General features: G+C 63.8%; 49 protein-coding genes, 1 other RNA gene and 1 riboswitch (1 of these 51 running past the window's edge). Of the genes, 23 read left to right on the top strand and 27 right to left on the bottom strand.

The window, feature by feature from the left end; all coding sequences use genetic code 11:
* The 4 genes from KBA32_RS00420 to KBA32_RS00405 form a co-directional block, all read right to left on the bottom strand.
* Positions 1–115: the 5' end (the start) of a DUF3301 domain-containing protein gene (locus tag KBA32_RS00420; RefSeq protein ID WP_294353577.1), read on the bottom strand. Its footprint begins 218 nt before the window's first position; 115 of the gene's 333 nt are visible here — the first part of the coding sequence; it begins with the start codon at positions 113–115; its stop codon lies off the left edge, out of view.
* A gap of 55 nt (positions 116–170) precedes the next feature.
* Positions 171–3,659: a PAS domain S-box protein gene (locus KBA32_RS00415; RefSeq protein ID WP_294353575.1), complete on the bottom strand. Its 3,489-nt coding sequence runs from the start codon at positions 3,657–3,659 to the stop codon at positions 171–173.
* Positions 3,656–4,774 carry a two-component system response regulator gene (locus KBA32_RS00410; RefSeq protein ID WP_294353572.1) on the bottom strand — a complete coding sequence of 373 codons (1,119 nt, stop codon included), beginning with the start codon at positions 4,772–4,774 and terminating at the stop codon, positions 3,656–3,658. Before KBA32_RS00410 ends, KBA32_RS00415 begins: the two co-directional genes overlap by 4 nt.
* Before the next feature lie 142 nt (positions 4,775–4,916).
* Positions 4,917–5,285 (bottom strand): hypothetical protein, encoded by a 369-nt coding sequence (locus tag KBA32_RS00405; protein WP_294353571.1) that lies wholly within the window; start codon positions 5,283–5,285, stop codon positions 4,917–4,919.
* A gap of 26 nt (positions 5,286–5,311) precedes the next feature.
* Here KBA32_RS00405 and KBA32_RS00400 point away from each other — a divergent pair, with 26 nt between their 5' ends.
* Positions 5,312–7,018 (top strand): diphosphate--fructose-6-phosphate 1-phosphotransferase, encoded by a 1,707-nt coding sequence (locus KBA32_RS00400; RefSeq protein WP_294353569.1) that lies wholly within the window; start codon positions 5,312–5,314, stop codon positions 7,016–7,018.
* A 233-nt stretch (positions 7,019–7,251) separates the two neighbouring features.
* On the opposite strand, the gene KBA32_RS00395 is transcribed toward KBA32_RS00400, so the two are convergent.
* The 8 genes from KBA32_RS00395 to KBA32_RS00360 form a co-directional block, all read right to left on the bottom strand.
* The gene (locus KBA32_RS00395; RefSeq protein WP_294353567.1) at positions 7,252–7,497 is read right to left on the bottom strand and encodes a hypothetical protein; all 246 of its coding nucleotides are present in this window, start codon (positions 7,495–7,497) and stop codon (positions 7,252–7,254) included.
* A gap of 53 nt (positions 7,498–7,550) precedes the next feature.
* Positions 7,551–7,958, bottom strand: coding sequence for a hypothetical protein (locus tag KBA32_RS00390; RefSeq protein WP_294353565.1), 408 nt, complete (start codon positions 7,956–7,958; stop codon positions 7,551–7,553).
* Positions 7,955–8,521: an SIR2 family protein gene (locus KBA32_RS00385; RefSeq protein WP_294353563.1), complete on the bottom strand. Its 567-nt coding sequence runs from the start codon at positions 8,519–8,521 to the stop codon at positions 7,955–7,957. The genes KBA32_RS00390 and KBA32_RS00385 overlap by 4 nt, the downstream gene beginning before the upstream one ends.
* A gap of 67 nt (positions 8,522–8,588) precedes the next feature.
* Positions 8,589–9,707, bottom strand: a complete 1,119-nt coding sequence (locus KBA32_RS00380) for a restriction endonuclease subunit S (protein WP_294353560.1) — start codon at positions 9,705–9,707, stop codon at positions 8,589–8,591.
* Positions 9,704–10,867: a PDDEXK nuclease domain-containing protein gene (locus KBA32_RS00375; protein ID WP_294353555.1), complete on the bottom strand. Its 1,164-nt coding sequence runs from the start codon at positions 10,865–10,867 to the stop codon at positions 9,704–9,706. Before KBA32_RS00375 ends, KBA32_RS00380 begins: the two co-directional genes overlap by 4 nt.
* A complete protein-coding gene (locus KBA32_RS00370; protein WP_294353553.1) occupies positions 10,864–12,717 on the bottom strand; it encodes a class I SAM-dependent DNA methyltransferase in 1,854 nt (617 codons plus the stop codon). The genes KBA32_RS00375 and KBA32_RS00370 overlap by 4 nt, the downstream gene beginning before the upstream one ends.
* A gap of 15 nt (positions 12,718–12,732) precedes the next feature.
* Positions 12,733–15,144, bottom strand: a complete 2,412-nt coding sequence (gene hsdR, locus KBA32_RS00365; protein ID WP_367113728.1) for an EcoAI/FtnUII family type I restriction enzme subunit R — start codon at positions 15,142–15,144, stop codon at positions 12,733–12,735.
* A 26-nt stretch (positions 15,145–15,170) separates the two neighbouring features.
* The gene (locus KBA32_RS00360; RefSeq protein WP_294353548.1) at positions 15,171–15,491 is read right to left on the bottom strand and encodes a helix-turn-helix domain-containing protein; all 321 of its coding nucleotides are present in this window, start codon (positions 15,489–15,491) and stop codon (positions 15,171–15,173) included.
* Between the two features lie 142 nt (positions 15,492–15,633).
* Here KBA32_RS00360 and KBA32_RS00355 point away from each other — a divergent pair, with 142 nt between their 5' ends.
* The 3 genes from KBA32_RS00355 to KBA32_RS00345 all read left to right on the top strand — a co-directional run bounded on the left by KBA32_RS00355 (position 15,634) and on the right by KBA32_RS00345 (position 16,810).
* Positions 15,634–15,837: a hypothetical protein gene (locus tag KBA32_RS00355; protein ID WP_294353545.1), complete on the top strand. Its 204-nt coding sequence runs from the start codon at positions 15,634–15,636 to the stop codon at positions 15,835–15,837.
* A gap of 10 nt (positions 15,838–15,847) precedes the next feature.
* Positions 15,848–16,183, top strand: coding sequence for a hypothetical protein (locus KBA32_RS00350; protein WP_294353541.1), 336 nt, complete (start codon positions 15,848–15,850; stop codon positions 16,181–16,183).
* A gap of 117 nt (positions 16,184–16,300) precedes the next feature.
* Complete coding sequence (locus KBA32_RS00345; protein WP_294353536.1) at positions 16,301–16,810, top strand: recombinase family protein; 510 nt, start codon at positions 16,301–16,303, stop codon at positions 16,808–16,810.
* 143 nt (positions 16,811–16,953) lie between these two features.
* Here the strand turns inward: KBA32_RS00345 and KBA32_RS00340 are convergent, their stop codons facing one another.
* The 3 genes from KBA32_RS00340 to KBA32_RS00330 all read right to left on the bottom strand — a co-directional run bounded on the left by KBA32_RS00340 (position 16,954) and on the right by KBA32_RS00330 (position 19,541).
* Positions 16,954–17,643, bottom strand: coding sequence for a GIY-YIG nuclease family protein (locus KBA32_RS00340; RefSeq protein WP_294353533.1), 690 nt, complete (start codon positions 17,641–17,643; stop codon positions 16,954–16,956).
* 64 nt (positions 17,644–17,707) lie between these two features.
* Positions 17,708–19,057 (bottom strand): argininosuccinate synthase, encoded by a 1,350-nt coding sequence (gene argG / locus KBA32_RS00335; protein ID WP_294353531.1) that lies wholly within the window; start codon positions 19,055–19,057, stop codon positions 17,708–17,710.
* Between the two features lie 79 nt (positions 19,058–19,136).
* On the bottom strand, positions 19,137–19,541 hold the full coding sequence (locus tag KBA32_RS00330; protein ID WP_294353528.1) for a surface-adhesin E family protein: 405 nt from the start codon (positions 19,539–19,541) through the stop codon (positions 19,137–19,139).
* Between the two features lie 125 nt (positions 19,542–19,666).
* Here KBA32_RS00330 and KBA32_RS00325 point away from each other — a divergent pair, with 125 nt between their 5' ends.
* Positions 19,667–20,935, top strand: coding sequence for an ATP-dependent 6-phosphofructokinase (locus KBA32_RS00325; RefSeq protein WP_294353524.1), 1,269 nt, complete (start codon positions 19,667–19,669; stop codon positions 20,933–20,935).
* 69 nt (positions 20,936–21,004) lie between these two features.
* On the opposite strand, the gene KBA32_RS00320 is transcribed toward KBA32_RS00325, so the two are convergent.
* On the bottom strand, positions 21,005–21,646 hold the full coding sequence (locus tag KBA32_RS00320) for an acetate uptake transporter (RefSeq protein WP_294353523.1): 642 nt from the start codon (positions 21,644–21,646) through the stop codon (positions 21,005–21,007).
* 337 nt (positions 21,647–21,983) lie between these two features.
* Between KBA32_RS00320 and KBA32_RS00315 the strand changes: the two genes are divergently transcribed.
* The 7 genes from KBA32_RS00315 to corA all read left to right on the top strand — a co-directional run bounded on the left by KBA32_RS00315 (position 21,984) and on the right by corA (position 29,219).
* Positions 21,984–22,808, top strand: coding sequence for an undecaprenyl-diphosphate phosphatase (locus KBA32_RS00315; RefSeq protein WP_294353520.1), 825 nt, complete (start codon positions 21,984–21,986; stop codon positions 22,806–22,808).
* A gap of 5 nt (positions 22,809–22,813) precedes the next feature.
* A complete protein-coding gene (locus KBA32_RS00310; protein ID WP_294353518.1) occupies positions 22,814–23,383 on the top strand; it encodes a YqiA/YcfP family alpha/beta fold hydrolase in 570 nt (189 codons plus the stop codon).
* Between the two features lie 8 nt (positions 23,384–23,391).
* Positions 23,392–25,389, top strand: a complete 1,998-nt coding sequence (locus KBA32_RS00305; RefSeq protein WP_294353515.1) for an RNB domain-containing ribonuclease — start codon at positions 23,392–23,394, stop codon at positions 25,387–25,389.
* Position 25,390: 1 nt separating this feature from the next.
* Positions 25,391–26,278, top strand: coding sequence for an energy transducer TonB (locus KBA32_RS00300; protein WP_294353510.1), 888 nt, complete (start codon positions 25,391–25,393; stop codon positions 26,276–26,278).
* A 9-nt stretch (positions 26,279–26,287) separates the two neighbouring features.
* Positions 26,288–27,103 carry a shikimate dehydrogenase gene (gene aroE / locus KBA32_RS00295; protein WP_294353507.1) on the top strand — a complete coding sequence of 272 codons (816 nt, stop codon included), beginning with the start codon at positions 26,288–26,290 and terminating at the stop codon, positions 27,101–27,103.
* Positions 27,100–27,813: a monofunctional biosynthetic peptidoglycan transglycosylase gene (gene mtgA, locus KBA32_RS00290; protein WP_294353504.1), complete on the top strand. Its 714-nt coding sequence runs from the start codon at positions 27,100–27,102 to the stop codon at positions 27,811–27,813. The genes aroE and mtgA overlap by 4 nt, the downstream gene beginning before the upstream one ends.
* A gap of 101 nt (positions 27,814–27,914) precedes the next feature.
* Positions 27,915–29,219, top strand: coding sequence for a magnesium/cobalt transporter CorA (gene corA, locus KBA32_RS00285; RefSeq protein WP_294353500.1), 1,305 nt, complete (start codon positions 27,915–27,917; stop codon positions 29,217–29,219).
* Here corA and hemL read toward each other — a convergent pair whose 3' ends face one another.
* From hemL to KBA32_RS00255, 6 genes are all read right to left on the bottom strand, one after another.
* A complete protein-coding gene (gene hemL, locus KBA32_RS00280; protein ID WP_294353497.1) occupies positions 29,220–30,503 on the bottom strand; it encodes a glutamate-1-semialdehyde 2,1-aminomutase in 1,284 nt (427 codons plus the stop codon).
* A 20-nt stretch (positions 30,504–30,523) separates the two neighbouring features.
* Positions 30,524–32,353 carry a glutamine--fructose-6-phosphate transaminase (isomerizing) gene (gene glmS, locus KBA32_RS00275; protein ID WP_294353494.1) on the bottom strand — a complete coding sequence of 610 codons (1,830 nt, stop codon included), beginning with the start codon at positions 32,351–32,353 and terminating at the stop codon, positions 30,524–30,526.
* 8 nt (positions 32,354–32,361) lie between these two features.
* On the bottom strand, positions 32,362–33,720 hold the full coding sequence (glmU, locus tag KBA32_RS00270; protein WP_294353491.1) for a bifunctional UDP-N-acetylglucosamine diphosphorylase/glucosamine-1-phosphate N-acetyltransferase GlmU: 1,359 nt from the start codon (positions 33,718–33,720) through the stop codon (positions 32,362–32,364).
* Between the two features lie 51 nt (positions 33,721–33,771).
* Positions 33,772–34,512: a YEATS-associated helix-containing protein gene (locus tag KBA32_RS00265; RefSeq protein ID WP_294353488.1), complete on the bottom strand. Its 741-nt coding sequence runs from the start codon at positions 34,510–34,512 to the stop codon at positions 33,772–33,774.
* Between the two features lie 127 nt (positions 34,513–34,639).
* Positions 34,640–36,106 (bottom strand): glutamate synthase subunit beta, encoded by a 1,467-nt coding sequence (locus tag KBA32_RS00260; protein WP_294353485.1) that lies wholly within the window; start codon positions 36,104–36,106, stop codon positions 34,640–34,642.
* Positions 36,107–40,795, bottom strand: coding sequence for a glutamate synthase-related protein (locus KBA32_RS00255; RefSeq protein WP_294353607.1), 4,689 nt, complete (start codon positions 40,793–40,795; stop codon positions 36,107–36,109).
* Between the two features lie 547 nt (positions 40,796–41,342).
* Between KBA32_RS00255 and KBA32_RS00250 the strand changes: the two genes are divergently transcribed.
* The 9 genes from KBA32_RS00250 to dsbD all read left to right on the top strand — a co-directional run bounded on the left by KBA32_RS00250 (position 41,343) and on the right by dsbD (position 51,572).
* A complete protein-coding gene (locus tag KBA32_RS00250; protein WP_294353482.1) occupies positions 41,343–42,920 on the top strand; it encodes a Re/Si-specific NAD(P)(+) transhydrogenase subunit alpha in 1,578 nt (525 codons plus the stop codon).
* A 16-nt stretch (positions 42,921–42,936) separates the two neighbouring features.
* The gene (pntB, locus tag KBA32_RS00245) at positions 42,937–44,346 is read left to right on the top strand and encodes a Re/Si-specific NAD(P)(+) transhydrogenase subunit beta (RefSeq protein ID WP_294353479.1); all 1,410 of its coding nucleotides are present in this window, start codon (positions 42,937–42,939) and stop codon (positions 44,344–44,346) included.
* A gap of 72 nt (positions 44,347–44,418) precedes the next feature.
* The gene (locus tag KBA32_RS00240) at positions 44,419–44,886 is read left to right on the top strand and encodes a CBS domain-containing protein (protein WP_294353476.1); all 468 of its coding nucleotides are present in this window, start codon (positions 44,419–44,421) and stop codon (positions 44,884–44,886) included.
* A gap of 81 nt (positions 44,887–44,967) precedes the next feature.
* Positions 44,968–45,765, top strand: coding sequence for a prolipoprotein diacylglyceryl transferase (gene lgt / locus KBA32_RS00235; RefSeq protein WP_294353473.1), 798 nt, complete (start codon positions 44,968–44,970; stop codon positions 45,763–45,765).
* Positions 45,766–45,809: 44 nt separating this feature from the next.
* The gene (locus KBA32_RS00230) at positions 45,810–47,195 is read left to right on the top strand and encodes a malonyl-CoA decarboxylase (RefSeq protein ID WP_294353471.1); all 1,386 of its coding nucleotides are present in this window, start codon (positions 45,810–45,812) and stop codon (positions 47,193–47,195) included.
* Between the two features lie 99 nt (positions 47,196–47,294).
* Positions 47,295–47,705: a methylmalonyl-CoA epimerase gene (mce, locus tag KBA32_RS00225; RefSeq protein ID WP_294353468.1), complete on the top strand. Its 411-nt coding sequence runs from the start codon at positions 47,295–47,297 to the stop codon at positions 47,703–47,705.
* 110 nt (positions 47,706–47,815) lie between these two features.
* Entirely contained in the window at positions 47,816–49,417 is a 1,602-nt protein-coding gene (locus KBA32_RS00220; protein WP_294353466.1) for a hypothetical protein, read from the top strand.
* Positions 49,418–49,458: 41 nt separating this feature from the next.
* Positions 49,459–49,794 (top strand): divalent-cation tolerance protein CutA, encoded by a 336-nt coding sequence (gene cutA, locus KBA32_RS00215; protein WP_294353464.1) that lies wholly within the window; start codon positions 49,459–49,461, stop codon positions 49,792–49,794.
* Complete coding sequence (dsbD, locus tag KBA32_RS00210; RefSeq protein ID WP_294353461.1) at positions 49,791–51,572, top strand: protein-disulfide reductase DsbD; 1,782 nt, start codon at positions 49,791–49,793, stop codon at positions 51,570–51,572. The genes cutA and dsbD overlap by 4 nt, the downstream gene beginning before the upstream one ends.
* Before the next feature lie 11 nt (positions 51,573–51,583).
* Here dsbD and KBA32_RS00205 read toward each other — a convergent pair whose 3' ends face one another.
* From KBA32_RS00205 to KBA32_RS00185, 5 genes are all read right to left on the bottom strand, one after another.
* Complete coding sequence (locus KBA32_RS00205; protein WP_294353458.1) at positions 51,584–51,841, bottom strand: TIGR02647 family protein; 258 nt, start codon at positions 51,839–51,841, stop codon at positions 51,584–51,586.
* Between the two features lie 54 nt (positions 51,842–51,895).
* Positions 51,896–53,452, bottom strand: coding sequence for a YdiU family protein (locus tag KBA32_RS00200; RefSeq protein ID WP_294353456.1), 1,557 nt, complete (start codon positions 53,450–53,452; stop codon positions 51,896–51,898).
* A 111-nt stretch (positions 53,453–53,563) separates the two neighbouring features.
* A non-coding RNA gene (ssrS, locus tag KBA32_RS00195) (6S RNA) lies at positions 53,564–53,746 on the bottom strand.
* Positions 53,747–53,759: 13 nt separating this feature from the next.
* Positions 53,760–54,104 carry a cell division protein ZapA gene (locus KBA32_RS00190; protein WP_294353454.1) on the bottom strand — a complete coding sequence of 115 codons (345 nt, stop codon included), beginning with the start codon at positions 54,102–54,104 and terminating at the stop codon, positions 53,760–53,762.
* 29 nt (positions 54,105–54,133) lie between these two features.
* Positions 54,134–54,328, bottom strand: coding sequence for a hypothetical protein (locus tag KBA32_RS00185; protein WP_294353451.1), 195 nt, complete (start codon positions 54,326–54,328; stop codon positions 54,134–54,136).
* Positions 54,329–54,461: 133 nt separating this feature from the next.
* Positions 54,462–54,675, top strand: a riboswitch (cobalamin riboswitch).
* A 144-nt stretch (positions 54,676–54,819) separates the two neighbouring features.
* On the opposite strand from KBA32_RS00185, the gene KBA32_RS00180 reads away from it, so the two are divergent.
* Both KBA32_RS00180 and KBA32_RS00175 read left to right on the top strand, forming a co-directional pair.
* Complete coding sequence (locus KBA32_RS00180) at positions 54,820–56,661, top strand: TonB-dependent receptor (protein WP_294353448.1); 1,842 nt, start codon at positions 54,820–54,822, stop codon at positions 56,659–56,661.
* A 6-nt stretch (positions 56,662–56,667) separates the two neighbouring features.
* Positions 56,668–57,657, top strand: coding sequence for an iron ABC transporter permease (locus tag KBA32_RS00175; protein ID WP_294353445.1), 990 nt, complete (start codon positions 56,668–56,670; stop codon positions 57,655–57,657).
* Positions 57,658–57,671 lie beyond the last annotated feature (14 nt).

The raw sequence follows: 57,671 nt of genomic DNA, 5'->3' as shown, positions 1-57,671 counted from the left end.
CGTGGCACGCGGCGCGCGTCGCCGAGATCGCCATCTGGCGCACGCCGAGGCTGTCGAGCCAGAGCCAGGCGCCGCCGCCGAGCAGGAGAAGTCCAATGAGGTCGAGAAAATCCATGTGCACAGCCTAACCGAAATCGCCGCACGGGCGACGCGGCAAGCGAACGACGGGCCTATCGTCCGCTCCTGATGCGCAGCTCGCGCAGCTTCATGTGCGCCGATTCGAAGGCGAACTGCTGGATCAGGCGGCCGAGTTCGGCCGTTGCCGGGCCGAGCGCGGCGTGCAGCGTCCGGGCGTTGCGCGCGAAGACATCGATGGCGTCCGTATCGTTCTTGTTGAGCAGTGCGTCGAGTTCGTCGAGCAGTGCGCGCAGCGTCGCCGGTTCCGGCAGCTCGGCCGTTGCCGGGAGCACTTCGACGGCGGGCGGCAGCGCGTCGCCGATCCGTACGAGTTGCGCCTCGATCGCTGCGATGCCGGGGTGGAAGAGGCTGACGTCGAGCGCTCCACCCTTCCACGCGCGGATCATGTTTTCGAGGTGTTCGGCACAGCGCGCGACTTCCTCGACGCCGAGGTTGGCGCTCGTGCCCTTGAGCGTATGGACGAGGTTGCGCGCCGCGCCCAGGTCGTCGGCCTTGAGCAGGGCGCCGAGTTTGTTCATATCGTCCGCGTGCGCCTCGACCAGCCGGCTGAGCAACTCGAGGTACTTGACCGCGTTGCCGCGCAGCGTCGACAGGCCGCGCTTGATGTTCATGCCGGGCAGCGCGGCAAGCCTCTCGAGCGTTTCCTCGGGGTATTCCGCGTGCCTGCGCTGCGGCGCCGAATCGACAATCGGGGTGTCCGTCGCGTGCCCGGCCACATTGCTGGCGCACACCGTGGCGAGCCAGAGCTGGATCGTCTGGTACAGCGCCTCGGGCTTCACCGGCTTGGTCAGGAAGTCGTTCATGCCGGCTTCCTCGCAGGCCATGCGGTCCTCGTCGAAGGCGTTGGCCGTGATCGCGACGATCGGCTTCCGCTCCCAGCCGGGAAGCTGGCGTATCGTGCGCGTCGCTTCCAGACCGTCCATATTCGGCATCTGCATGTCCATGAGGATGAGGTCGATCGACTGGGTACGCGCCTTCTCGACCGCCTGCAGGCCGTCCTCGGCCGTTTCGACAAGGAGACCGACGGCGTGCAGCAATTCGAGGATGACTTCCCGATTGACCGAATGGTCTTCCGCCAGCAGCAACCGCGCGCCGGCGTGGTCGCGGCGCAGGCGGGTTTCGGATTTGACGGCGCTTGTTTCGGGAGACGTCAGCATGACGCCGTGCCCGCGCTGCAAGCGCGCCGTAAACCAGAAGGTGCTGCCGCTGCCGAGCGCGCTCTCGGCGCCGGCTTCGCCCCCCATCAGCTGCGCCAGGCGCCGGGTGATCGCCAGCCCGAGGCCGGTACCGCCGTGCTGGCGCGTGGTCGAGGCGTCGGCCTGTTCGAAGTCCTCGAACAGGCGGTCGACCTCTCCCGGCGGGATGCCGTGACCGCTGTCCTCGACTTCGAAGCGCACGAGCAGCTCATTGCCATCGTCGCCGGATTCCTCCAGCAGCCTGGCGCGGATGGCGATGCGGCCGTGCTCGGTGAACTTGACGGCGTTGCCGGCGTAGTTGAGCAGGGCCTGGCGCAGGCGCGTCGGGTCGCCGCGCAGCCAGAGCGGGACCGAGTCCCGATCGAGCTCGACGCGCAAACCCTTGTCGCGCGCCGACTGGCCGATGATCGAGCCGATGCTGTCGAGGATCGCCGAGAGCGGGAAGTCGGTGTGCTCGAGATGCAGGCGGTTGGCCTCGATCTTCGACAGGTCGAGGATATCGTTGATGATCGACAGCAGGTGGCGGCTCGAACTGTCGATCTTGTCCAGGCGCTCGATCTGTTCCGGCGTCGCGCCCTTGCGCCGCAGAAGGTAGTTCAGGCCGATGATGGCGTTGATCGGCGTGCGGATCTCGTGGCTCATGTTGGCGAGGAAGCGGCTCTTCGCCAGGCTCGCCGTCTCCGCGATCTGGCGCGCGTGCGACAGCTCCTCGGTGCGGCTCTTGACCACCTCTTCGAGGTGATGCCGGTAGCGGTCGAGTTCCTCGCCGATGCGTTTCTTTTCGCTGATGTCTTCCTTGACCGCCACGTAGTGCGAGATGCGGCCGTCGGCCTGGCGTAGCGGCGTGACGATGGCGAACTCGACGTATTCGCTGCCGTCCTTGCGCCGATTGATGAACTCGCCCTTCCACGGCAGGCCCAGGGAAAGCGCCGCCCACATGGCGGTGTAGGTGGCGTTCGGCGTGCGGCCCGAATTCAGGATGCGCGGATTCTGCCCGATCAGTTCCTCGCGCGCGTAGCCGGAGTTGTCCAGGAAGGACTGGTTGACGTACTCGATGTGCGCCGCGGTATCGGTGATGACGATGCTCTCCGGGCTCTGTTCGAGCGCTTGCGACAGCTTGCGCAGCTCGTCTTCGCCGGCCTTGCGCTCGGCTTCGCGCGAGAAGTTCTCGAGCGCGAAGCCGATGTCGGCGGCCATTTCGACGAGCAGCCTGCGCGTGTCGTCGTCAAACGCGTTCTTTTCGCCCGAGTAGAGCACGAAGACGCCGACGGCAACGCCGTGCCGGATCAGCGGCAGCGCGGCCGACGACGCCCAGCCGGCGCGCACGGCCTGGTCGCGCCAGGGTTCGGTAAGCGGGTCGTGCATGAAGTCCTGGACCCAGACCGCTTGCCGTCGCCGCATCGATTCGCCGGCGGCGCCGTTGCCGAACGCGACTTGCGGGCCGGGTAGGGCCGCAATATCCGCCAGGTAGCCGGCTTCGTCGCCGCAACTGGCAACGGGTCGGAAGGTGCCGTTTGCTGTGTCGGCGATACAGATGGCGGCCATCTTCAGTCGGCCAAAGCGCACCGCCGAGCGACAAATCAACGGAAAGAGCTCAGCCTCGGACTTGCAGCGGACGATCGCCTGGTTGCACTCCGAGAGCGCGGCGTAGAGCTGGCCGAGGCGCGTGATCTTCTGTTCGGCGTGTTTGCTCTCGGTGACGTCGAGCGAGATGCCGAACGAGCCGATGACCGTCCCGTCGCCGTCGCGCAGCGGCCCCTTGGTCGCGACGAAGAGGCGCTCGCCGTCGACCGTGACCACGCGTTCCTCGCAGGTGTGGATGCGGTTCTCCTCGATGGCGCGACGATCGTTGGCGCGCAGCGCCTCGGCCTGTTCCACCGGAAGAAACTCTTCGTCCCGCTTGCCGACGATGGCGGCCACCGGTTGCCCCATCGCCCGCGCCGCCTCACGGTTGGCCAGGAGATAGCGGCCGTCGTGATCCTTGGCGAAGATGGCGCTGGTCGAGTTGTCGACGACCGCCGAGAGCAGCTCGAAGGTGCGCGACTGCTTCTTCAGCGCCGCGACTTCGCGCCGCGAGGCGGCGACGATCTGGCCGGCATAGCGCCGGATCAGGGCGTAGAGCAGCAGCGAGGTGACGGCGACAAAGAGCCAGCCCTTGATCGTGCTGGCGAGCGTGATCTGCGCCGGGTCGGCAAACAGCCAGGCAACGGCCGTGTCCGACAACAGTATCCAGAGCCCGGCGAAGATCGCATAGACGAGGACGACGCGCAGCGCCGCGCCGGTCGGGCTTGAGCGTTGCGCGGAGTCGGCGGGGTCCTTGTTCATGGCGTGGTGCGTGCGGGCGTTGGTTCGGCGTCACGGTAGCGGTCGGCAATCGCGGTGAACGCGGCGAATCCTGCGAGGAAGGCGTCGGTCGCGTCGGGGTCGAAGTGCCGGCCACGCCCGTCGGCGATGATCGTGCGCGCCTCTTCGTACGAGAACGCGTGCTTGTAGGCGCGCTTGCTGATCAGCGCGTCGAACACGTCGGCAATCGCCATCAGGCGCGCCGAGACGGGGATCGCGTCGCCGGCCAGCCCGTCCGGGTAGCCGCTGCAGTCCCATTTCTCGTGGTGCCAGTGCGCGATCTCCTTGGCCAGCGCGAGGAAGGCGAGCGGCATCTCGATGTCGCTCTCGGCCTGCTCGATGGCGTCGCTGCCGAGCTTGGCGTGCGTCTTCATGATCGCCCACTCGTCGGGCGTGAGCTTGCCCGACTTCCGGAGGATGTGGTCGGGGATGCCGACCTTGCCAATGTCGTGCAAGGGCGCCGAGCGGTGCAGGAGGTCGATGTAGCGGTCGCTCAGCGTCGCGGCAAAGCGCGGGTGGTGTTGCAGCAGGTTGGCGAGCAGCTGCACGTAGCCCTGCGTGCGCAGGATGTGGTTGCCGGTTTCCGGGTCACGCGTTTCGGCCAGGTGCGCCAGCGCGCGGATGCTGACACGCTGCGTCAGGTCGTTTTCGGCCATGCGGTGCGCGACTTCGGCTTCGAGCGCGGCGTTCTGGTCCTGCAGCCAGTCGCGCGCCATCTTCGCCTCGAGTTGCGTATGCACGCGCGCGAGGACGACGGTCGGCATGATCGGCTTGGTGATGTAGTCGGCGGCGCCGAGCTTGAGGCCGCGCTCCTCGTCGCCGGCGTCGGCCAGCGCGGTGAGGAAGACGACGGGAATGTCGCGCGTGACCGGCGAGTCCTTGATGCGTGCCAGTACCGAATAACCGTCCATGCCCGGCATCATCACGTCGAGCAGGATGAGGTCGGGCTTCGGCGAGCTGTTGGCGACGCGCAGGCAGCCTTCGCCGGAATTCGCCGCGAGCACCCGGTACTGCGGCCTGAGCAGTTCGCTCAGGATGATCAGGTTGTCGGCCGAGTCGTCGACGATCAGGATGACTGGATTGTTTGCGGTCGCCATGCGCGTTGGCCAAAATTATGTCTGTGAATAGTCTGTTGATCCGGCACGAAGAAGTCTCAACTCCCGTTCGGGCTGAGCCTGTCGAAGCCCGCCCCCTTCGACAAGCTCAGGGCGAACGGACTTCAAACATTATCGCGCCGGATCAATAATCCTGTTTGTACCATTCAACGTCGAGCCGGATCAAGAAGGTGTGTTCGCAAGCATGGGTCGTTGCGAAATCAGCCCCTGAATTTCCCCAACGGCTACCGATTTTTTGATAGGGGTAGAGAAGGACGTGTAGGTTCTCCCCTCCTGCACGCCCGTTGTCGCGCCATTGTTTTTTCTTGGTTTGCCGATCTTCCCACCGTTTGTCCATTCGCCCCGTTGGCGGCGGGCTACTGCGCGGGGCAGGCAATTGCGGTAAAATCAGGCGCTTTCCATGGTCGAAGCGCCTGCTCGGCGCATGCTGTTCAGCGTCACCAAGAACGTTTTCCGTAGGTTTCATCCGGCCGGTAAGTCCGCCGTTTTGCATCTCTCTTTTCTTTTAAGGATCGAACCATGAGTACCCTGGTAGAACAGTTGAAGAAACTGGAATCGCACCAGTCGATTTTCGAATCGGCCGTCCGCCAGCTTCCGCTTCCCGTCTGCGCCGCATTCGGCTCGTCCGCCCAGCCGCAGGCGCTTACCTTCGCGAACAGCTCGCGCGTGCTCAGCACCAAGGACAGCGACAGCGTCGCCAAGAGCTTCCCGAACTCGGTGCAGGCTTCCGGCAACGTCGTTCTTTCCTCGGCTGGCGCCAACGCCAAAGTTGCCCAGGGTAAGCGCGTTGCGGTCCTGTTCTCCGGCGGCCCGGCTTCCGGCGGCCATAACGTCGTCTGCGGCATCAAGCGCGTGCTCGGCAATGGCAACACGCTGTTCGGCGTCAAGCCCGGCCCGAAGGGTCTGCTCAAGGGCAACCTGTTCGAGATCACCGACGCTGACGTCGACACGATCATCAACACCGGCGGTTTCGACTTCCTCGGCACCGACCGCACCAAGATCAAGACCGACGAGCAGTTCCAGCAAGTCAAGGACACCTGCGTCAAGCACAACCTCGACGCCATCGTCGTCATCGGTGGTGACGACTCCAACACCAATGCCGCCGTGCTCGCCGAGTTCCTGTTCAAGGGCGTCAAGGCCGACGGCTCGGGCGTGCAAGTGATCGGCGTGCCGAAGACCATCGACGGCGACCTGCAAATCGGCGACCTGCTGCCGATCTCCTTCGGCTTCGACACGGCGACCAAGATCTACGCCGAAGTCGCCGGCAACATCCTGCAGGACACCCGTTCCTCGCTCAAGTACTGGCACTTCATCAAGCTGATGGGTCGCTCGGCCTCGCACGTCGCGATCGAAGTCGCGCTGCAAGTCAAGCCGGCCGTCTGCATCATCTCGGAAGAAGTCGCCGAGAAGAAGATGTCGCTCGCTTCCATCGTCGAGCAGATCGCGCAAACCGTCGTCCTGCGCTCGAAGAAGGGCATGAACTACGGCGTCGTGCTGATTCCGGAGGGTCTGATCGAGTTCATCCCGGAAATGAACACGCTGATCGCCGAACTGAACGACCAGCTCGCGCACCACGCCGACGCCTTCGCCGCGCTGGCCGACGCCGACAAGGCCGGCTTCATCCAGGGCAAGCTCTCGGCCGCCAACGCCGCGCTGCTCGCTTCGCTGCCGGCCTACGTCGTCAAGATGCTGCTCGCCGACCGCGACTCGCACGGCAACCTGCAAGTCTCGCTGATCCCGACCGAGCAACTGCTGGTCGACATGGTCAAGGCCCGCGTCAAGCAGATCGAAGCGACCGTGCCGTTCGCCGCGCACTGCCACTTCCTTGGTTACGAAGGCCGCTGCGGCGCGCCGACGCTGTTCGACGCCGCCTACACCTACAACCTCGGCCTGACCGCCGGCTCGCTGATCCTCGACGGCCGCACCGGCTACATGGCGACGGTGACCGACCTGACCGCCGGCGGCAAGCCGCAGGCGATCCCGCTGACCGGCCTGCTCAACATCGAGCGCCGCCACGGCAAGGACGAGTTCGTGATCGAGAAGGCGCTGGTCAAGATGGATTCGGCCGCGATGAAGTTCTTCGAAGCCCGCCGCGCCGACTGGGCCGCCGACGACCTCTTCGCCTCGCCCGGCCCGCGCCAGTTGTGGGGCCCGGTCGCCCACCAGCAACCGATCAGCGTCGCGCTGAACTCGAACTCCGACTCGCTGGCGTTCAAGATCGGCTAAGAAGCGTCACCAAGGGCCATCTCCGGATGGCCTGGTAGCAGACAAGACAAAGCCCCGAATTCCGGGGCTTTGTTGTATCGGGGTGTTGCGGAATCGCCTGCCCGACTACGGACAGAGAATGGTCTGCGTGCGGGCTGAACGAACTTGATGACGCTTTCGACTTCGTCGAGCGTTGTGTCAAACCACTCTGTTTCAGGCGGATGGTTGATCATGTGCTGACCGGCCTCCCGAGCTTATGAGCACTGGTGCGGGTTGCTGCGGGGAGCTGCACACAACATCACATTCCACGTCTTCGGGAAGCCTTCCCACACGGCCTTGGCTTCAACGGGATTGCTCCAGCTGAACAGCGGCAGCAGGTTCTGTTCGGTCCAAGAGCGATCCACGCGGAAAAATGCGATCAACCGAGAACCCATCAACACCCGGCCGTGGCGGAATCGATCTATCTGCGCGTCGCACAGTGTGGTGAAAATGGGCTTCAAGTCAGCAGGAAGCAGATCGTTGTCATTCGGGTTCTGCTTGAAACAAAGATTGATCAGCGCTTGCGTGATATGCCCAATGGGGTGGTTGATTGCAGAGCCAACGGGGTCGTAGGTTTCGACGCCATTGCGGATGCTGCGAGAAGCAGCATCGGCGATGCACGGTCATAGGGTGCAGGCCGTCGAATCAGGCTGAAGCTCAGCTTGGTGTCCACTTCGTCACGGGGCTGCACGCCAAAGCGAGACAGATCGCCGTGCCCAAAATGTTCATGCGCGAAGGGCTCCAGCAGCCAGTCCAGTGAAGGGGCTGGATTGAAATCGGCGAAGCGCTTTGCCGGTAAGCCGGATTCGTCCGACAAGGCCCAAAGCATCCGCCCGACGAAATCGTCCTGCTGCGCGCTCTCCTGCGGGCGCGTCAGGGCGTGTTTGACAACGATGGCTTCTTTGCCCTGCACGCCCGTCACGGTAGGTTTCTGCCCAAGTGTGCAGGGTCTGGTGCAGCGCGGAATGGTCGCAGATACGCCAAGCCAAAATCACCGCTGGTCACCACCAGACGGTTCAGGGCAGTGTCGTCCAGTTTTTCGGGCAGCAAGCCGTGCAGGTAGACCAGCCCGTTCCAACGGCTGTTCTTTGGAATCGGCAGCATTGGGGCTGCTTGGGCTTGGAATGTTTGACCAGTGCGTTTGGCCGCTACATGGAAGATGCGGTCGAAGTTGGTGGTGACCAGCCGTAGCGCACCCTCACGGCTGCGCGCCAGACGCAACAGCGCGGCCTGTGTATCGACAGCACCCTTGCGGCGGAGCTTCGGCTTCAGCGCCTGCGCCAGCGCACGACGGACGGCCAGACGTTGGCCCGGCAGGCGTCGATCCAGCAGATCGAGCGTGGCGTCGAACTGCCCGCGTTCGAATGCCTCGCGCTCGATGTCCGAACGCGCCGTTCCGTTCAGCCGATAGATCTGTTCCACCAGCCCCTTGAAATCGGGCAAGCCGGCGGGATAGGAAATGCCTGCCCCACAGAACAACACCACGCGGCCTTCCTCATGCGCCTGCAGGAGCGCATCCGGGATGTCCGGGGCCGTGGGTGACGAACTGCACTTAACTCTCTCCGACAAACACCCGTTCCAGCGTCGCGGGCAGCAGCGCAGCGTTGGCTTCGCGGATGGCGGTGTGTTTGGCCTTGAGGGCGGCAACTTCGGCTTGCAGGCGGTCGAAGGTTTGCTGCACGACCAGCGGTGGCATGGGTACTTCGATGGCCATCAGCTTTTCCAGCCCGAGCGTGCGGTTGCGGCCAGCCCCGCCGGGTGACGCTTCGCCAATCTTCAGCATCCCGTCGTCAGTCAAGAATTGGTAGCGCAGAAACTCGGCGGTCGTCAGTTCTGGGTTGGCCTGACAGGTGATGAAGCGATGAGAGCCGAAGCGACCCGCGTCCTCGGGCTGGGCAATGGCAATTGCGCCTTCCCACGCAAAGACGTTCGAAAACAGCAGGTCGCCGGGTTCGATGCGGTACAGGCGCTTTGTGCCAACGTCGCCGCCAGACAGCGGCGGCTTGTGGAAGGTGCCTTTGCCGAAGGAACGGATGCCAAGTTCCGGATAGCTGCCGTTGAGGTCGATGGACTGCTCCCGGCGTACCAGCGGCGCCACTTCAGCCATCGGCCGCAGCGGCGCACCGGCAATGACATCGCGGGAATGCAGGGCCAGCAGGTGTTCGGCGTCGCGCTCGACGGCATCCAGATGGGCTTCGAGCTGCCGGGTTTTCTCAGTCAGCGCGTCGAGGCGGGCGACGAGGGCTTGTTGTTCGGCGAGCGGCGGAAGGGGAATTTCAACGCCAACAATGTCGGCCACTTTCATGGACATGTTGGCAGTACCTTGCATCAGCGGGATCAGCAAGGTTTCCATGCAGGCGCTCAGGTAGAAGTAGGCATAACGTGCCATTACGCGTTCCGGCGCACGATTGATGCACGCACAGAGGATTGAGCCAACAGCAAAATCACCTTTGATGTGATGCAAGCGTTTGAGGCTCGCGTGACCATGACCCGTTGCGGATATCAAAGGAATGCAGACAGCATCTCCCGAGAAGTGCGGCTCGAAGTGCGAGGCGAAAACTTCGCCTGTGGTGACTAAAGGAAATTCACCTGGCGTCGCCGCCATGATTCCGATTTTTCCCTTTTCGACATAAAACAGGTCGCCCAAGGCGGCTTTAGGCCACGCCTTCATTCGTCGGCCTCCGTATCGCCACCACGCGCAATCCGTCGCGCTTCCAGTTCGCGCTGCGTTTTCTCCAGCTCGGCTTCCAGCAGCTTCACATCGGGTAGTACGGTCTGGTATTCGGCAGCCATGATCTTGTTGGGCAGGCCGTCCAATGCGTAGCGCGCCAGCGCTGACTTGGAACGGGCGCACAGGATCAGACCCACAGGCGGGTTTTCATCAGGCAGCGTCCAGTGCTCGCGGGCATAGTTGCAGTACATGTGCATCTGACCGACATCGGCGTGGCTGAGTTCGCCCAGTTTCAGATCGATGATGACCAGGCAGCGCAGGCGGCGGTGGAAGAACAGCAGGTCCACACGAAACCAGCTTTCGTCGATGCGCAGCCGTCGCTGGCGGCCGACAAAGGTGAATTCGCTGCCCAGCTCCAGCAGGAAATCTTCCAAACGGTGGATCAGTGCGCCCTCAAGGTCGGACTCGGAGTATTCGTCCTTGAGATTCAAAAATTCAAGGACATACGGGTCCTTGATGGCTTCATCCGGGGTGAGCGCATCGCCGGGTAGAGGGTGGCTGCCCTTTTCCAGCATGGTGCTTTTGTTTTTCGACAGCAGGGCCCGGGTGTAGAACTGGCTGCCTATTTGGCGGTCGAGCTGGCGCACGCTCCAGCCGCCGCGCAGGGCTTCGGCTTCGTAGAAATCCCGTTCTTCGGCGGAGCGGGGGCGACGCATCAAATGAATGTAGTGAGTCCAGGAAAGGGGGAATGCTTGAGCCAATTGGTTCAGATCGAAATTCCGAACCACTGGTTCGGATTTCGCAGCTTGCAGCCCCGGCGGCAATTTCCGAATCAGTGATTCGGAAATTCTCTCGGGAGGGTAGGTCTTGTAGAACAGCCGCATGGATTCGAGAGAATCCACTCCAAAACCGCGACCGAAGCGGGCCGAAAGGTCAACGGACAAACGCTTCAACAGGGCTTTCCCATACTTGGCTCGTTCCTGCCCGCCCTGTTCAAACTCGACAATGCGACGACCAATTTCCCAATAGCTGGCGGTCATCAGCGCATTGACGCTGCGCGCGGCAGCGCTGCGGGCCGATTCCAGCAGAGTGACGATGTCGGTGTGAACGGCCGTGTAGCCGGCTTGGTCCGGCACGGTAGGTGTGGTGCGGTCGGTCATGCCTGCACCTCAGCAACCAGCGCCTCGATCTCCCCCAAGAGACGCATCACCTCAGCCTCGTGGCTGCGCATGGAAGCAATCAGGTCCTTCGGATCTGCATGTTCCAGCCCAGCCTTGGCATGGGGATTCTTGAGGTCGAGGTTGTAAATCGGCCAGTACAGGGCATCCCCCTCGGACTGGGCAGACTTGGCGTTCTGATCAAAGGCGGATTGCTTGTTCTTGAGCGCCTTCAAGCGGTCTTGCAGCTCAGCCTTCTGTCCGTTGGCTGCGGCCTGGATGGCTTGCTCCAACTCTCGAATGGGTTTGCCCAGAGCGATGGCAGCGTTGCGTTCGCTTTCCGCCCGCTGCCAGTGTGGCGTGGCGGCTGCGACAGCGGCTTCGCGCTTGGCGGCAAAGTCCACTTTCCACGCCTGCGGGCCTTCCTCGCGGGCGTTCCACCACGCCAGGGCCGGGGCGAATTCCTCGAACTGCAGTGGCGCGGTCTTGCTGTACTTCTTGCGACCTTCAGGCAGCGGCAGTTCGTAATACCAGAGGGTGTCGGTGGGGCCACCACGCTCGAAAAACAGCAGGTTGGCCGGGATATCGGTGTACGGAGCGAACACGCCTTGGGGCAGGCGCACGATGGTGTGGAGCTTGAACTCCTTGAGCATCTCCTCCTTGACGACGGCGCTGATGCCATCACCAAACAAGGTGCCGTTGGGCACGACCACCGCAGCACGGCCACCGCGTGTGGCGGGCTTGCGATGTGTGGGATGTGAGGGCACCGGCGCACCGGCCACGCGCAGCTTGCGCATGATGTATTGCAGGAACAGCAGCGCCGTTTCCGCCGTCTGCATATTGGGTGGGAAGTTGGCCTTGATGCCGACTTCTTCTTCACCGCCAAACGGTGGGTTGGTGAGGATGACGTCCACGCGCTCGCTGTGGCCGATTTCGTTGATCCGCCGTTCCAGCGTATTGCCATAAGCAATTTGCGGTGCTTCCAGCCCGTGCAGCAACAGGTTCATCTGCGCCAGCATGTAGGGCAGCGGCTTGGCTTCCTGTCCGTAAAGCGTGTCGCGTTGCAGGCTGCGCCGTTGATCTGGAGCGCTCACCTGCGGTGCGATGTGATCGTAGGCCTCAACCAGAAAACCGCCCGTGCCACAGGCAGGATCCAGCACCGTTTCTCCCAAACGCGGATCGCTGACCTGCACCATGAAGCGCACGACCGGGCGCGGGGTGTAGAACTCGCCTGCGTCACCCGCTGCATCGCGCATTTCGCGCAGCATCGATTCGTACAGGTGCGAGAGCGTGTGGATTTCTTCGCTGGCCGAGAAGTGGATGCCGTTGATCTTGTTGATGATGTCGCGCAGCAGGTAGCCACTGACCATGCGGTTCTGCACGCCCTTGAACACGTTGGCGATGACTTCGCGCTGGCTGCCTTTTTCGCCTTCGCCTGCCAAGCTGCGCAGATAGGCGAACAGGCCTTTGCCGGTGCTGCCATCGGCACGCACGGTGAATTCCTGGCTGATGAAAGCCAGCAGTTCATCACCGGTGATGCCATCTTCGCGAGCGGCCCAGTCGCGCCAGCGATAGGGAGACTCGATGATGGGCTGATAGCGTTTGCCGTCGAGCTCGGATTCTTCCTCGTGCACAATTTCGAGGTCGTCGAGGAACTTGAGGAACATCACCCAGGTAAGTAGCGGCAGGCGGTCCACGTCACCGTTGAGGCCCTTGTCCTTGCGGAGGATCTTGCGGGCAGTGCCGATCAGCGCAGACAGGTTTTCACGCGTGGTGAGCGGCGTTTTCGCTTTGCGCGGCGCGCGGGACTTTTTTTCGCCGGCTGACGTTGCCTTCGTTGCAGATTTGGCCATGGGATGCGTTTCTCGTTATTGGTAGAGCGCGGTCTGCAGCCGGGATACAGCGTCCTTCATTCCGCGCACGCCGCCGAAGTGACGGGTGGCGATTTCGGAAGGACTGCCGTAGCGGTCGAAGGGTTGCACCTTCATCAGCTCGGACAGCGCATTGAATTGCAGGATGCCGCGCTCGACATAGCGGTCGAGCAGCAGCGACAGAATTTCACGGGCGACTTCACTGTATCGGCCATGTTGGGCGAACAGGTCTTGGGCCTGACGTTTGGCAGCTTCCGCACGCTGGCGGCGCGTGAGTAGCGGCGCATTCCAGGCCAGATGGCACAACAGATCGAACGGATCGGCATCGGGCTGTTCGCTGCTGGCTGCCAGTTCCTCAAAACTGATGCCGCGCTCGGTCAGCTCGCGCAGCACTTCAGAGCGGGTATCGGGGTTGGCCCAGGCCGATTGCAGTACCTCGCGCGTGGGATAAAGCGTGCGCACGGCGCGGCCGGAATAGTCGGTGTACTTGACCACCTGCAGTTTTTTGCCGTCGGTGTCGAGGTCATAGACCAAGTGGCCGATGACTTCGACTTCGCCGCCGTCGATGTAGAACTTGCGCGGCTCCGCCGGTGGCTCCGTGATGATTTCGCCGTTGCCACCTGCATCATCGCCCTGTTCCGTTTCGACCACGTATTCCGCTTCAGGCTCAGCCACGCCCGGCACTTCGTCTGCGGTGGTGTCGACGACCTCACCCGATTCGTCGATCGTTACTTCTTCGATGCGAGCAGGATCACCGTCGAAATTCGGGTCGGCAAAGTGCTGCGTGGCCGTACCGGTGAAGTCGATGATGTTGAAATACTCTTTGCCGTAATCCACCTTCAGCCGCGTGCCACGACCGACGATCTGCTTGAACTCGGACCGCGAGCCCACCACACGTGCCAGGACCACGTTTTTGACCATTTCGGCATCGACGCCGGTCGTCAGCAATTGAGATGTAGTGAGGATGACCGGCGTGGGCTTGTCCACGTCCTGGAAGTGCGACAGATGGGTAAGGCCAATGGCCCCCTCATCGGCGGTGACGCGGCAGACGTAGTCGGGGTACTGCTTGACCAGATCGCTGTTCAGGTTGATCAGTTCCTGTCGCATTTCGGCGGCGTGTTCCTGATCCACACAGAACACCAGTGTCTTGGCAAAGCGGTCGGTACCTTTGAGCAGATCGGTCAGGTGGCGGGCCATCGCCCGTGTGCGCGAGCGCAGGGCAACGACACGTTCGAAGTCCTTGGTCTGGTATTCGTCATCAGGTACTTCACGCCCATAACGATCCAGCTCATCCTTGCTGGGTCGCCAGCCTGCGGCATCGACTGTGGTGATGACGCGGTGCACGCGATACGGTGCCAGGAAGCCGTCCTCGATACCTTGGCGCAGGCTATAGGTGTAGACCGGGTTGCCGAAGTATTCATAGCTGTCGCGGGATTCCTCGCGCAGCGGCGTGGCGGTCATGCCGAACTGCACGGCAGGTTCGAAATAATCCAGCACCGCACGCCATGCGCTTTCGTCCCGGCTGGAGCCGCGATGGCATTCGTCAATGATGATGAGATCAAAAAAATCGGGCCGGTACTGGCGAAAGACATCTGAACTGGCGGTGGTCAGTGCCTGATAGATGCCGAAGTACATATCCCGGCTCTGACTGGTGTCGCCGCCGGCAATCTTGTGCCTGGCATCGCCAAAGGGCGCGAACATCTTCGCCATCGGGTCATCGACCAGGATGTTGCGGTCGGCCAGGAAAAGGATCTTGGGACGGCGGTGTTCGCCGGTTCGGTTCCAGCGGCTGTTCCACAACTTCCAGCAGATCTGGAAAGCCACGCAGGTCTTGCCGGTGCCAGTGGCCAATGTGGCAAGGATGCGTTTTTGACCCAGCAGGATCGATTCGATGACCCGATTGATCGCGATCTGCTGGTAATAGCGCGGCACCTTGCCTGAAACGAGGTTGAATGGCTCCAGCAGATGGGGCGATGAATCCTTGGGCAACTGCGCGCTTCCCGTCAGCCGGGCAAACAACTCATCCGGCGAGGCGTAGCGATCCACCTCGCGCTCGGCGCCGGTGATGTAGTCGATTTCGATGATGCGGTGGCCGTTGGTGGCGTACGCAAACTTGAGGCCGAGAATCTCCGCGTACTCGCGTGCCTGCTGTACGCCGGTTTCAGCAGGCAGGCCGATTTCCTTGGCTTCGACCACGGCAAGGGGATAGTCCCGACGGTAGTACAACAGGTAGTCGGCGCGCTTCTGTTTGCCACGGCGAACCTTGCCACCAGCCACGATGATGCGGCCATTGGTGAAGCTGCGCTGCTCGCCAATGGAGTGCGGGGCCGCTCCCCAGCCTGCCTCCACCAATCGGGGGGTGACGAATTCGCGGCAGGTATCCGCTTCGGTGATCACACCATCTCGCATTGCCTCCCCCTTCATCTTGTCGTCCCTCAGTCGATCAGGATCTTGAAACTGGTTGCCAGCGCGATCGGTTCGATTTCACGCACGTTCTTTTTCAACTCGACCAGTCCGTAACCCTCCATCATCCGCAGCGTGCGTGACAGGTTGGGAACCTGCCGCCCGGTGAGTTCAGCGAGCTCCGTCAGCGACTTGGGTCGCCGGTCCCGGATGAGGCGCAGCAGGGATTGGTTGTCCTCGGACAGCACCGCCGCCATCGTGGCCATCGAGGGAAACCAGACAGTAGGCGCGTCCTTGGCTGCGCCCCCCTCCGGCTCTGCTGTTCGACGAATACCGACAACGCAGCGTTTCATCTCGGGTGTCCTGATCGACTTGGCATAAGCCGGTCATTTTATCAGTGTGGCACAACTGCAGCCAGCGTCTGATGAACAACTTGGCTTCCTGATCGTTCAGCGCGTGAATGGTGGCGTCATCCACCCACCAAGGAGCCCCGCCATGAGCACCCAACCCACCGCCGTCGACGCCTACCTCCAGCGTCTGCCGATGATCCTCGACAAGATCGATGCACTACGCCAACTGGCCGCCGACCATTTCGGCCATGACCCGGACGCCATCCACTGGGGCCACGTTGGCGACCTCGGGCGGGTGGATCAAGCGCTGGATGAGTTGCTGACGATCTTCGACGGCCAGATCAAGTGAGGAGGTGACGATGGACACCGACCAGCCCAGTTATTTACGCCTGCGCCACGCCGCCAAAAAGGCCAACCGCGAGTGCTCGGTGACGATGCTCGACAAGCTGGTGCGCGCCGAACTGCCTGCCAGTGATGACGACGCCAGCGCGCTCGATGAGCTGGTCACGGTCTGTCGACCGTCGTGCGTGTGGATGTGTGAGGGAGGCCGTGATGGAAATCCAACCCTCCCGCCAATATCAGCCCAGCCGCATCGGGCCGCTGTCGCCACGCATCGCACCCGGGCCAGACGTGCTGGATTACCAGTCGATCCGGCAGCAACTGCTTCCACCGGCAACGCGCACAGCCTTCAATGACGACGGTGTGGACGTGTTGCCACCCGTATCACAGGCACCGTGGAGCGCGCCTTCGCACAGTGTGGCGAATTGGCCTCCGCCCCTGCTTGTACGCAGGCCGCGCCGTGCGCGAATCCAGTGGCCGTGGTGGTGGCGCTGGTTGTGCATGGCCGCACGCATCGAGCGCAGCCTCACGCGATGGTGGCAGCGGCGCATCCAACGGCAACAGCAGCGACCAAGGCCACGACGCAGGTGAAACGGGTCCTTCCTCGCCACAAAACCATGCGGGAGGCGCGAGCGCGCTGCCCCGCCAGCGACAGGCCCCGCGACAGGGTCACCGGCGAGCGCATCCGCGACAAGATCGCCGCCAGCAAGGCCAAGGGGATGTGGATGGGCGGGCCGCTGCCGCTGGGCTACGACGTGGCCAATCGCCTGCTGGTGATCAACAAAGTTGAAGCCCAGCTGGTGCGCCGCATCTTCGATGATTTCATCACGATGCGCTCGGCCACGCTGATGGCCAAGGTCTATGCCGCCGAAGGCGTGCGCACCAAGGGCGGTAAGCCCTTCACCAAACAGACCCTCTACAAGATGCTGCACAACCGGATGTATCTGGGCGAGATCGTCCACAACCGATCAGCGTCGCGCTGAACTCAAACTCCGACTCGCTGGCGTTCAAGATCGGCTAAGAAGCGTCACCAAGGGCCATCTCCGGATGGCCTTGCCGCAGAGAAGACAAAGCCCCGTTTCTCGGGGCTTTGTTGTATCAGGGTGAAGTTGAATCGTCTGCCGGACTACGGGCGAGGAATGGTCTGCGCTGCGGGTTGAATAAACTTGATGACGCTTTCGACTTCCTCAAGCGTCGTGTCAAACCATTCTGTACCAGGTGCTTGGCGTTTCGAACCTCTCGCCTCAAGCGTCGAATGAATTGCGTCCTCGACCGCTGCGACGCGCTGAACCTGCCATGTCCTGAGAATGATCGGGTATTCAAAGCAGCAGGTTGTCTTGCACTGCTGGGTGACGCGTGCGTCGGCGTCCCCCGTCGTTGTCAGCCCGACTTTTATCGGGAACTTGCCGCCATCTTTCTTGGCAATTGACGGGAACGAGTAGGCGTAGATGATTCCGGCATCGTCCGATTCGATGTCTATTGCGACGGCGTCGGCTTCGGCGATTTCTTCCTCCAGCGGGATGTTCTTGAACATCCCGCCGCCCATGTTTTCGAACACCCTCAGGTTTTCGGCGAGGAATGGAATGTAGAAGCCGAAGATCGTGCTCATTCTTTCCGTCGCGTCGCTCTTTGCTTTCTTGACCTTGATTTCAAGCTGTTCGGCTGTGTAGGTTTCAGCCAGCAGCTTTTTCGAGAGCTCACGCAACAGGAACGGTTCGTCGCCAAAGGATTTGGCCGCTTCAGCGATACGCGGCAGCAACTCGTAGCGTGCGGCGTTGTAAACGTAGGATCGCGAAGCTTCGAACGGGATAGTCATTGTTGTTATTTGAACGGTTTATGGAAAAAGCCCCGGGTTCGAACCGGGGCTGATCTTGTTTCGCCTACTTGTCCTTCGCCTCGCTGCTCGACAGCAGCGGGATGCTGCCGTCGGACTGGTTGCCGAGCAGGCCGGCGCCGGTGTAGATGCCGAGTTTCTGGCGCGTGTCGATAATGTCGAGGTTGCGCATGGTGAGCTGGCCGATGCGGTCGGCCGGGGTGAAGGCGGCGTTTTCCACCTTTTCCATCGACAGGCGCTCGGGCGCGTAGGTGAGGTTGGGGCTCGACGTGTCGAGGATCGAGAAGTCGTTGCCGCGACGCAGTTCGAGCGTGACTTCGCCGGTGATCGCGCGCGCCACCCAGCGTTGCGCCGTTTCGCGCAGCATCAGCGTCTGCGGGTCGAACCAGCGGCCCTGGTAGAGCAGGCGGCCGAGCTTGAGCCCGTTGACGCGGTACTGCTCGATCGTGTCCTCGTTGTGGATGCCGGTGACGAGACGCTCGTAAACCGTGTGCAGCAGCGCCATGCCCGGGGCTTCGTAGATGCCGCGGCTCTTGGCTTCGATGATGCGGTTCTCGATCTGGTCGCACATGCCGAGGCCGTGGCGGCCGCCGATGACGTTGGCTTCGTTGAACAGTTCGACGGCGTTGGCGAAGGTGCGGCCGTTGATCGAGACCGGGATGCCTTCCTCGAAGCGCACGGTCACGGTTTCAGGTTTGACGACGACGTCCTCGCGCCAGAAGGCGACGCCCATGATCGGCTTGACGATGTTGACGCCGGCGTTGAGAAATTCGAGATCCTTGGCTTCGTGCGTGGCGCCGAGCATGTTCGAGTCGGTCGAGTAGGCTTTCTCGACGCTCATCTTGTAGTCGAAGCCGTGCTTGATGAGGTACTCGCTCATCTCCTTGCGGCCACCGAGTTCGTCGATGAAGCTCTGGTCGAGCCACGGCTTGTAGATGCGCAGCGCCGGGTTGGCCAGCAGGCCGTAGCGGTAGAAGCGCTCGATGTCGTTGCCCTTGTAGGTCGAGCCGTCACCCCAGATGTTGACGTTGTCTTCCTTCATCGCGACGACCAGCGCGGTGCCGGTGACGGCGCGGCCGAGCGGTGTCGTGTTGTAGTAGGTCGTGCCGCCGGTCTTGATGTGGAAGGCGCCGCACTGGATCGCGGCGATGCCTTCGGCGACGAGCTGCGGCCGGCAGTCGATCAGGCGGGCGATTTCCGCACCATAGCCCAGAGCCTGGCGCGGAATGGCGTCGTAGTCGCTCTCGTCAGGCTGGCCGAGGTGGGCGGTGTAGGCGCAGGGGATGGCGCCCTTGCCGCGCATCCAGTGCACGGCCGCGCTCGTGTCGAGGCCGCCGGAGAAGGCGATGCCGACGCGCTCGCCGGCGGGAATGCTTTGCAGGATGGTAGCTGTCACGGGAAGGTCTCTGGCAGATTGGACAAGGCGCTATTGTACCGCGTCACCTCCCATGTGCAGCGGGGTGACGGCCGTGCGGCTACTCGCTCTGGCAGGCCACCGACCAGAGCTTTTCTTCCATCGAGCCGTCGGAGATCGTGTACCACTTGTCGGCTTCGTCCTCGTCGCTGATGACGACGTCACCGTTGCCCATCGGGCCGGCGTAGGAAACCGAGCCGAGGTAGCGTTCGAGCTTGTTCGCGCAGTCGTAGCGGGTGCGTACGATGGTCGAGCGATAGACGGCTTCCTCGTCGCTCTTCTGCGGCTCGCCCCAGCGGACGAGGTGACTGACGACGGCGATTTCGTCGATGCGCTCGACCGTCCCGGTGTTGACGAAGACGCGCATGCCGTCGTCAAAGCTGGAAATCTCGTTCCAGTCGGCGAATGCGGTGAGTGGAAGAATGGCGAACAACGTCGCCAGCCAGAAGCGCGGTGTCGTTTTCATGGGGCGCGATTCTAGCGCCGAACGTGGCGCGGTTGAGCAGATCGTTGCGCGCAGCGTTTGACCGTCCGCAAACGCCCGAGGATACTTCGCGCTGGCGCTTTCAACGATTCCAAGGACCAGTTCAAATGGATATAACCACGCTCGGCGAACCTCTCTTCGACTCCCCGCTTTCTTCGCATATCAGCGACAAGGCGCGGGTGCTTTTCAACGTCGTCGTCGATCCCGACCAGCCGCCGTCGGAGGAGTTCCTGTTCGAACTCGCCGGGCCGCGCGAGAAGATTTTTTTTGATCCGAAGAAGACGCGCGCCGGCATCGTCACTTGCGGCGGCTTGTGTCCAGGGCTCAACAACGTCATCCGATCGCTCGTTCTCGAACTACATCACGGCTACGGTGTGCGCGAGATCCTCGGCTTCATCGACGGCTATCAGGGCCTCGATCCGTGGCGCGGCTCGGAGCCGATTCCACTGACCCCCGAGTTCGTCGAGGACATCCACAAGGAGGGCGGCTCGGTGCTCAACACCTCGCGCGGGCCGGTCGACGTCAGCGTAGCGGTCGACAACCTGATCCGGCGCAAGGTCAACATCCTGTTCGTTGTCGGTGGCGACGGCACGCAACGCGGCGGCGCGGCGATCTACAAGGAGGCGTCGCAGCGCGGCCACGCGCTGGCTGTCGTCGGCGTGCCGAAGACGATCGACAACGACGTCGCCTTCGTTTCGCGGACTTTCGGTTATCTGACCGCCGTCGAGGAGGCGACCAAGGTGATCGACTGCGCGCACACCGAAGCGCACAGCGTGCATAACGGAATTTCGATCGTGAAGATCATGGGGCGCCACGCCGGCTTCATCGCGGCCGGCGCGACGGTCGCCAGCCAGGACGTGAACTTCACGTTGGTGCCCGAGGTGCCTTTCGTGCTCGACGGCGAAGATGGTTTCCTGGCCGCGCTGGAGAAGCGCGTGGTCGATCGCGCGCATGCGGTGGTGCTCGTCGCCGAGGGCGCGGGGCAGCATCTGATCGCGGGAGATTCCGGCGAGCGCGATGCCTCCGGCAACATCAAATTGAAGGATATCGGCCAGTTCATGCGCGACAAGATCGACACGCATTTCAAGGCGAAGGGAGTCCCCTTCGCCATCCGCTACATCGATCCGAGTTATCTCGTGCGCAGCGTGCCGGCGAGCGCCGAGGACGCCGTTCTTTGCGACTTCTTCGCGCGCAACGCGGTGCACGCGGCGATGGCGGGAAAGACCGGCCTGGTGATCGGCTACCAGCATGGCAAGTTCACCCACGTTCCGGTCGAATTGCTGACCACGAAACAGAAGACGCTCGACCTCAACAGTCCGGCCTGGCTCGGCGTACTCGCGTCGACCGGGCAGAACTTCGCGCAGTTCGCGATTTAGCCCTGATACGCGGACGAAAAAAGGGCGAGCCGCCGAAACGACTCGCCTTTTTGTTTGCGCCTGTTCAGCTTATTTCTTGGCCGGACCCTTGCGGATGAAGCCGAACGGCGCACCCAGCGGCACCAGTACGCGGCCGAAGTAGCTGTTGAGGAAGATCGCGCCGGCGGCGTAGAAGCCGAGCAGCGAGATCAGCAGCTCCGACCAGGCGGCGAGCGGCGAGAATAGTTCGTGGTTGATGCCGAGAATCGACAAGCCGAGCGAGGGCAGCAGGACGTTGATCAGCACCAGGATGGCGGCGAACACCTTGTTGACCTCGAAGGCGGCGACCATGATGAACAGCGAAAAGATGGTGTAGCCGAAGCAGGCGAAAGCCAGCTGGCGCGGGTCGGCCTTGGCCGGGTCGATGACGCCGAACCAGCCTTGGGCGATCGCCCAGTGCATGGCAACGGCGGCCCAGAAGAGGCCGTAGATGCCCAGGGCGATGGAGCCGAAGTAGTTGTTTTTCTTGAAATCGACGGTCGAGGCCCAGATCTGCGCGGCCGAGCCGAGGAACAGTGCCCACGGGATGATGAAGGTCGAGCCGGTCGTCCAGCCCATCTTCTGCGAGGCGGCGACGAAGGTGACCATGGCCAACCCGAAGACGCCGAGCGCCGTCGGATCGGAGAGCATGATTTTGGTTTCGGTGACGGTTGATTGCTGTGGTGCGCTCATGGCGTGTTCCCTTTATTCCCTAATGGTTGAGTTGATTGGATGGATGAAATCGGGACCGTTGCGGTGTCGGGTGGTGCATCAACGCGTTGATGGTTTTGCGTTCTTCTTCTGCCGGCCGTGATGCGATATTCGAATGTTCCCGGGCCTCCGGGTCGCGGCTGGCCTGCCGCACGCGCGGCCGGACACAAAGCCGGCGATTCTGCCACGAGATGGAGAAATTTTCAATTTTTTCAATCGTTTGCGGGAGTCTTCCGGGTCTGCTGGCAGGGCCAGGGGCGGGAGTTCGATGCGTGTGTGCGCGCCTGCTAGAATGCCGCTTTTTTCCGAAAGGCTTCCCGTGGACGTGATGCTCCTGCTCAAGGCCCTGATTCTCGGTGTCGTCGAAGGGCTGACCGAGTTCCTGCCGATCTCGTCGACCGGGCATCTGATCCTCGCCGGCGACCTGCTCGGCTTCAACACGGAGCGCGGCAAGCTGTTCGAGATCGTCATCCAGTCGGGCGCCATCCTCGCCGTCGTCTGGGAGTACCGCGAGCGCTTCACGCGCGTCGTGTGCGGCCTCGGGCGCGATCGACTGGCCAACCGGCTGGCGCTCAACCTGGCGATTGCCTTTGTGCCGCTCGCGGTGACCGGGCTGCTTTTCAAGAAGGTCATCGAAGCGCACCTCTTTCAGCCGGTGCCGGTGGCGATCGCCTTCATCGTCGGGGCCTTCGTCATCCTCTGGGCCGAGCGCCGCGAGCACACGATCCGCGTGCATTCGGTCGACGACATGACGCCGCTCGACGCGGTGAAGCTCGGCCTGGCGCAGATGATGGCGCTGATTCCCGGCACTTCGCGTTCCGGCGCGACGATCATCGGCGGGCTGTTCTTCGGCCTGTCGCGCAAGGCGGCGACCGAATTCTCCTTCTTCCTCGCCGTGCCGACGCTGTTCGCCGCGACCTTCTACAGTTTGTACAAGGAGCGCGCGCTGCTCTCGTTCGACGATATCGGCATGTGGGTCGTCGGCTTCGTCTCGGCGTTCGTCTCGGCTTTCCTTTGCGTGCGCTGGCTGCTGCGCTTCATCTCCAGCCACGACTTCACGCCGTTCGCCTGGTACCGCATCGCCTTCGGCGTCGTCGTGCTGGCCACCTGGCAGCTCGACCTCGTCGGCTGGACGCACGGGTGAGCGCGATGAACGCCGCCATCCTCTATCTGCACGGTTTTTGTTCCTCACCCGAGTCGTGGAAGGCGAAGGTATTGGGCGACGCCATGCGCGCACGCGGTTTGTCCGAATGCTTCTTCTGCCCGGCGCTGTCGCCGGTGCCGAACGAAGCGATCGAGCAGGCCGAGGCGATCATCGCTGCGCACAACGGTGAACTGACGCTGGTCGGCAGTTCGCTCGGCGGCTACTACGCGACCTGGCTCGCCGAGAAGCATGATCTGCGCGCCGCGCTGGTCAACCCGGCCGTCGTCGCGCCGCTCTCGCTCAACGCCTACATCGGCACGCAGAAAAACCTCCACACCGGCGAGACCTTCGAGTTCACCGCCGGGCATATCGATCAGCTGCGCGCGCTCGAATGCGCGGTGATCACGCCGGCGCGCTACCTCCTGCTCGTCGAGACCGGCGACGAGGTGCTCGACTACCGCGAGGCCGTCCGGCGCTACGCCGGATGCCGGCAGGATGTCTTCGCCGGCGGCGACCACAGCTTCACCCGCTTCCCCGATTTGTTGCCGCAACTCTTTGAATTTTGCCGGTTATAATCCCGCCGATGTATGTTCTGTTCGAAGAAGACGGCGCCTTCAAAACCGCCACCGTCCTGACCGACAACGATGTCTCGTTGCAGGTCGAAACCGCCTCCGGCAAGCGTTCCAAGATCAAGTCGGCGAATGTGCTGCTGCGCTACAAGGAACCGTCGCCGGGCGAGTTGTTGGCCCGTTGCGAACCGCTCGTCGCGGAGATCGAAGCGGAGTTCCTGTGGGAGTGTACGAGCGATGGCGAGTTTCATTTTTGTGATTTTGCCGACGAGTACTTCGGGCACAAGGCCAGCGCGGTCGAAGCGGCCGCGTTGCTGCTGGCCCTGCATTCAGCGCCCGTCTACTTCCATCGCAAGGGCAAGGGGCGTTACCGCAAGGCCCCTGCCGACATTCTCGCAGCCGCTCTGGCCGGTCTTGAAAAGAAGCGTCAGCAAGCGTTAGCGATCGAACGCATGGTCGGCGAGCTGAAGGCCTTCAGCCTGCCGCCGGAATTCGAGCCGCTGCTCAACCAGCTGCTCTACAAGCCCGATCGCAATCGCTTCGAGACCAAGGCGCTCGAAGCCGCGTGCAGCGAAATGGGGCTCACCGCGCTGCATCTGCTCGACCGCTGCGGCGCGATCCGCTCGGCGCACGACTACCACTTCCAGCGTTTCCTCAACGAGTATTTCCCGGCCGGCACCGGCTTCCCTGAAGTCGAGTTCCCCGCGCTGCCGGACAGCTTGCCGCGCGCCGACGTCGCCGCCTTCTCGATCGACGACGCGGCGACGACCGAAATCGACGACGCCTTCTCATTGCAGACGCTGCCGGGCATCGGCTGGCGCGTCGGGATACATATTGCGGCGCCCGGTGTCGGGATCGCCCCAGGTTCGCCGCTCGACGCGATCGCGCGTGACCGGTTGTCGACGGTCTACATGCCGGGCAACAAAATCACCATGCTGCCCGACGCGGCGGTCGAACGCTTCACGCTGGCTGCGGGTCGCGACTGCCCGGCCGTATCGCTGTATCTGACGGTGACGCCCGAGTTCGAGATCACCGCGCACGAGTCGCGCGTCGAAATCGTGCCGGTCGTCGCCAACCTGCGTCACCACGACGTCGAGCCCTGGTTCAACGAGCAGACCGTGGTCGAAGGTCTTGCCGACTTCCCCTTCCGCGACGAGCTGAAAATGCTCTGGGATCTGGCCAACGCCTGCGAAGGCCGGCGCGGCAAGCCCTCGGCGATGCAGGGCAACAACGACTACAACTTCGCGATCGAAGGCAATCTCGCCGACCCCGAGAATTGCCGCGTCGTCATCAGCGAAAGGAAGCGCGGCAGCCCGCTCGACAAGCTCGTCGCCGAGCTGATGATCGTCGCCAACAGCACCTGGGGTGGGCTGCTCGCCGAGAAGGGCATTCCCGCCATCTATCGCGCGCAGACGGGCGGCAAGGTGCGCATGACGACCTCGCCGCAGCCGCACGACGGCCTCGGCGTCGCGCAGTACGCCTGGTCGTCGTCGCCGCTGCGCCGCTACGTGGACCTCGTCAACCAGTGGCAGTTGCTGGCCTGCGTCAAGGGCGAGGCGCCGCACTTCAAGCCGAAGTCGGACGCGCTCTTCGCCGCGATGCGCGACTTCGACCTGACCTACGCCGCCTACGCCGAGTTCCAGCGCGGCATGGAGCGCTACTGGAGCCTGCGCTGGCTCAAGCAGGAAGGGCTGGAGACGATCGACGCGACCGTGCGCCGCGAAGACCTCGTCAAGTTCGACCATCTGCCGCTGCTGCAGCGCGTGCCGTCGATCACTGGCGCGAAGCCGGGCCAGCGCGTCCGGCTGAAAATCGAAGCGATCGATCTGCTGACGCTTGGCTTCTCGTGCCGCTACCTCGAAACGCTCGGCGAGACACTGGTCACGGTCGACGATCTGGACGACGAGTCCGAGCTTGAATTCATTGCCACGGAGGCGAGCAACGATGTCGCGGAAGCCGAAGCACCGGCAGAAAACGGCGAAGCCGCAGCGTCCGACAGCGCAGCCGCCTGACGTGAGCGCCGTCGCGATCGATCCGTCGTTCGTGGCGCCGAAGGTCGATCGCAACCTGTGGATCGGCATCGGCGTGTCGCTGGCCGTACATGCGCTCCTGTTGTCGATCCATTTCCGGTTCCCCGACGCGACGCGCGCCTTCAAGGAGAAGGCGCTCGACATCATCCTGGTCAACAGCAAGTCGGCGCGCAAGCCGGTCGAAGCGCAGGCGCTGGCGCAGACCAATCTCGATGGCGGCGGAACCACGGATGAAGACCGCCGTGCCAAGACACCGCTGCCGCCATCAACCCAGCAAAAGAGCGGCACCGAGCTCGAGCAGGCGCAGAAGCGCGTGCAGGCGCTCGAAGCCAGGCAGCAGCGCCTGCTGGCGCAGGCCAGGGCGAAGCAAAGCGTGAAGCCACAGAAGGAAGCCGAAGAGCAGCCGGAGCAGGTCGAGACCCCGAGCGGCCGCGATCTGGCGAGCAACGCGCTGGCGATGGCGCGGCTGGAAGGCGAGATCGCCAAGAACATCGATGAGTACAACAAGCGCCCGCGCACGAAGAACATCGGCACGCGGGCCGATGAATACCGCTTTGCCCAGTACGTCGAGAACTGGCGCCAGAAGGTTGAACGCGTCGGCACGCTCAATTATCCGGAGGCCGCCAAGGGCAAGCTCTACGGCCAACTCGTGTTGACCCTGACGATCAGGAGCGACGGCTCGGTCGACCGGATCGAAATCAACCGTTCGTCCGGGCACAAGGTTCTCGACGACGCGGCGCGCCGGATCGTCATGATGGCCGGCCCCTACGCGGCTTTCCCGCCCGAGATCGCCCGCGATACGGACATTCTCGAGATCACGCGCAGCTGGCGGTTTACGAGCAGCAACGAACTCCAGACGAAATCACGCTGACCACCTGCCATGACCGACCACTACGCCGTCTTCGGCAACCCCATCGCGCACAGCAAGTCGCCGCTTATCCACACCGCTTTCGCGCGGCAAACCGGGCAGGATCTCGACTACCGCGCCATCCTCGCGCCGACCGACGGCTTTGCGCAAACCTTGCGTGATTTCATCGCCGGCGGCGGGCGCGGCGCCAACATCACCGTGCCGTTCAAGGAAGAGGCCTTCCGCCTGGCGACGCGGCGCACGCCGCGCGCCGAACTGGCTGGCGCGGTCAATACGCTGATCTTTGCCGGCGACGAAATCCTCGGCGACAACACCGACGGCGTCGGCATGATGCGCGACATCACGCTCAACCTCACGTGCGCGATCGAAGGGCGGCGCGTGCTGCTGCTCGGTGCCGGCGGCGCGGCGCGCGGCGTGATCGGGCCACTGCTCGAAGCGCGGCCGCAGGCGCTGGTCGTGGCCAATCGCACGGAAGCCAAGGCGCAGATGCTGGCCGATGCGTTTGGTCAGCTCGGGCCGATCTCGGCTTGCGGTTTCGCACAACTCGCCGACCAGTCGTTCGACGTCGTCATCGATGCGACTTCCGCCGCTCTGGGCGGTGATCTTCCGTCGTTGCCACAAGGCCTTTTCGCGGCGGGCAGCCTCGCCTATTCGATGATGTACGGCAAGGGCGAAGCGGCGTTCCAGCGCTTTGCCCGGCAGCAGGGCGCGGCGCGCATCGCCGAAGGGCTGGGCATGCTCGTCGAGCAGGCGGCCGAAGCCTTCCATCTTTGGCGCGGCGTGCGGCCGGACGTAGCGCCGGTGATGGATCTGCTGCGCGGGGCATGACCGGCACGCCGGTAGCGAAGCGCCTCTGGCGTGGTGGCAAACGTCTACTGCTCGGGCTCGTCGTCCTGCTTCTCGCCTACCAGTTGTGGCTGTTCGGCTGGGTGCTGTGGTGGGGCCAGGTGAATCCCGAGCACACCCGATTCATGGACATCCGGCTGGCCGAATTGCGCAGCAAGGACCCGGCCGCACAGCTGAAGAAGCAGTGGGTCGACTACGCGCAAATCTCGCCCAATCTCAAACGGGCGGTGGTTGCAGCCGAGGACGACCTGTTCGTGCAGCACGACGGCTTCGACTGGGAAGGCATTCAGCGCGCGATGGAAAAGAACCAGCGGCGCGGAAGAATCGTCGCCGGCGGCTCGACGATTTCGCAGCAGCTGGCCAAGAACCTCTTCCTCTCGCCCGACAAGACGCCCTGGCGCAAAGGGCAGGAAGCGGTCGTGACGCTGATGCTCGAGACGTTCTGGAGCAAGCGGCGGATTCTCGAGGTGTACCTCAACGTCATCGAATGGGGCGTCGGCGTCTTCGGCGCGGAGGCGGCGGCACGGCACTATTACGGAAGCAGTGCGGCGCGCCTGTCGGCCGATCAGGCGGCCCGGCTTGCCGGCATGGTACCGAGTCCGCGCTACTACGATCGCAACCGCAACGCGCCGGGCTTGGGCAAACGGGCGGCGGCGATTCGGCAGCGCATGGCGGCATCGCAGCTTCCCTGATTCACGGCGCCGAAAGCGTGCCGGGAGCGGGCCGATAGCGGGCCGACGGTGCTAGAATCCACGCCTGTTTCAAGCGCTGTGCTTCAAGGGAGGCTTGCCCGATGAGTGAAGAAAAAACAACCCCCGACCACCTGGCCGCCGTGCGCGAACTGCTCGCCAAGCACAAGCTGGTCGAGGACCTCGTTCATCGGCAGGACATGCCGCGCCACGATCTCGTCGAGGACGTCGTACACAAGCAGCATCTGACCGGCATGCGTTCACTGCTCGAGCGGATTCCGCTCGCCGAGATCGCCCAGATCCTGGAAACGCTCGAGCCCGAGGATCGCCTGATCGTCTGGTACGAGGTGCGCGAGGATCGCGGCGAAGCGATCCTGGAAATCCTCAGCGACGAAGTCCGCCAGGAATTGATCGGCGACAGCCATCACCGCAACGAGAAAACGACGGTCAGCGCCTTCGAGCTGCGCAACGGCCGCCTGAGCCAGATCACGGTCAATACGCCGCTCGATCTGAAATGCCTGAAGCCGATCTGGGTCGACCTGGTGGCGCCGACGCCGGAAATCCGCGCCTGGGTTGGCCGCTTTTTTGACGTGCAGTTGCCGAATCCGAGCAGCCTGACCGACCTGGAGTCCAGCGCGCGTTTTTACGTCGAAGACAACGGCGAGGTTCATTTACACTCGGACTTCCTGCTCGAAACCAAGGAAGGCTCGCGTAACGTCGCGGTCGCGTTGATTCTGCATCGCGACGTGCTGTTTACCGTGCGGACCGAAGAACTGCCGGTCTTCCGCTTGCAGCGCCTGCGTGCTCGCACGCAGCCGGGCTACGTGACGGACGGCAAGGACGTGCTGCTCGACTTGTACGCCGCCGACGCCGAGTATTCGGCCGACGCGCTGGAGGATGTGTACGCAGCGCTGGAGGAGGTCTCGAGACACGTACTCGGCACCGAGGTGACCGACGCCGAAGCTGCCAAGATCCTCGCCGACATCGCGCGCGAAGAAGACTTGAACGGGCGCATCCGGCGCAACGTGCACGACACGCGGCGAGGTGTTTCATTCTTGATGCGCGGCAAGTTCCTCAATTCGACGCAGCTCGAAGACGCACGCCAGATTCTGCGCGACATCGAGTCGCTCGACGGTCACACGTCTTTCCTGTTCAACAAGATCAACTTCCTGATGGACGCGACGGTCGGCTTCATCAACATCAACCAGAACAAGATCATCAAGATCTTCTCGGTGGCCTCCGTCGCCATGCTGCCGCCGACCCTGATCGCCAGCGTCTATGGCATGAACTTCCAGGGCTTCTTCCCGGAAATCCACTGGGAGTACGGCTACCCGTTCTCGCTCGGCCTGATGCTCTTCTCGGTTGCCGTGCCCTTCTGGTTCTTCTACAAGAAGGGCTGGCTGCGCTGATCAGCGCCAGGATTTGAAGACGGCTTCTGCTGCCGCGATCGTCGCGGCGATATCGTCAGCACCGTGCGCAGCCGAGACGAAACCGGCCTCGAACGCCGACGGGGCGAGGTAATGGCCGGCGTCGAGCAGGGCGTGGAAGAAGCGGTTGAACGCCTCCTTGTCGCACTCCATGACCTCGGCGTAGCTCGTCGGGCAACTCGCGCGGAAGTAGATCCCGAACATGCCGCCGACTGATTGCGCGGAAAACGCGATGCCGTGCCGCCTGGCAGCCTCGGTGAGGCCGTCGCACAGGGCGCGGGTCGAGGCGGAAAGTGCGTCGTAGAAACCCGGCGCCTGGATCAGGCGCAACGTCGCCAGCCCGGCTGCCACCGCGACCGGATTCCCCGACAACGTTCCCGCCTGATAGACCGGGCCGAGCGGCGCGATCTTCTCCATGATCGCGCGCTTGCCGCCGAAGGCGCCAACCGGCATGCCGCCGCCGATCACCTTGCCGAGCGTCGTCAGATCCGGCGTGATGCCGTAGTCGCCCTGCGCGCACTGCGGCCCGACGCGGAAGCCGGTCATCACCTCGTCGAAGATCAGCACCGCGCCGTGCTGCGTGCACAGCGCGCGCATGGCTTCGAGGAAGGCGCGTTGCGGCGCGATCAGGTTCATGTTGCCGGCGACCGGCTCGACGATCACCGCCGCGATGCGTGCGCCGTGTTCGGCGAAAGCCGCTTCGAGTTGGCCGACGTCGTTGTAGTCGAGCACCAGCGTGTGCTGCGCCACGTCGGCCGGGACGCCGCCGGAGCTCGGGTTGCCGAAGGTCAACAGGCCGGAACCGGCCTTGACCAGCAGGCCGTCGGAATGGCCGTGGTAGCAGCCTTCGAACTTGATCAGCAGGTCTCGGCCGGTGTGGCCGCGCGCCAGACGAATGGCGCTCATCGTCGCCTCGGTGCCTGAACTGACCAGGCGCACCATGTCGAGCGACGGCAACAGCGCGCACAGCAGCTCGGCCATCTCGACTTCGCGCTCGGTCGGCGCGCCGAAGGACAAGCCGTCCGCCGCCGCTTCCTGCACCGCCCTGACGACTTCGGGATGCGCGTGGCCGAGGATCAGCGGCCCCCACGAGCCGACGTAGTCGAGGTAGGTTTTCCCATCGGCGTCGGTGACGCGCGCACCTTGGCCCTTGGCGAAAAAGCGCGGTGTACCGCCGACCGAGCGGAAGGCGCGTACCGGCGAGTTCACGCCACCGGGGATGTGCTTTTGTGCGCGTTCGAACAGTTGCTGATTGCTTTGGCTCACGCCTTTTTCTCCTTGTGTCTCTACTCGACCGTGACTGACTTCGCCAGGTTGCGCGGCTTGTCGACGTCGGTGCCGCGCACCAGCGCGGCGTGATAGGCGAGCAGCTGCAGCGGGACGACGTGCAGCAGCGCCGACAACTGCCCGTAATGCTCGGGCAGCTGGATGACGTGCACGCCGTCGGACGAGTGCATGTCGCTGTCGGCGTCGGCGAAGACGTACAACTCGCCGCCTCGGGCGCGCACCTCCTGCAGGTTGGATTTCAGCTTTTCCAGCAGCACGTCGTTCGGTGCGACGGCGATCACCGGCATTTCCTTGTCGACGAGCGCCAGCGGCCCGTGCTTCAGCTCGCCGGCCGGGTAGGCCTCGGCGTGGATGTACGAGATTTCCTTGAGCTTCAGCGCGCCTTCCATGGCGATCGGGTAATGGTGGCCGCGCCCGAGGAAGAGCGCATCCGGCTTCATGGCGAAGCGCTCGGCCCAGGTGCGGATCTGCGGCTCGAGTTCGAGCACGTCGCTGACCGCCGCCGGCAGGTGGCGCAGCGCGCTCAGTTCCTTGGCCTCCATCGCTTCGCTCAGACGTCCGCGCAGCTTGGCGACGATCAGCGTCAGCAGGTAGAGCGAGGCGAGCTGCGTGGTGAAGGCCTTGGTCGAGGCGACGCCGATCTCCGGACCGGCGCGCGTGATGAAGCGCAGCGCGTTGGCGCGCACCAGCGACGACTCGGGCACGTTGCAGATGCACAGCGTCTTCGTCATGCCGAGCGACTTGGCGTGTTCCAGTGCGGCCAGCGTGTCGGCCGTCTCGCCAGACTGCGAGAGGGTGACGACCAGCGTCTGCGGGTCGGGGACGGTTTCGCGGTAGCGGTATTCGCTCGCCACCTCGACGTTGCACGGGATTCCGGCCATCGCTTCGAGCCAGTAGCGCGCGACGAGTCCAGCGTGGTAGCTGGTGCCGCAGGCGATGATCAGGACCTGGCGGATGTCCTTGAGCACTTCCTCGGTGCTGGCGCCGAACAGGCCGGGCTGGATGCTGCGCGCGGTGCCGAGCATCTCCAGCGTGTTCGAGATCGCCACCGGCTGCTCGAACATTTCCTTCTGCATGTAGTGGCGGTACTGGCCGAGTTCGACGGCGTCGGCGGAGAGCTGCGATTCGGTCTCCGGGCGTTCGACCGGCGAGCCGTCGAAGCGGGTGATGCGATAACGGGTGCGTGTCAGCTCGGCGCAATCGCCGTTCTCCAGATAGACGATGCGGCGCGTGACCTGCAAGAGCGCCGAGACGTCGGACGCCGCGTAGTTGCCGTCCGCGGCCAGTCCAAGGAGCAGCGGCGCGCCGTCGCGCGCGACGATGACATGGCCGGGGTCGGCCTCGCGCAGCACGGCGATGGCGTAGGCTCCCTGCAATTGCGAGATGGCGTTGCGCGTTGCCGCGAAGAAGTCCGGACATTTCTTCAGTTCCGACGCGATCAGGTGCGCGACGACTTCGGTATCGGTGTCCGAATCGAAAACATAGCCCTCGGTGCGCAGCCGCGCGCGCAGGACTTCGTGGTTCTCGATGATGCCGTTGTGCACGACGGCGAGGCCGCCAGAAATGTGCGGATGCGCGTTGCGCTCGCAGGGAACGCCGTGCGTCGCCCAGCGCGTGTGCGAGATGCCGGTCGTGCCCGAGGCGCCGGTCTCGTCGACCTGAGCGGCCAGTTCGGCGACGCGGCCAACGGCGCGCAGGCGCTGCAACCCGGCACTGTTGATCAGGGCGAGACCGGCCGAGTCATAGCCACGGTATTCGAGCTTGCGCAGGCCTTCAATGAGGACCGGGACGATGTTGCGGTCAGCGACCGCGGCGACGATTCCACACATGATTCAACTCACTTCTTGATTTTAACGGGACGTTTCCAGCCCGGTATGGATAGCTGTTTGGCGCGCGAGACGGTCAGCGTGTCGGGCGGCGCGTCCTTGGTCAGCGTCGTTCCGGCGCCGAGCGTTGCACCGCGCCCGACGCGGACCGGCGCGACGAGCTGCGTATCGGAGCCGATGAAGACATCGTCCTCGATGATCGTCAGGAACTTGTTGGCGCCGTCGTAGTTGCAGGTGATCGTGCCGGCGCCGACGTTAACCCGGCTGCCGATGGTCGCGTCGCCGATGTAGGCGAGATGGTTCGCCTTCGAGTGCGCGGCGATCGTGCTCTTCTTGATCTCGACGAAGTTGCCGACATGCACGTCCTCGGCCAGCTCGGCGCCCGGGCGCAGACGGGCGAAGGGGCCGATGCGCCCGTCCGGACCGACGACAGCGTCTTCGACGTGCGTGTAAGCAGCGAGTTTCGTCCCGGCGCCGATGCGGGCGTTCCTGAGCACGCAGTTGGGACCGACTTCGACGGCCTCGTCGAGCACGACCTTGCCCTCGAACACGCAATTCACGTCGATGAACACGTCGCGCCCGCAGACGAGTTCGCCGCGCACGTCGAAGCGCGCCGGGTCAGCCAGGCGCACGCCGCCTTCCATCAGCTGTTCGGCCGCGTTGCGCTGCGCGACGCGTTCGAGTTCGGCGAGCTGCACCTTGCTGTTGACGCCGAGCACCTCCCACGCGTGCTTCGGATTCGCCGTGTGGATAGGCAAGCCGTCCGCCACCGCCATGCCGACGATATCGGTCAGGTAGTACTCCTTCTGCGCGTTATCGTTCGACAGGCGCCCAAGCCACTCGCCGAGGCGTGCGGTCGGCATGGCCATGATGCCGGTGTTGATCTCGCGGATAGCGCGCTCCTCGGGCGTCGAGTCCTTCTGCTCGACGATGCGTACGACCTCACCTTTGGCGTTGCGTACGATGCGACCATAGCCGCTTGGATCGGCGAGTTCGACGGTGAGGATCGCCAGCGCGTCCTGCGCTGCCTGGAGCAGGCGCTTCAGCGTCTCGGCCTGGATCAGCGGCACGTCGCCGTAGAGGACGAGCGTCGTGCCGCCGTCCTTGAGGTGCGGCAGCGCCTGCTGTACGGCATGGCCGGTGCCGAGTTGCGGTTCCTGCAGCGCCCAGGCGAGGTCGGGTGCGGCCAGCGTCGTTCGCACGGCGTCGCCGCCGTGGCCGTAGACGAGACACAGCGTTTGCGGCGCGAGGCTGCGCGCCGTGTCGATGACGTGCGCGACGAGCGCCTTGCCGGCGATCGGATGGAGAACCTTGGGCAGGTTGGAATGCATGCGCTTCCCCTGCCCGGCGGCGAGAATGACGATATTCATGAGTTGTGGTACCTGGTGAAGCGGACAGTCGAATCGGCGTAATCAGCGCCGTCAGCGATCTTCCTGTCCGGAGAGGATGTCGCCCAGCATCTGTTTGCCTTTCGGCGAAACAAACCAGTGCAGGACGTTCTTGTCGTTGATGCGGGTTTCGATGAGGCCGAGCGACTTCAAGACGGTCAAACGCGAACTGACAAGGTCGCGCGCGAGACCGGTCTTGTCGGTGAGGCCGGCGAGGTTGCCATACACGTAGCTGTCTTCAGACAGCGCGCGCAGGATCTCGATGTCGTTGTAGGACAGCGATTCCTTGATCACTTCGGGCTTGACCGCCGGCAAAGGGGTGTCGGCGGCTACGGCGGGTTCTTCGCGCAATGCGGAGAGTGCTACCTCCTGTCTTTGCTGCTTGATCTGGACCATTTCACGCTTCATCTGATCCACTTGGCCGAGCAATTTGTTCGCGGCGTTTTCGAAGACGCGGCGCGACGCGACGACGTAGATCAGGCAGAAGCCGGCGAACACGAAGAAGTCCACCGGCCGGGTGCGCGCGGCTTCGAGCAGGTTGCTCGAGATCATGTTGAGGAACAGGGGAACGGTCAGCGCGGCGATGACGCCGAGGATGGAATATTTTGCCCAGTCTTGCGGACTCGACTCCTGCTGACGGTCACGGAGAAAGTAGTTGGCAACGCCGCCAAGGACGCCGGCCGCGATCATGATCAACAGGATGATCAGCATGTAGCTATCCAGAGAGCCGGACAGTGAGGTGACCTGCAAGGATTTTTGCAACTCCGGATTCATCGTCTACTCCCTGTTTTGTGCACCGCGCTACTATGCCATAGCCACGGCGCCAGCCAAAGAAAAACCCCGTCAAAGCTGGCCTTGGCGGGGTTTTCTGCTGATCGGAACTAATTCGTTCCTGAGGTCACTAGCGCGGCAGCGACGTGCTTCCCATCAGGAAGAGATCGACTTCACGCGCACATTGACGGCCTTCGCGGATCGCCCAGACGACCAGCGACTGCCCGCGCCGCGTATCGCCGGCGGCAAACACCTTGGCCGTGCTCGTTGCGTAGCATCCTTCGCCGTCGGTCGTTGCCTTGGCGTTGCCGCGCGCGTCCTTCTCGACGCCAAAGGCTTCGAGCACGCCGCCAACCGGGCTGACGAAGCCCATCGCCAGGAAGACGAGATCGGCCGGAACGACCTTCTCGCTACCCACAACTTCGCTCATCTTGCCGCCCTTCCATTCGAGCTCGACGGTCTTCAGGGCCTTGAGCACGCCCTTTTCGCCGATGAACTCCTTGGTCGCGATCGAAAACTTGCGCTGCGTGTCGCCTTCGAGATGCGAAGAAGACGTCCGCATCTTGAGCGGCCAGTACGGCCAGGTCAGCGGCTTGTCTTCCTGTTCGGGCGGTTGCGGCATCAGTTCGAACTGCGTTACCGACGCCGCGCCGTGGCGGTAGCTGGTGCCGACACAGTCGGAACCCGTATCGCCGCCGCCGATCACGATGACGTGCTTGCCCCTGGCGTGAATCGGGTTCGTCTTGCCGCCGCTCACCTGCTTGTTCTGCGGGATGAGGAACTGCAGCGCCGGGTAGACGCCCTTCAGTTCACGGCCGGGAATCGGCAGGTCGCGCGGCACTTCGGAACCGGTGGCCAGGATCACCGCGTCGAACTCGCTCTGGATCTGTTCGGCCGAGACGAAGTCCTTGGCGTCGCAGACGATACCCGCCGGCAACTCCTTGCTGCCGACGATGACGCGATTGCGGAAGGTGACGCCTTCGGCCTGCATCTGCCTGACGCGCCGCTCGATCAGGGACTTGTCGAGCTTGAAGTCCGGGATACCGTAGCCAAGCAGACCGCCCGGACGATCGTTCTTCTCGAACACCGTCACGTCGTGGCCGACGCGGGCCAGCTGCTGCGCGGCGGCGAGACCGGCCGGACCGGAGCCGATGACAGCGACTTTCTTGCCGGTCTTCGACTTGGGCGGCTGCGGCACGATCCAGCCCATCTGCCAGCCCTTGTCGACAATCGCGTGCTCGATCGACTTGATGCCGACGGCCTCGTTGTTGATGTTGAGCGTGCACGCGGCTTCACACGGCGCCGGACAGATCCTGCCGGTGAAGTCCGGGAAATTGTTGGTCGAGTGCAGGACGGCGAGCGCTTCCTTCCACTTGCCGCGATAAACGAGGTCGTTCCAGTCCGGGATGATGTTGTTTACCGGACAGCCGCTGTTACAGAACGGAATGCCGCAATCCATGCAGCGCGAGCCTTGCACGCTCGCCTGCTCGTCGTTGAGCGTGGCGACAAATTCTCGATAGTGCTTCAGACGGGCTTCCGCAGGCTCATACGCCTCCGACAAACGCTGACGCTCCATGAAGCCGGTTGGCTTTCCCATTTACGCTGCCTCCTGTTGCTGATCTTCGGCCTGCTTGGCGGCCATTTCCGTGAGCGCACGACGATACTCGTGCGGCATGACCTTGACGAAACGCGCCCGGTAGTGCGCCCAGTCGGCGAGTATCCGTGTCGCCTGTTTGCTGCCGGTGGCCTTGGCGTGCTTCTCGACGAGGCCCTTGAGCAGGACTTCGTCGGGCAAGCCGAGGTGGCGCACGTCGACCTTGCCGGCGCTCTCGAGTTCGTCACCCGACTCGGAGCCCTTGCGTGCCGCGATTTCCTCTTCGACCGGTTCGAGCGCGACCTGCGTCATGTTGCAGCGCGAAGCGAAGGTGCCGTCTTCGTCGAGCACATAAGCGACGCCGCCCGACATGCCGGCAGCGAAGTTGCGCCCGGTCATGCCAAGGACGACGACTGTGCCGCCCGTCATGTATTCGCAGCCATGATCGCCGACGCCTTCGACGACGACCGTAGCACCCGAGTTGCGCACGGCGAAGCGTTCGCCGGCCACGCCGGAGAAGAAGCACTCGCCTTCGATGGCGCCGTAAAGGACGGTATTGCCGACGATGATGTTGCTCGTCGTGTCGCCCTTGAACTCCGGCGCCGGACGCACGATGATGCGCCCGCCCGAGAGGCCCTTGCCGACGTAGTCGTTGCCTTCGCCGACGAGGTCCACCGTCACGCCCTTCGCCAGGAAGGCACCGAAGCTCTGTCCGGCGGTGCCGTTCAGCTTGATCTGGATGGTGTCGTCCGGCAGACCGGCGTAACCGTACTTCCCGGCCACCCGGCTGGAGAGCATGGCGCCGACCGTGCGGTTGACGTTCCTCACCGGCAGTTCGATCTTCACCGCCTTGCCCTTGTCGAGCGCCGGCTTGGCGAGTTCGATCAGCTCGTTGTCGAGCGCCTTCTCCAGACCGTGGTCCTGCGTGCCGCTTTGATGGACGGTCTCGCCCGAAGTGTTGTCGGCCACGTGGAAGATGCTGCTGTAGTCGAGACCACGCGCCTTCCAGTGTTCGATGCCCTTCTTCACGTCGAGCAGGTCGGCACGGCCGATCAGATCGTCGAACTTGCGGATGCCGATCTGCGCCATCAGCTCGCGCAGTTCTTCGGCAACGAAGAAGAAGTAGTTGACGACGTGCTCGGGCTGGCCGGAGAACTTGCGGCGCAGCTCGGGATCCTGCGTGGCCACACCGACCGGGCAGGTGTTGAGGTGGCACTTGCGCATCATGATGCAGCCTTCGACGACGAGCGGCGCGGTGGCGAAACCGAACTCGTCGGCGCCGAGCAGCGCGCCGATCAGCACGTCGCGGCCGGTCTTCATCTGGCCGTCGGCCTGCACGCGCACGCGGCTGCGCAGGCGGTTGAGCACGAGCGTCTGCTGCGTCTCGGCGAGGCCAAGCTCCCACGGCGAACCGGCGTACTTGATCGACGACAGCGGGCTGGCGCCGGTGCCGCCGTCATGGCCGGCGATCACCAGGTGGTCGGCCTTGGCCTTCGTCACGCCGGCGGCAATCGTGCCGACGCCGACTTCGGAGACGAGCTTGACGCTGATCGAGGCCTTCGGGTTGGCATTCTTCAGGTCGTGAATCAGCTGCGCCAGGTCTTCGATCGAGTAGATGTCGTGGTGCGGCGGTGGCGAGATGAGGCCGACGCCCGGCACCGAGTGGCGCAGGAAGCCGATGTACTCGGAAACCTTGTGCCCTGGCAGCTGGCCGCCTTCGCCCGGCTTGGCGCCTTGCGCCATCTTGATCTGGATCTGGTCGGCATTGACCAGGTACTCGCCGGTGACGCCGAAACGCCCGGAGGCAACCTGCTTGATCGCCGAACGCAGGCTGTCGCCGTCCTTCAGCTTGAGGTCGCGTTCGATGCGGCCCTTGCCGATGATGTCGGAGACCATCTGGCCGGCCTTGGCCGGCTTGAAGCGCGCCGGATCCTCGCCGCCCTCGCCGGTGTTCGACTTGCCGCCGATGCGGTTCATGGCGATCGCCAGCGTGCTGTGCGCTTCGGTCGAGATCGAGCCGAGCGACATGGCGCCGGTGGCGAAACGCTTGACGATGTCCTTGGCCGATTCGACTTCGGCGAGCGGCACGACCGGACCGGCCGACTTGATCTCGAACAGGCCGCGCAGCGTCAGATGCCGCTTCGACTGGTCGTTGATGATGCGTGCGTATTCCTTGTACGTGTCGTACTTGCCGGAACGCGTCGAGTGCTGGAGCTTGGCGATCGCGTCCGGCGTCCACATGTGGTCTTCGCCGCGGATGCGATAGGCGTATTCGCCGCCGGCGTCGAGCGCGTTTTCGAGCGTCTGGTCGTCGCCGAACGCCAGCTTGTGCTGGCGAATCGCTTCTTCCATCACCTCGAAGACGCCGATGCCCTCGACCTGCGTCGAGGTGCCGGTGAAGTATTTGTCGACCATCTTCTTCTGCAGGCCGATGGCTTCGAAGATCTGCGCGCCGGTGTAGGACATGTAGGTCGAGATGCCCATCTTGGACATGACCTTGAGCAGGCCCTTGCCGACGCCTTTGACGAAGTGCTTGATCGCCTTCTCCGCCGCGGCCTTGTCGCCGCCGACCATCTGCTCGATCGTTTCGAGCGCGAGGTAGGGGTGAACCGCCTCGGCGCCGTAACCGGCGAGCAGTGCAAAGTGGTGCGTCTCGCGCGCCGAGCCGGTTTCGACGACGAGACCGGCGCGCGTGCGCAGGCCGCGCGTCACCAGATGTTGATGCACGGCCGAGGTGGCGAGCAGCGCCGGGATGGCGACGTGGTCCTTGTCGAGCTTGCGGTCGGAGACGATCAAGAGGCCGCAGCCGTTCTGCACCGCGTCCTCGGCTTCGGCGCAGAGCGACGCCAGGCGCGCCTCGACGCCTTCCTTGCCCCAGGCCAGCGGGTAGCAGATGTCGAGTTCGGCCGAGTGGAAGCGGTCGTCGGTCGACGCGGCGATGTTGCGCAGCTTCGCCATGTCGGCAAAGGTCAGCACCGGCTGCGTCACTTCCAGACGATACGGCGGGTTGATCTCGTTGATGCCGAGCAGGTTGGGCTTCGGTCCGATGAACGAGACGAGCGACATGACCATCTGCTCGCGGATCGGGTCGATCGGCGGGTTGGTCACCTGCGCGAACAGCTGGCGGAAGTAGTTGTAGAGCGGCTTGTTCTTGCTCGACAGCACGGCGAGCGGCGTATCGTTGCCCATCGAGCCGGTCGCTTCCTCGCCGGTCTTCGACATCGGTTCGAGGATGAACTTGATGTCTTCCTGGCTGAAGCCGAAGGCCTGCTGCCGGTCGAGCAGCGAAGCGGCGCACTCGGGCGCTTTCGCCACGGCCGGAGCGGCCAGGCTGTCGAGCTTGATGTTGATGCGGTCGACCCAGTCCTGGTACGGCTTCTGGCGCGACAGCGTTTCCTTGAGTTCGGTGTCGTCGATGATGCGGCCCTGGTCGAGATCGATCAGGAACATCTTGCCGGGCTGCAGGCGCCACTTCTTGACGATCTTCTCGGCCGGGATCGGCAGTACGCCCGATTCCGACGACATGACGACGAGGTCGTCATCGGTCACCAGATAGCGCGCCGGACGCAGGCCGTTGCGGTCGAGCGTGGCGCCGATCTGGCGGCCGTCGGTAAACGCCACGGCGGCGGGGCCGTCCCATGGTTCCATCATCGCCGCGTGGTACTCGTAGAAGGCGCGGCGCTTTTCGTCCATCAGCGTGTGCGATTCCCAGGCTTCCGGGATCAGCATCATCATCGCGTGCGCCAGCGAGTAGCCGCCCATGACGAGCAGTTCGAGGGCGTTGTCGAACGACGCCGTATCGGACTGGTTCGGGTAGATCAGCGGCCAGATTTTTTCCAGGTCGTCACCGAGCAGCGGCGACGAGGTGCCCTTTTCGCGCGCGCGCATCCAGTTGTAGTTGCCGCGCAGTGTGTTGATCTCGCCGTTGTGCGCGATCATGCGGAACGGATGCGCCAGCGGCCAGGTCGGGAAGGTGTTGGTCGAGAAGCGCTGGTGCACCAGCGCCAGCGCCGAAACGCAGCGAGGGTCCTGGAGATCGAGGTAGTACTCGCCAACCTGATCGGCGAGCAGCAGGCCCTTGTAGACGATCGTCCGCGCCGACATCGACGGCTGGTAGAACTCCTTGCTGTGCTCGAGACCGAGACCGCGGATCGCGTTCGCGGCGCGGCGGCGGATGACGTAGAGCTTACGCTCGAGCGCATCGGTCACCATCATGTCCGGGCCGCGGCCGATGAAGACCTGGCGGATGATCGGCTCGCGCTCGCGCACGGCGGGCGACATCGGCATCGTGTGGTTGACCGGCACGTCGCGCCAGCCGAGGACGACCTGTCCTTCGGCACGCACGGCGCGTTCGATTTCCTCCTGGCAGGCGAGGCGCGACGCGCATTCCTTGGGCAGGAAAACCATGCCAACGCCGTAGTCGCCGGCGCGCGGCAGGGTGACGCCCTGCGCGGCCATGACTTCCTGGAAGTAGTCGTGCGGGATCTGGATCAGAATCCCCGCACCGTCACCCATCAACGGATCGGCTCCGACTGCACCGCGGTGGTCGAGATTCTTCAGAATCAGCAACCCCTGTTCGACGATCGAATGGCTCTTGGTGCCTTTGATGTGCGCTACAAAACCGACACCGCAGGCGTCGTGCTCGTTGGCGGGGTTGTACAGCCCCTGCCGCTCAGGTAAAGCCGAATCGATCACTCTTCAATCCTCATAAAACGATGACAAGACAGCGGCTGTCAATCCACCAAACGTCAAAAAAGCCGGCCGAAGCCAGCTTATGAGCCCAATGGGCGACCGCTCAAAATTGTATCGTCAAACCTCAGATAATCAAAGCCTTAGGTCAGGCCCTTTATGCACCATAACGGTGCGGCGCTCACCATAACGGTGCAGCTTCCGTGGACCGCCGTAGCGGTCCATTGGTTCATTTTGAAAATTCGGCATTCGACTGCCGAAAAGCGCATTTGTCCGTACGAGGCACGTTGGGCGTTGTTTCTTCAAAGCAGCGGCCTTCATTAGCTCCGGCGCCCATGATAGAGTTGCCGAGTCTTGCCGAAGTATTCGGTCTCATGATTTCCTGTGCCGAATCCGGTTCGCGGCTATAAGAACAGTTCGGCCACTTCCAGCAGTCATGCGGAGCGACCGACGCCCATAAGCCGGAGACTGCCACGCCTCAATATCACGGGCGGTTCAACGAGGTTCGAACCGCACTTTTACACTTACGAATCGAGTGATGGAGAACTGAATGCCACTGACTATCGGAATTCCGAAAGAGGTCTTTGCCGGCGAAAAACGCGTTGCGACCATTCCTGACGTCGTTGAGAAACTGATCAAGTTGGGCTTCAAGGTCGCCGTCGAAACAGGCGCTGGCGACTCGGCCAATTTCAGTGATGATGCCTACCAGAGTGCGGGCGCTGGAATAGTCAGCGACGCGCCGACGCTGTGGGCAACGTCGGACGTGGTGTTCAAGGTGCGAGCTCCGAGCAGCGAGGAGGTCGGTTTGCTGCGCGAGGGCGGCACGCTCATCTCCTTCGTCTGGCCGGCGCAGAACCCGGAATTGATGCAGCAGCTGGCCGCCAGGAAGGCGACCGTGCTGGCCATCGACTCGTTGCCGCGCACGCTCTCGCGCGCGCAGAAGATGGACGCCCTGACCTCGCAGGCGGGCGTCGCGGGTTATCGCGCGGTGATCGAGGCCGCCAACGCCTTCGGCCGCTTCTTCAACGGCCAGATTACGGCCGCCGGCAAGGTGCCGCCGGCCAAGGTGTTCATCGCCGGCGCAGGCGTCGCTGGGCTGGCGGCGATCGGTACGGCGGCCAACCTGGGCGCCATCGTGCGCGCCAACGATACGCGCGCCGAGGTCGCCGATCAGGTCGTGTCGCTCGGCGGCGAGTTCGTCAAGGTCGACTACGAGGAAGAAGGCTCAGGTGGCGGTGGTTACGCCAAGGTGATGAGCGAGGGCTTCCAGGCGGCGCAGCGCGAGATGTACGCGAAGCAGGCGCGCGAGGTCGACATCATCATCACCACCGCGCTGATTCCCGGCAAGCCGGCGCCGAAGCTGATCACGGCCGAGATGGTCAGGAGCATGAAGCCGGGCAGCGTGATCGTCGACATGGCGGCCGAGCAGGGCGGCAACTGCGAGTTGACCGAGCCGGGCCAGGCCGTCGTCAAGCACGGCGTGACCATCGTCGGCTACACCGATCTGGTCAGCCGTCTCGCACGCCAGTCGGCGACACTCTACGCGAACAACCTGCTGCGCCTGACCGAGGAACTGTGCAAGACCAAGGACGGCAACATCAACGTCAATATGGAAGACGACGCCATCCGCGGCCTGACGGTCGTCAAGGACGGCAACGTCACTTGGCCGCCGCCCGCGCTCAAGCCGGCCGCGCCACCGGCGCCGAAAGCGGCGATGCCGCCTCCACCTCCGGCGCATGGCCACGGCGCCGGCGCACCGGCATCGGCGACCAAGGTGGCGGTGCTCTTCGGCGTCGGCGCGCTGCTCTTCCTGCTCATGGGGCTCGGGGCACCACCGGCCTTCCTCTCGCACTTCACGGTCTTCGTGCTTGCCTGCTTCGTCGGCTACATGGTCGTCTGGAACGTGACGCCGGCCCTGCATACGCCGCTGATGAGCGTGACCAACGCGATCTCGTCGATCATCTGCATCGGCGCGCTGGTGCAGATCGCGCCGCCGCTGGCCGAAGGCGTCTCGCGCCCCGAGGCACTGATCCAGGGCCTGGCCGCCGTCAGCATCGCGCTGACCGCGGTCAACATGTTCGGCGGCTTCGCCGTCACCCGCCGCATGCTCGACATGTTCCGCAAGTAAACCAAGGAGACACGACATGAATGCAAGTCTCGCTACTGTCTCCTACATCGGAGCCACCATCCTCTTCGTCCTCAGCCTCGGCGGCCTCTCCAGCCCCGAGACGGCGCGGCGCGGCAACGTCTACGGCATGATCGGCATGGCCATCGCCGTGCTGGCCACCATCTTCGGCCCGCGCGTCACCGCCGGCGGCTTCGGCTGGATCGTCGGCACCATGGTCGTCGGCGGCGCCGTCGGCCTGTACGCGGCGCGTGCCGTCAAGATGACGCAGATGCCCGAACTGGTCGCGCTGATGCATAGTCTCGTCGGCCTCGCCGCCTGCCTCGTCGGCTTCGCCACCTACATCGACCCGTCGGTGCAGTTCGAGGGCGCCGAGAAGACGATCCACGAGATCGAGATCTACGTCGGTATCCTGATCGGCGCGATCACCTTCTCCGGATCACTGATTGCCTTCGGCAAGCTGTCGGGCAGGATCGGCGGCAAGCCGTTGTTGTTGCCGGGGCGCCATTTCCTCAACCTGGCAGGTCTCCTGATCGTCATCTGGTTCGGCCGCGAGTTCCTGAACGCGCACGCGACGGCCGACGGCATGCTGCCGCTCGTCGTGATGACGGTGATCGCGCTGCTCTTCGGCATCCACATGGTGATGGCCATCGGCGGCGCCGACATGCCGGTCGTCGTGTCCATGCTCAACAGCTACTCGGGTTGGGCGGCATCGGCGACGGGCTTCATGCTCAACAACGACCTCTTGATCGTCGTCGGCGCGCTGGTCGGCTCGTCGGGTGCGATCCTCTCCTACATCATGTGCCGCGCGATGAACCGCAACTTCCTCAGCGTCATCGCCGGCGGTTTCGGTACCGGCAGTGGTGCGCCAGCCGCCAAGGCAAGCGAAGCGCCGGCCGGTGAAGTGGTCGCCGTATCCGCAACGGAAACCGCCGAGATGCTGCGCGAAGCGAAGAACGTGATCATCGTCCCCGGCTACGGCATGGCCGTAGCACAGGCGCAGCACACGGTGTTCGAAATCACGCAGCACCTGCGTGCGAAAGGCGTCAACGTGCGCTTCGGCATCCATCCGGTGGCCGGCCGCATGCCAGGGCACATGAATGTATTGCTCGCCGAAGCCAAGGTGCCGTACGACATCGTGATGGAAATGGATGAGATCAACGCGGACTTCCCGGACACCGACATCGCCATGGTGATCGGCGCCAACGACATCGTGAATCCGGCGGCGCAGGAAGATCCGGGCAGCCCGATCGCCGGCATGCCGGTGCTCGAAGTCTGGAAGGCGAAGACCTCGATCGTCATGAAGCGCTCGATGGCCTCCGGCTATGCCGGCGTCGACAACCCGCTGTTTTACAAGGACAACAACCGGATGCTGTTCGGCGACGCCAAGAAGATGCTCGACGAAGTCCTCGTTGCGCTCAAGAGCTGACACGGGCGGCCGGTCGGCGTCGCACTGCCGACCGGGCCGGTTTGCGTTGATTTGCACTGACTGGAGTGAAGCATGGAGGTCAGGGAAGTACTGAAGGTCAAGGATTCGGCGCTGTTTACCGCGCATCCGAATACGCTGCTGTCCGAGGCCGTCATCATGATGGCCGAGAACGACATCGGCGCGGTCGTCGTCATGGAGGCCGGCAAGCTGGTCGGCATGCTGACCTTCCGCGAGGTGCTGCGCATCCTGGCCCAGCGGCAAACGGAGCGGCGCGTCGGGCCGACACCGCCGATCGCCGAGATCCTCGTCGGCGAGGCGATGCAGACCGATCCGCCGACCACCTCGCCCGACATGGACGTCGATGAACTGCGCCGCCTGATGGTGACGACACACACGCGCTACCTGCCGGTGATGGACGGCGACACCCTGATGTGCGTGATCTCTTTTCACGACGTCGCCAAGGCCGTGCTCGAAGAACGCAACTTCGAGAACAAGCTGCTCAAGGCGTACATCAAGGATTGGCCGGAGGAGGCGAAGTAGGCGCACCAGTCGCCGCCGGCGCCGGTGTGACAGACCGGCGACTTTCACCCTGCACGATCGAGCCGTTCAAGCGAGTACGTCATGTTTGTTCATCCCCAGTTCAACCCCGTCGCAATCTCCGTCGGGCCGCTCGCCATCCACTGGTACGGCCTGATGTATCTTCTGGCCTTCTTCCAGTTCTGGTGGCTGGGCAAGCACCGCATCCAGACGCATCCGCAGCTGGCGCAGAACGGCTGGACGGTGCAGCAGCTCGACGACCTGCTCTTCTACGGCGTGCTCGGCGTCATCCTCGGCGGCCGCCTCGGGCAGGTCCTCTTCTATGAGCCGGGCTACTATTTTTCTGATCCGGCACGGATCCTCGCGATCTGGCAAGGCGGCATGTCGTTCCACGGCGGCTTCCTCGGCGTCCTGCTGGCGATGGCGTTCTGTGCGCACAAATGGCAGCGCGCGTGGCTGGACATCACCGACTTCATCGCACCGCTCGTGCCGCTCGGCCTCGCCGCCGGCCGCATCGGCAACTTCATCAATGGCGAGTTGTGGGGGCGCGTCGCCGACGCGAATCTGCCGTGGGCGATGGTCTTTCCGCGCGTCGACGATCTGCCGCGCCATCCCTCGCAGCTCTACCAGGCAGGCCTGGAAGGGCTGCTGCTGTTCGTCCTGCTTTGGGTTTATTCCGGCAGAACACGACCGCGTGGCGCTGTTTCCGGCGTCTTCCTCATCGGCTACGGTAGTTTCCGCTTTCTCGCCGAGTACTTCCGCACGCCCGATGAAGGGATTTTCGGACTCTCCGAGGTGATCAGCATGGGGCAATGGCTGTCGCTGCCGATGATCGCCATCGGCGTACTGATGCTGGCAGCCGCCCACCGGCGCAAGGTCTAGACTGGAGACTGTCGAACACCATCCACTGATCGAGGAGAAGGCAAATGGCAGAAGGAATCGTTGCTAGAGGTCTGAAGAAGGTGCGCAAGATGCTCACCGAGCATGCGCCGGCGGGCAAGGTCAGCGAGCGCCAGTTGAGCCAGATCCGCGATCAACTCAAGGAATGCGCCGCCGGTCTCGGCGGCGAAGTGTCGGTGCGGCAGCGTGCTGCGCGCCTGGCTGAAACCTACCTGAACCTCGGTGACGACGGGCGGGCGGCTTTTCTGCGCATTGTCGCTACCGAGTTCGGGCCGGACCCGAAGGCCGTCGAAAAGGCGCACGCCCAGTATCAGGCGGCGATCGGCAGCGATGGGCAGTGGGCAGCCGAATCGGCCTTGCGCGGCGCGATGCGCTCGGCACGCCTGCGCATTCTGACCCAGTTCAACGCCATCCCGCAGGGCGTCAAGTTCCTCGTCGACCTGCGCGCCGACCTGCTGCGCTTCCTCGAACACGATCCGGCGCTGCGTTCGCTCGACCGCGAGCTTGAAACGCGTCTCGGCGCCTGGTTCGACGTCGGTTTCCTCGAACTGCACCGCATCTCGTGGAATTCGCCGGCGCTGCTGCTGGAAAAGCTGATCGAATACGAGGCCGTGCACGAGATCCGCTCGTGGAGCGACCTGAAGAACCGCCTCGATTCCGACCGCCGCTGCTACGCCTTCTTCCACCCGCGCATGCCGATGGAGCCGCTGATCTTCGTCGAGGTCGCGCTGGTCGACGAACTGGCCGACAACGTGCAGGCGCTGCTCGACGAGCACGCGCCAGTGTTCGACGCCGAGCGCGCCAAGACGGCGATCTTCTATTCGATCTCGAGCACACAGACGGGATTGCGCGGCGTCTCGTTCGGAAACTTTCTGCTCAAGCGCGTGATCGATGACCTGAAGCGCGATTTTCCACGTTTGACGACGTTCGCGACGCTGTCGCCGATTCCGACGCTGCGCCGCTGGGTGGACAAGAACCCCGACGTCTGGGCGCAGGTTTTCACTGACGATCTGATCGCGCGCGTGGCGCGGATGGTCGGCAGCAAGGGGCCTTCCGTCCAGTCGGTCGACGATATCCGCAAGCTCGTGGCCAACGATGCATGGGTCGGCAACGCGCGCCTCGCACGTGCGCTGCAGCCCGGCCTGACGCGGCTCGCCGCGCGCTATTTCCTCAACGCCAAGTCCGGCGCACGGCCGTACGACCCGGTGTCGCGCTTCCATCTCGGCAACGGCGCACGCATCGAGCGCATCAACTATCTGGCCGATACCTCGGCGAATGGCCTGAAGCAATCGTTCGGCCTGATGGTCAACTATCTTTACGATCCCGATGCGATCGAAACCAACGTCGAGGCCTTCTCGCGCGACGGCGCCGTCGTCACCTCGGGTACCGTGCGCCGCGCGGCACGCGATTGATCACCAATGTCGCCGGCGCCCAGCAGCCCGGGCAGATACGCTAAAATCGCTTTTTTTCGCCATTTGCAACCGTGTTCCACCTACCTTAAGGAAATAGCCATGGACATCTCGCACATCGAACATATCGGCATCGCCGTCAAGAGCCTCGACGAAGCCATCCCGTTCTGGGAGAAGCAGCTCGGCCTGAAGTGCTACGCGATCGAGGAAGTCAAGGAACAGAAGGTCAGGACCGCCTTCTTCAAGATCGGCCAGTCGAAGATCGAACTGCTCGAATCGACCGATCCGGAAGGCCCGATCGGCAAGTTCATCGAGAAGAAAGGCGAAGGCATCCAGCACCTCGCGCTCGCCGTCAATGGTCTGCAAGCTAATCTGACCGAGCTCGAAGGCAACGGCGTGCAACTGATCGACAAGTCGCCGCGCAAGGGCGCCGAAGGTCTCGACATCGCCTTCCTGCATCCGAAGTCGACGAAGGGCGTGCTGCTCGAACTGTGCGAAGACCCGAAGAAGTAATCACCGTCTGACCTACAGGGCGGAATCGGGGCCGACATTCGGGCCCACCGATGCCCGCCGCACGGAAAGCCGCCCTCGTTCGGGCGGCTTCATTCCATCCGGGGGTGTCGATGACCTGGTTTTCCTTGCCGCCGATCGAGGCGGGGCGACAAGCTGCATTTCAGGATTCCCGCAGTGCAACGACCTGGCTTGCCGGACAACCGCAAGCCAACGCGCCGGCGATGCTGGCCGAGTTCGTCGCGCAGATTCAAGCTTTCAACACGAGCCGTGTTGCGCCGGATGAGCGTTTCAGGACGCTGACCGCCCTGCGCAGCGCGCTGTTCGCCGTCAGCGGCGAATGTCTGCGCCGCTACGAGAACAAACCCCTGCCGTTGCCGCGTGCCGAGAAGGGCATTCAGGATTCGCTCCGCGCGCTCTGGCGCGCCGCTGCGGTGTCCTGTCTGCACTGCCTGCGTGCCTGTCTCGAAGGGGATTCGTCGATCTCGCCGCACGCCGCCAAGGTCGCGCACCGCGCCCTGTGCTGCCTGCGCATGGAGCAACTGAGCGGCCATCTGGGCGGCGTGTCGCCGGATGGCGAGTTCTGGCGCACGCTCCACGCCGTATTGGTCTCGGCCGAGACGCTGGGCGTCGCGCGCGACCTGGTCGAGGACAGGCTGCTCGGCGAAACCAAGGAATCGAGCGTCAGCGGTCAATACGCCATGGCCTTGCTGCTTGAACTCGCTCGGCCTTTTGCGTTGCCGCGCGCGCAGTTCGCGGTGATGACGCGCTGGCTCGCCCGCTGGCGCGAACAGGCGCGTATTCTCGTCGAACCCGATAACGGTCCGAAATCGCTCTGTATCGCGCTCGATCTCTCGCTCGACCGGCCGTTTAGCGACAATCTGCGTGCGCCCAGGCTTCCCCGCTGGCTCTCGGTCGGGCCGGTGTTGCGCAAGATCGGCCAGCGGATCGAAGCGTTGGCCGCCGGCGAGTCGCCGGAGAGCCTCAGGCTGGGATCGACGCTTTCTGCGCAGACCTGCTCCGACCTGCTGACCGAACTGGCCGGGCACCTGAAGGTGCCGCCGCCGCTGCCGCAGCTTCCCGCCGAGACGCGCACGATCGCGGTGGCGTGCGGCTTCGAGAACATGTACGGCGTAATCGGCGGTACGGGACTGCACGATGCTTCGCTCCGACCGTCGTCGTTCGGCAATCAGCTGAGTCAGGCACAGCTGGCTGTTTTTGGCCACGTCGTGCAGCACGAGGAAAAGGCCGGCAAGAGCGAGCACTGGCGTGTCCTGCGCCGCGATGGCTGCGAGATTGCCCTGCTGCGCGCGATGGACGCCGGCGAGGCGCGTCTTGCGCTGAGAAGCCTGGTCGTGCTGCAGTCCGGGCCGGACGAGCCGTTCATGCTCGGCGAAGTGCGCAGCCTGAATGTCGGTGGCGATGGCGAGCTCTGCGTCGTTGCTCGGTTCTTCGCCGGCGAGCCGCAGCCCTTGCTGATGGAGATCCGCGACCGGACGAGCGGCGCGGCGTCGCGGCACCCGGCCCTGATGCTTCCGACCGGCGACGGAATGGAGCCGGCGTCGCTCTTCATTCCCGCTGGCGTGGCGGCGCGTGCCGCGTCCTTCCGCCTGTTCGAAGTGCAGGCCAATTCGCCGCTCTCGCTCGGCCTGGAAGTCTGTATCGCTCGCGGCAGCGACCACGAGCGCTGGCGCCTGAGCCATCGCGCAGACTAGGTCGTCGGGCGTGGACTTGCGATCGAGGTAGAATTTTCGCCATGAGCGTGCTTATTGTCATGACCAACTTGCCGGACCAGGCGACGGCCGAGAAGCTCGCAGCCTTTGTCGTCGAAGAGCGGCTTGCCGCGTGCGTCAACATCCTTGCGCCGTGTGCTTCGATCTATCAATGGAAGGGCAGCATCGAGCGCGCCGGCGAGGTGCCGCTCCTCATCAAGACGACCGACGCGCGCTATGCGCAGCTCGAAGCGGCGATTCGTTCGGTGCATCCGTACGAAACGCCGGAGATCGTGGCGATTTCCGTCGCCGCCGGTCTGCCCGGGTATCTCGCCTGGGTGGCGGCGGAAACGCAGACCGAACGCTGGCCATCGCCGTGAGCAAGCGCTTCCTGCATCTCCTGTTGCTCTTCATCGTTTGCGGCCTGGTGCAGGCCGCCGATCTGTTGCCGCCGTTGCTCGCCTTCAAGCCGGCCGTGCGCGCCGTGGACGGGCAGACGATCGAAGTGCGCTTCGCGATCGCCAAGGGCTATTACCTCTACCGCGACAATTTCCGCTTCGCCGCCGAACCGTCGACCATCGCCCTGGGGAAACCCGTCCTGCCAAAGGGCAAGGAGAAGGACGACGACACCTTCGGCCGCGTCGAGGTCTATTACGATAGTGTTGCGATTCGCCTCCCGGTCGAGCGCAACAGTTCCGGCGTCTTGCCGCTGACGCTGAACATCACGTCGCAGGGCTGCGCCGATGTCGGCGTCTGTTATCCGCCGCAGAAGCAGTCGCTCAGCCTCGAACTGCCGGCGGTGACGGATGTGACGACGGTGCCGGCGGCCGAACCGCCGGTGCGCGCGTCGTCCGACGAAACCGGACGCATCGCGCGCCTGCTTTCGGGGGCCAGCACCTGGGTCGTCATCGCCAGCTTCTTCGGCTTTGGCCTGTTGCTCTCGCTGACGCCCTGTGTCTTCCCGATGATCCCGATCCTCTCCGGCATCATCGTCGGTTCAGGGCGCGCCGGCAAAGGTGTCTCGCACGCGCGCGGGTTCATCCTCTCCTTCGGCTACGTGCTCGGCATGGCCGGTACCTACGCAGCGGCGGGCGTCGCAGCCGGTTTCAGCGGCACGCTGCTCTCCGTGAGCCTGCAGAATGCCTGGGTGCTCGGCGGCTTCGCGCTGATTTTCGTCGCACTATCGCTGTCGATGTTCGGCTTCTACGAGCTTCAATTGCCGTCCTTCATGCAAAGCCGGCTGTCGGAAGAAGCAACGCACCTCAAGGGGGGCTCGTTCGCTGCCGTCACGCTGATGGGCGCGCTCTCGGCGTTGATCGTCGGGCCGTGCGTCGCGGCGCCGCTGGCCGGTGCGCTGCTCTATATCGGCCAGACCGGCGACGCCCTGCTCGGCGGCGCGGCGCTGTTCAGCATGGGGCTCGGCATGGGCGTGCCGCTGCTGGCTGTCGGCTTGTCGGCCGGAGCGCTGCTGCCCAAGTCGGGGGCGTGGATGGAGGCGATCAAGAAAGCCTTCGGCGTCGTGCTGCTCGCCACCGCGCTCTGGATCGTCTCGCCGCTGCTGCCGATCGCTGTGCAGATGGCGGGTTGGGCGGCGCTCCTGATCGTCCCGGCGATCTTCATGCACGCCATCGATCCGCTGCCGCCGCACGCGCATGCGGCGATGCGTTTCTGGAAAGGCATCGGTCTGCTGATGCTGCTCACCGGCGCGGCGCTGCTCGCCGGGGCGCTCTCCGGTGCGACCGATCCGCTGCGGCCGCTGGCGGCGCTCGGTTCGGGTAGCGCCACGGCCGAGACGCGCGCGCTGCCGTTCGAACGGGTTCGTTCGCTCGCCGAACTCGACGCGCGCATCAAGGCCGCCGGCAAGCCGGTAATGCTCGACTTCTACGCCGACTGGTGCGTCTCGTGCAAGGAGATGGAGCGCTTCACCTTCTCCAACCCACGCGTGCAGCAACGTTTGTCCGGCTGGCTCCTGTTGCAGGCCGACGTGACGGCCAATTCCGACGACGACAAGGCGCTGCTTACCCGCTTCGGGCTGTTCGGTCCGCCCGGCATCCTGTTCTTCAACCGCGAGGGCGAAGCGGTTCAGAACGTGCGTGTGATCGGCTACCAGCGTGCCGAAGATTTCCTGGCGACGCTGGCGCAACTCCCGCCGCAATAGTCCGTCGAGCGCTACTTCCCGACCGCTGCCGCGACCCCCTCGGTGAGCAGGCCAAGCGTCGTCTGTGCGTGCTCGGCAGCATCGCGCCCGAGGCTGGTCAGGTAGCCGCCGTCGATCTGGGTGATCAAGCCTTTGGCGTGCAGCCTTTGCACGGCCGCAATAACTTCTGCGTCGGCCGTCTTGTGCACCTTGATGCCCTGCTGGCCGCTGTCCAGATCAAAGCGGATCAGGGCGTTGAGTTCTTGAACCAGATCGGAGGTGAAGGGCATGGCGCGTCCTTGTTTGCGGAAAACGCCATTCTACGCCACGGATCCTCACGGCTCTCAGGAACTGCACGAGAGCATCGAGCAGCCGGGCTTACGGCGTGCCCAGTCGGGGCGCTTGGCGGCATAGGCTGCGAAATCCTCCTGTTCATCGAACGGGTGGCGCAGGACGTCGAGCAACTCGTGAATCATCCCCGGGTCGCCTTGCTCGGCGCGCTCAATGACCTGCTGCGCCAGATAGTTGCGCAGGACAAAGCGCGGATTCGCGGCGTTCATGCGCGCGATGCGCACCTCACTGGATTCGTTGCCCGAACGCACGCGTGCCGCCCAGCGCGCCAGCCAGGCGTCGAAGCCGGTGCCGTGCTCGGCGAGGAGTTCCGGCCGATAGAACGCTTCGTGCAGGACGCTCAACTGCGGCGCATCGGGATCGACATGGGCAAGGAGGCGGAAGAAAAGCGTCATGTCGACCTCGGCCTTCTGCATCAGCTCGAACGCGGCCTCGACCAGTTCCGCGTCATCGCGCAGCCATTTTTTGAAGCCGAGCTTGGCGGCGAGCGCGTTGTGGAATTCGCGCGCGTAGACCGTATCGTAATGCGCCAGCCCCTGCGCCAGATCGTCGCGTTCCCCGGCGATCACGGCAAACGCCTCGGCCAGCCGTTCGAGGTTCCAGCGCGCGATCTCCGGCTGGCGGGCAAAGCAGTAGCGGCGGCCGTGCGCGTCGGTGGTGTTCGGCGTCCACGCCGGGTTGAAATCGTCGACCCAGCCGTAGGGGCCGTAATCAATCGTCAGGCCGAGGATCGACATGTTGTCGGTGTTCATCACGCCGTGTACGAAACCGAAACGCATCCAATCCACCATCAGGCGCGCCGTCCGTTCGCAGACCTCGATGAAGCAGCGCGTCAGCCGCTCTTCCGGCGGCAGCACGGCAAGATGCGGAAAGTCGCGCGCGATGGTGAACTCGAACAGGTGCCGCAGCAGATCTTCGTCGCCGCGCGAGGCGGGCAGTTCGAAGTGTCCAAAACGCAGGAAGGACGGCGCGACGCGGCAGACGATCGCGCCCGGCTCCTCGACCGGGTGGCCGTCGTAGAACATGTCGCGCGTCACCCGATCACCGGTCGCCACCAGCGACAAGGCGCGCGTCGTCGGAACGCCGAGATGGTGCATGGCCTCGCTGCACAGAAACTCGCGGATCGACGAACGCAATACCGCTCGCCCATCCGCGCGCCGCGAGTATGGCGTCCGGCCCGCTCCCTTGAGCTGCAGCTCGAAGCGCTGTCCGTCGCGGTTGAGCGCTTCACCGAGAAAAATCGCGCGGCCATCGCCCAACTGGCGCGCCCACGAGCCGAACTGATAACCACCGTAGTTGGTCGCGTACGCACGCATCCCGGGAAGAAACGCGTTGCCGGCCAGGGCGCTAACCCACGGCGGGCTATGCAGGGTCACCTCGTCCAATCCGAGCAGTTGCGCCATCTCGGCCGAGTGCGCCAACAACCGTGGATCGGAAACAGGCGTTGGTTCGACGGGCGACCAGAGGGCGCCGAGAACCTGGCGCGGAAAGTTGTCCGCCTCGCCTTCGCCCGGGAGTTCGCGAATGAAGCGGTTGTCGAAGTGCAGCATGTGGAGTCATTCGCCGAAAGAAATGACTTTTCGGCACGTCCTTGCGCGACAAGTTCCTTCCGCAGCACCCAAGAAAAACGGCGCGGAGCATGAAGCTCCGCGCCGTCGAATAAAGTCCCCGCAAGTGCCGTTAGGCCGGCATCCTGAACCGGGGTTCAGAGAGGTCACGTTCCTTCCGCATCAGGCTCGCCCGACAGATGGGGCTTGCACAACAGCGGTTTCAATGGTTCGCAACCGACGCCAATTAGCATTGGTTCAAGGAATATATGGCCTTGACAAACACCGCAGGGAACAACTGGCTGGAAGCCTAGATCAGCCTTTCCTGCGGTTCGAGAACCGCCGCCAGCTGTGCTTCCATGTCGGAAATTCTACGCTTAACGGAGCCGATGTCCAGCCCTGTTTCGCCCCCTGTGTGCGACGGGATTTCCGCTGCGGATTGCTTCTTCGAGAGGTGTTCGTGCGCGATGTTCAGCGCAGCCATCACCGCGATGCGCTCTGAGATGTTGCTCTTGGTCTTCTCGGCGATGTCGTGCATCTTCTCGTCGACGTACGCGACTGCCGCGAGCAAGGCGGGCTGCTCCTCGGGCGGGCAGGCGACGCGGTATTCCTTGCCGAGCAGGGTGATATCGAGGTAGTAGGCTTCGTTGGGCATGGGGTCCTGCAGGGCCGATCAGGCGGCGGTTAGGCTTCGGGGAGCTGCATGGCGAGCTGCTCCAGCCGGGTTCTGGCGGTGTCCATACGATCCGTGAGCCCTTTCTTCTCGACTTCCGCAGTCGCCAGTTGCTGCCGCAGTTGCGCGTTCTCGACACGTAGTGCGCGGCACAATGAGGCGACCTGCGCGATTTTGCTTTCGAGGGCATTCAGTTCGTTTACCATGCGCGGACTATAGTTTTAAAAACCCAGTCAAGTCAAGGGCTAAGCGTTGTTTTTAAATGTGATTTATTTCACGCAGAACGCAGCGGCATCATCTCGAAACAGCGTCGCGCTATAATCGCGGCGTCCGTCATCTTGACGGATCAACGTGCAAGGTGCCGCAGCGCAAATCTTCTTTTTTGCCGCGGTTAAACGGGAAACAGGTGCGTGTTAACAAACATCATGCCTGTGCTGCCCCCGCAACGGTAAGCGAGTGTGGGTGGATCGAATGCCACTGGGCGAAAAAGCCCGGGAAGGCGATCCGTCAAGACTTGTGAGCCCGGATACCGGCCTTCGCGCAATCAGACGGAAGTGCCGCGGGGAGGCGGACACGGAATGCTCGACACGGCACCACTTCAAGCTCGTTCATCTCGTCAGTTTTTCTCCTTCGCGCAATTCCGATTTTTTGTTTGCCGGCTTGCGGGGACGCTTGTCGGCAGGAAGGAGAAATTTCCATGTATCCAGGCCATTCTCTGGCAACGGGCGCGTTTGCGCTGCTTGCCGCGATTCCATCGAGTTCCACTTTTGCTGGCGAAGCCGATGCCGAGGCGGTCGTCGTCACCGCAACACGGCAGGCGACGCGCGCCAATGAGTTGCTGAGCGATGTTTCGGTCATCGAGCGCGCGGACATCGAAGCCAGCGGTCAGCAAACCATTGCCGACCTGCTTGCGCGGCAGCCCGGCATCCAGACGTCGACATCGGGCGGGCCGGGTTCGGCGACGAATTTCTATGTCCGTGGCGCGCGTCCCGAGCAGACCAAGGTACTGGTCGACGGCGTGCCGCTCAACTCGGTCGACCTCTCCGGTTCGCCCCTGCGCTTTCTCTCGCTGGCCGACGTCGAGCGCATTGAAATCCTGCGCGGGCCGGCATCGGCGCTGTACGGAGCCGATGCGATCGGCGGTGTGATCCAGATCTTCACGCGCAGCGGACGCCCGGGGCTGACGGCGGATGCTTTCCTCGGCTACGGTACGCGGGACACCCGGCAGGCGAGCGCCGGCGTGTCCGGCGGCAACGAGCAGTGGCGTTTTCGCATCGAAGGCAATCACGAGTCGTCGGCCGGCTTTTCGGCACAGAAGGATGCTTCAAACCGGGATGCTGACAAGGACGGCTACCGCAATTCGGGCGGAACGGCCGCACTCTCGTTTCTGCCGGTGAAGGGCCACGAGTTCGGTATCAAGTTCCGGCAGAACGTCGGCACGACGCATTACGACAGCGGCAGCGTGCCGGCTGATGGTAATTACGACGATCGCGTCGACTTCGAAACGCAGCAGTGGCAGGCTTTCTCGCGCAATCGTCTGACCGATGCCTGGACGAGCAAGCTGCTCTACGGCGAGTCCGTCGACGAGCAAACGTCGTATGCCTCGTGGGCGCCGGAGGGCGAGCGCCTGCGCACGAAGAACCAGCAGGCGACGTGGCAGAACGACGTCAAGCTGCCGTTGGGGACGGCCTTGCTGGCGGTCGAGCATCTCAAGCAGACGGCGTCGCTGGAAGAGACCAACGGCGCATCGCCTGAACAGAGCACCGATTCCTTGATCGCCGGTTGGACTGCGAACTATGGTAACCATCGCTGGCAACTGGGCGCGCGTCAAGACAATCACTCCGAATTCGGTGGCCAGAAGACCTATGCGCTGGCCTACGGTTACCAGCTGACCGACGCACTGCGGGCGCAGGCGAGTTACGGGACGGCGTTCAAGGCACCCAGCCTCTACCAACTCTTCTTTTCGTCTCCGTATGGGCATGGCAACGCCAACCTGAAGCCAGAAGAAGCGAAGAATCGAGAGGCCGCACTGATCTGGGAGCTTGGCAACCAATCGGTGTCGGCGACGTGGTACCTGAACAAGGTCGAGAACCTGATCGACTATTCATTTACCAGTAATACCTACGAGAACATCTCCAGTTCCAGGCTCGAGGGCGTCACGCTGTCCTATACCGGACAGTTCAGCGAATGGTCGGTGCGCGCGGCCTACGACTGGCTCGACGCGCGCAACGAGGATACCGGCCAGCGGCTGGGACGGCGCGCGCGCGACAAGGCAACGCTCGCGGTCACGCGGCAATGGGGCGCCTGGAAAACCGGGGCCGAGTGGGTCGGCGTTGGTCCGCGTTTCAACACGAACACGGAGACCGGCGAGATGGGCGGCTACGGCCTCGTCAACCTGACGGCGCGCTACGCGATCAACACGGAACTGGCGATCGAAGGGAGAATCAACAATCTCTTCGACAAGAACTACGAAACTGTCAGTGGCTACAATACCGCCGGTTTCAATGCCTTTATCGGCCTTCGCTACCAGCCGAAATAGACCGCCATGCCCACCCGTCGCCGCGCCCTCCTGATTCTCGCCGCGCTTGCCCTGCTCGCGCTGACGAGTCTCGTGCTGGCCTTGATGGTGGGCAGCGTCCATGTGCCGCTGGGCGAGGTCTTCCCGGCACTGTTCGGATCGGCGGATTCGATGGCGGGCGAGGTGGTGCGCAGCCTGCGCCTGCCGCGAGCGCTGGCGGGTTTTGCGTGCGGTGGTTTATTGGCGCTGGCTGGCGCGTTGCTGCAGGTGCTGTTGCGCAATCCACTCGCTGATCCCTACGTGCTCGGGATTTCCGGCGGCGCGGGCGTCGGGGCGATTCTGGCCATCCTGTTCGGCGTCGGCGCGGCGGCGACCGGCGGCGCGGCGTTCGCCGGCGCGCTGGCGACGACGCTCGTCGTCTTCGGGCTGGCGCACGGCGACGGCAGCTGGACGCAGTCGCGCCTGCTGCTCACCGGCGTCATCGTCGCCGCCGGCTGCGGCGCGGTGGTCGCGTTAATTCTCTCGATTGCACCAGACAGCAAGCTGCACGGCATGCTGTTCTGGCTGATGGGCGACCTGTCGCAGGCGACGAGTCCGTATCTGGCGCTCGGCGTGCTCGCCGCCGTCCTGCTCGTCGCGCTACCGTTCGCGCGTGAGTTGAATTTGCTGACGCGCGGCGCCGATCTGGCACAAACGCTCGGCGTCGAGGTCGGCCGGCTGCGCCGCGGCGTCTATCTCCTCGCTTCGCTGGCGACGGCGGCAGCAGTGACGCAGGCCGGTTCGATCGGCTTCGTCGGCCTGATCGTGCCGCATCTGGTGCGGCTCGCGGCGGGCAACGACCAGCGTCTACTGTTGCCGGCATCGGCGCTGGCCGGCGGCAGCCTGCTGGTGATCGCCGACACGCTGGCGCGCTCGTTGATTGCGCCGCAGCAGCTGCCGGTCGGCGTACTGACCGCGCTGATCGGCGTGCCGGTCTTTCTCTTTTTGCTGGCGCGCGACGCCAAGGCGCGGGGCTGAGATGGCGCCTTCGT

This window comes from Propionivibrio sp. (genome assembly GCF_017995515.1).
Taxonomy (GTDB): Bacteria; Pseudomonadota; Gammaproteobacteria; order Burkholderiales; family Rhodocyclaceae; genus Propionivibrio.
Note: the sequence above shows the minus strand (reverse complement) of the source record. Positions and strands in the feature narration are given on the sequence as shown.

Bases quoted from the DNA above. Each gene is read 5' to 3' on its own strand.
- KBA32_RS00415 (WP_294353575.1), bottom strand. From the start codon at position 3,659: ATGAACAAGGACCCCGCCGACTCCGCGCAACGCTCAAGCCCGACCGGC.
- KBA32_RS00410 (WP_294353572.1), bottom strand. From the start codon at position 4,774: ATGGCGACCGCAAACAATCCAGTCATCCTGATCGTCGACGACTCGGCC.
- KBA32_RS00405 (WP_294353571.1), bottom strand. From the start codon at position 5,285: ATGCAAAACGGCGGACTTACCGGCCGGATGAAACCTACGGAAAACGTT.
- KBA32_RS00400 (WP_294353569.1), top strand. From the start codon at position 5,312: ATGAGTACCCTGGTAGAACAGTTGAAGAAACTGGAATCGCACCAGTCG.
- KBA32_RS00380 (WP_294353560.1), bottom strand. From the start codon at position 9,707: ATGAAGGCGTGGCCTAAAGCCGCCTTGGGCGACCTGTTTTATGTCGAA.
- KBA32_RS00375 (WP_294353555.1), bottom strand. From the start codon at position 10,867: ATGACCGACCGCACCACACCTACCGTGCCGGACCAAGCCGGCTACACG.
- KBA32_RS00370 (WP_294353553.1), bottom strand. From the start codon at position 12,717: ATGGCCAAATCTGCAACGAAGGCAACGTCAGCCGGCGAAAAAAAGTCC.
- hsdR (WP_367113728.1), bottom strand. From the start codon at position 15,144: ATGCGAGATGGTGTGATCACCGAAGCGGATACCTGCCGCGAATTCGTC.
- KBA32_RS00360 (WP_294353548.1), bottom strand. From the start codon at position 15,491: ATGAAACGCTGCGTTGTCGGTATTCGTCGAACAGCAGAGCCGGAGGGG.
- KBA32_RS00355 (WP_294353545.1), top strand. From the start codon at position 15,634: ATGAGCACCCAACCCACCGCCGTCGACGCCTACCTCCAGCGTCTGCCG.
- KBA32_RS00350 (WP_294353541.1), top strand. From the start codon at position 15,848: ATGGACACCGACCAGCCCAGTTATTTACGCCTGCGCCACGCCGCCAAA.
- KBA32_RS00340 (WP_294353533.1), bottom strand. From the start codon at position 17,643: ATGACTATCCCGTTCGAAGCTTCGCGATCCTACGTTTACAACGCCGCA.
- KBA32_RS00330 (WP_294353528.1), bottom strand. From the start codon at position 19,541: ATGAAAACGACACCGCGCTTCTGGCTGGCGACGTTGTTCGCCATTCTT.
- KBA32_RS00325 (WP_294353524.1), top strand. From the start codon at position 19,667: ATGGATATAACCACGCTCGGCGAACCTCTCTTCGACTCCCCGCTTTCT.
- KBA32_RS00320 (WP_294353523.1), bottom strand. From the start codon at position 21,646: ATGAGCGCACCACAGCAATCAACCGTCACCGAAACCAAAATCATGCTC.
- KBA32_RS00310 (WP_294353518.1), top strand. From the start codon at position 22,814: ATGAACGCCGCCATCCTCTATCTGCACGGTTTTTGTTCCTCACCCGAG.
- KBA32_RS00305 (WP_294353515.1), top strand. From the start codon at position 23,392: ATGTATGTTCTGTTCGAAGAAGACGGCGCCTTCAAAACCGCCACCGTC.
- aroE (WP_294353507.1), top strand. From the start codon at position 26,288: ATGACCGACCACTACGCCGTCTTCGGCAACCCCATCGCGCACAGCAAG.
- mtgA (WP_294353504.1), top strand. From the start codon at position 27,100: ATGACCGGCACGCCGGTAGCGAAGCGCCTCTGGCGTGGTGGCAAACGT.
- corA (WP_294353500.1), top strand. From the start codon at position 27,915: ATGAGTGAAGAAAAAACAACCCCCGACCACCTGGCCGCCGTGCGCGAA.
- glmS (WP_294353494.1), bottom strand. From the start codon at position 32,353: ATGTGTGGAATCGTCGCCGCGGTCGCTGACCGCAACATCGTCCCGGTC.
- glmU (WP_294353491.1), bottom strand. From the start codon at position 33,720: ATGAATATCGTCATTCTCGCCGCCGGGCAGGGGAAGCGCATGCATTCC.
- KBA32_RS00265 (WP_294353488.1), bottom strand. From the start codon at position 34,512: ATGAATCCGGAGTTGCAAAAATCCTTGCAGGTCACCTCACTGTCCGGC.
- KBA32_RS00260 (WP_294353485.1), bottom strand. From the start codon at position 36,106: ATGGGAAAGCCAACCGGCTTCATGGAGCGTCAGCGTTTGTCGGAGGCG.
- KBA32_RS00250 (WP_294353482.1), top strand. From the start codon at position 41,343: ATGCCACTGACTATCGGAATTCCGAAAGAGGTCTTTGCCGGCGAAAAA.
- pntB (WP_294353479.1), top strand. From the start codon at position 42,937: ATGAATGCAAGTCTCGCTACTGTCTCCTACATCGGAGCCACCATCCTC.
- KBA32_RS00240 (WP_294353476.1), top strand. From the start codon at position 44,419: ATGGAGGTCAGGGAAGTACTGAAGGTCAAGGATTCGGCGCTGTTTACC.
- lgt (WP_294353473.1), top strand. From the start codon at position 44,968: ATGTTTGTTCATCCCCAGTTCAACCCCGTCGCAATCTCCGTCGGGCCG.
- KBA32_RS00230 (WP_294353471.1), top strand. From the start codon at position 45,810: ATGGCAGAAGGAATCGTTGCTAGAGGTCTGAAGAAGGTGCGCAAGATG.
- mce (WP_294353468.1), top strand. From the start codon at position 47,295: ATGGACATCTCGCACATCGAACATATCGGCATCGCCGTCAAGAGCCTC.
- KBA32_RS00220 (WP_294353466.1), top strand. From the start codon at position 47,816: ATGACCTGGTTTTCCTTGCCGCCGATCGAGGCGGGGCGACAAGCTGCA.
- cutA (WP_294353464.1), top strand. From the start codon at position 49,459: ATGAGCGTGCTTATTGTCATGACCAACTTGCCGGACCAGGCGACGGCC.
- KBA32_RS00205 (WP_294353458.1), bottom strand. From the start codon at position 51,841: ATGCCCTTCACCTCCGATCTGGTTCAAGAACTCAACGCCCTGATCCGC.
- KBA32_RS00200 (WP_294353456.1), bottom strand. From the start codon at position 53,452: ATGCTGCACTTCGACAACCGCTTCATTCGCGAACTCCCGGGCGAAGGC.
- KBA32_RS00190 (WP_294353454.1), bottom strand. From the start codon at position 54,104: ATGCCCAACGAAGCCTACTACCTCGATATCACCCTGCTCGGCAAGGAA.
- KBA32_RS00185 (WP_294353451.1), bottom strand. From the start codon at position 54,328: ATGGTAAACGAACTGAATGCCCTCGAAAGCAAAATCGCGCAGGTCGCC.
- KBA32_RS00180 (WP_294353448.1), top strand. From the start codon at position 54,820: ATGTATCCAGGCCATTCTCTGGCAACGGGCGCGTTTGCGCTGCTTGCC.
- KBA32_RS00175 (WP_294353445.1), top strand. From the start codon at position 56,668: ATGCCCACCCGTCGCCGCGCCCTCCTGATTCTCGCCGCGCTTGCCCTG.